Origin of the sequence: Mycobacterium kyogaense (genome assembly GCF_036946525.1) — a bacterium.
In the GTDB taxonomy this organism is placed as follows: Bacteria; Actinomycetota; Actinomycetes; order Mycobacteriales; family Mycobacteriaceae; genus Mycobacterium; species Mycobacterium kyogaense_A.
On sequence record NZ_JAQIIY010000014.1, the window covers coordinates 115,343 to 156,741 of the forward strand.

At 68.9% G+C, this 41,399-nt stretch carries 36 protein-coding genes (1 of these 36 cut by a window edge); 18 read left to right on the top strand and 18 right to left on the bottom strand.

Annotated features, from left to right (window positions below):
- Positions 1–1,625: the 3' portion of a hypothetical protein gene (locus tag PGN37_RS12870; RefSeq protein WP_442932919.1), read on the top strand. The gene continues 46 nt to the left of window position 1, outside the view; the window shows 1,625 of its 1,671 coding nt (coding positions 47–1,671); its start codon lies off the left edge, out of view; it ends in the stop codon at positions 1,623–1,625.
- Here PGN37_RS12870 and PGN37_RS12875 read toward each other — a convergent pair.
- Positions 1,609–2,766 carry a glycosyltransferase family 4 protein gene (locus tag PGN37_RS12875; protein WP_335331413.1) on the bottom strand — a complete coding sequence of 386 codons (1,158 nt, stop codon included), beginning with the start codon at positions 2,764–2,766 and terminating at the stop codon, positions 1,609–1,611. The genes PGN37_RS12870 and PGN37_RS12875 overlap by 17 nt on opposite strands.
- Positions 2,767–2,802: 36 nt before the next feature.
- Between PGN37_RS12875 and PGN37_RS12880 the strand changes: the two genes are divergently transcribed.
- Together PGN37_RS12880 and PGN37_RS12885 are read left to right on the top strand one after the other, a co-directional pair.
- Positions 2,803–3,570 (top strand): class I SAM-dependent methyltransferase, encoded by a 768-nt coding sequence (locus PGN37_RS12880; protein ID WP_335331414.1) that lies wholly within the window; start codon positions 2,803–2,805, stop codon positions 3,568–3,570.
- Between the two features lie 55 nt (positions 3,571–3,625).
- Positions 3,626–5,098 (top strand): aldehyde dehydrogenase, encoded by a 1,473-nt coding sequence (locus tag PGN37_RS12885; protein ID WP_335331415.1) that lies wholly within the window; start codon positions 3,626–3,628, stop codon positions 5,096–5,098.
- 79 nt (positions 5,099–5,177) lie between these two features.
- Here PGN37_RS12885 and PGN37_RS12890 read toward each other — a convergent pair whose 3' ends face one another.
- The 4 genes from PGN37_RS12890 to PGN37_RS12905 form a co-directional block, all read right to left on the bottom strand.
- Complete coding sequence (locus PGN37_RS12890) at positions 5,178–5,588, bottom strand: YybH family protein (RefSeq protein ID WP_335331416.1); 411 nt, start codon at positions 5,586–5,588, stop codon at positions 5,178–5,180.
- Between the two features lie 137 nt (positions 5,589–5,725).
- Positions 5,726–7,561 (bottom strand): acyl-CoA dehydrogenase, encoded by a 1,836-nt coding sequence (locus PGN37_RS12895; protein ID WP_335331417.1) that lies wholly within the window; start codon positions 7,559–7,561, stop codon positions 5,726–5,728.
- Between the two features lie 33 nt (positions 7,562–7,594).
- Positions 7,595–8,116: a dihydrofolate reductase family protein gene (locus PGN37_RS12900; protein WP_335331418.1), complete on the bottom strand. Its 522-nt coding sequence runs from the start codon at positions 8,114–8,116 to the stop codon at positions 7,595–7,597.
- Between the two features lies 1 nt (position 8,117).
- A complete protein-coding gene (locus PGN37_RS12905; RefSeq protein ID WP_335331419.1) occupies positions 8,118–9,029 on the bottom strand; it encodes a helix-turn-helix domain-containing protein in 912 nt (303 codons plus the stop codon).
- A 228-nt stretch (positions 9,030–9,257) separates the two neighbouring features.
- Here PGN37_RS12905 and PGN37_RS12910 point away from each other — a divergent pair, with 228 nt between their 5' ends.
- The 4 genes from PGN37_RS12910 to PGN37_RS12925 all read left to right on the top strand — a co-directional run bounded on the left by PGN37_RS12910 (position 9,258) and on the right by PGN37_RS12925 (position 13,709).
- A complete protein-coding gene (locus PGN37_RS12910; protein WP_335331420.1) occupies positions 9,258–9,950 on the top strand; it encodes an SDR family oxidoreductase in 693 nt (230 codons plus the stop codon).
- Positions 9,951–10,037: 87 nt separating this feature from the next.
- Positions 10,038–10,847 carry a 1-acyl-sn-glycerol-3-phosphate acyltransferase gene (locus tag PGN37_RS12915; RefSeq protein WP_335331421.1) on the top strand — a complete coding sequence of 270 codons (810 nt, stop codon included), beginning with the start codon at positions 10,038–10,040 and terminating at the stop codon, positions 10,845–10,847.
- Complete coding sequence (gene fadD12, locus PGN37_RS12920) at positions 10,847–12,481, top strand: acyl-CoA ligase FadD12 (RefSeq protein ID WP_335331422.1); 1,635 nt, start codon at positions 10,847–10,849, stop codon at positions 12,479–12,481. Before PGN37_RS12915 ends, fadD12 begins: the two co-directional genes overlap by 1 nt.
- The gene (locus PGN37_RS12925; protein WP_335331423.1) at positions 12,474–13,709 is read left to right on the top strand and encodes an alpha/beta hydrolase; all 1,236 of its coding nucleotides are present in this window, start codon (positions 12,474–12,476) and stop codon (positions 13,707–13,709) included. Before fadD12 ends, PGN37_RS12925 begins: the two co-directional genes overlap by 8 nt.
- Positions 13,710–13,724: 15 nt before the next feature.
- Here the strand turns inward: PGN37_RS12925 and PGN37_RS12930 are convergent, their stop codons facing one another.
- Positions 13,725–15,143, bottom strand: a complete 1,419-nt coding sequence (locus tag PGN37_RS12930) for a WS/DGAT/MGAT family O-acyltransferase (protein ID WP_335331424.1) — start codon at positions 15,141–15,143, stop codon at positions 13,725–13,727.
- Positions 15,144–15,171: 28 nt separating this feature from the next.
- The gene (locus tag PGN37_RS12935; protein WP_335331425.1) at positions 15,172–16,407 is read right to left on the bottom strand and encodes an alpha/beta hydrolase; all 1,236 of its coding nucleotides are present in this window, start codon (positions 16,405–16,407) and stop codon (positions 15,172–15,174) included.
- Positions 16,408–16,567: 160 nt separating this feature from the next.
- Between PGN37_RS12935 and PGN37_RS12940 the strand changes: the two genes are divergently transcribed.
- Positions 16,568–17,497 carry an alpha/beta hydrolase gene (locus PGN37_RS12940; protein ID WP_335331426.1) on the top strand — a complete coding sequence of 310 codons (930 nt, stop codon included), beginning with the start codon at positions 16,568–16,570 and terminating at the stop codon, positions 17,495–17,497.
- Here the strand turns inward: PGN37_RS12940 and PGN37_RS12945 are convergent.
- Positions 17,478–18,485, bottom strand: coding sequence for an acyl dehydratase (locus tag PGN37_RS12945; RefSeq protein WP_335331427.1), 1,008 nt, complete (start codon positions 18,483–18,485; stop codon positions 17,478–17,480). The two genes, PGN37_RS12940 and PGN37_RS12945, sit on opposite strands and share 20 nt — an antisense overlap.
- Positions 18,486–18,523: 38 nt before the next feature.
- On the opposite strand from PGN37_RS12945, the gene PGN37_RS12950 reads away from it, so the two are divergent.
- Both PGN37_RS12950 and PGN37_RS12955 read left to right on the top strand, forming a co-directional pair.
- Positions 18,524–19,699 carry an acyl-CoA dehydrogenase family protein gene (locus tag PGN37_RS12950; protein WP_335331428.1) on the top strand — a complete coding sequence of 392 codons (1,176 nt, stop codon included), beginning with the start codon at positions 18,524–18,526 and terminating at the stop codon, positions 19,697–19,699.
- Positions 19,700–20,428 carry a GntR family transcriptional regulator gene (locus PGN37_RS12955; RefSeq protein ID WP_335331429.1) on the top strand — a complete coding sequence of 243 codons (729 nt, stop codon included), beginning with the start codon at positions 19,700–19,702 and terminating at the stop codon, positions 20,426–20,428.
- Here the strand turns inward: PGN37_RS12955 and PGN37_RS12960 are convergent.
- Entirely contained in the window at positions 20,406–21,230 is an 825-nt protein-coding gene (locus PGN37_RS12960; RefSeq protein WP_335331430.1) for a helix-turn-helix transcriptional regulator, read from the bottom strand. The two genes, PGN37_RS12955 and PGN37_RS12960, sit on opposite strands and share 23 nt — an antisense overlap.
- An 85-nt stretch (positions 21,231–21,315) precedes the next feature.
- Here PGN37_RS12960 and PGN37_RS12965 point away from each other — a divergent pair, with 85 nt between their 5' ends.
- Complete coding sequence (locus PGN37_RS12965) at positions 21,316–22,044, top strand: SDR family oxidoreductase (RefSeq protein WP_335331431.1); 729 nt, start codon at positions 21,316–21,318, stop codon at positions 22,042–22,044.
- Position 22,045: 1 nt separating this feature from the next.
- Here the strand turns inward: PGN37_RS12965 and fadD4 are convergent, their stop codons facing one another.
- The 4 genes from fadD4 to PGN37_RS12985 form a co-directional block, all read right to left on the bottom strand.
- Positions 22,046–23,566: a fatty-acid--CoA ligase FadD4 gene (fadD4, locus tag PGN37_RS12970; protein ID WP_335331432.1), complete on the bottom strand. Its 1,521-nt coding sequence runs from the start codon at positions 23,564–23,566 to the stop codon at positions 22,046–22,048.
- A gap of 142 nt (positions 23,567–23,708) precedes the next feature.
- Complete coding sequence (locus PGN37_RS12975; protein ID WP_335331433.1) at positions 23,709–25,538, bottom strand: phosphoenolpyruvate carboxykinase (GTP); 1,830 nt, start codon at positions 25,536–25,538, stop codon at positions 23,709–23,711.
- 186 nt (positions 25,539–25,724) lie between these two features.
- Positions 25,725–26,822 (bottom strand): hypothetical protein, encoded by a 1,098-nt coding sequence (locus PGN37_RS12980; RefSeq protein WP_335331434.1) that lies wholly within the window; start codon positions 26,820–26,822, stop codon positions 25,725–25,727.
- Complete coding sequence (locus tag PGN37_RS12985; protein ID WP_335331435.1) at positions 26,815–27,795, bottom strand: hypothetical protein; 981 nt, start codon at positions 27,793–27,795, stop codon at positions 26,815–26,817. Before PGN37_RS12985 ends, PGN37_RS12980 begins: the two co-directional genes overlap by 8 nt.
- Before the next feature lie 157 nt (positions 27,796–27,952).
- On the opposite strand from PGN37_RS12985, the gene trmB reads away from it, so the two are divergent.
- From trmB to PGN37_RS13000, 3 genes are all read left to right on the top strand, one after another.
- The gene (trmB, locus tag PGN37_RS12990) at positions 27,953–28,726 is read left to right on the top strand and encodes a tRNA (guanosine(46)-N7)-methyltransferase TrmB (RefSeq protein ID WP_335331436.1); all 774 of its coding nucleotides are present in this window, start codon (positions 27,953–27,955) and stop codon (positions 28,724–28,726) included.
- Positions 28,723–29,409 carry an NYN domain-containing protein gene (locus tag PGN37_RS12995; protein ID WP_335331437.1) on the top strand — a complete coding sequence of 229 codons (687 nt, stop codon included), beginning with the start codon at positions 28,723–28,725 and terminating at the stop codon, positions 29,407–29,409. Before trmB ends, PGN37_RS12995 begins: the two co-directional genes overlap by 4 nt.
- Before the next feature lie 71 nt (positions 29,410–29,480).
- Positions 29,481–32,435 (top strand): MMPL family transporter, encoded by a 2,955-nt coding sequence (locus tag PGN37_RS13000; protein ID WP_335331438.1) that lies wholly within the window; start codon positions 29,481–29,483, stop codon positions 32,433–32,435.
- A 1-nt stretch (position 32,436) separates the two neighbouring features.
- Here PGN37_RS13000 and PGN37_RS13005 read toward each other — a convergent pair whose 3' ends face one another.
- Entirely contained in the window at positions 32,437–33,597 is a 1,161-nt protein-coding gene (locus tag PGN37_RS13005; RefSeq protein ID WP_335331439.1) for an AI-2E family transporter, read from the bottom strand.
- Positions 33,598–33,674: 77 nt separating this feature from the next.
- Between PGN37_RS13005 and PGN37_RS13010 the strand changes: the two genes are divergently transcribed.
- The 3 genes from PGN37_RS13010 to PGN37_RS13020 are packed head-to-tail and all read left to right on the top strand — an operon-like array spanning position 33,675 to position 36,449.
- A complete protein-coding gene (locus tag PGN37_RS13010) occupies positions 33,675–34,850 on the top strand; it encodes a lysylphosphatidylglycerol synthase transmembrane domain-containing protein (RefSeq protein ID WP_442932918.1) in 1,176 nt (391 codons plus the stop codon).
- The gene (locus tag PGN37_RS13015; RefSeq protein WP_335331440.1) at positions 34,847–36,106 is read left to right on the top strand and encodes a M23 family metallopeptidase; all 1,260 of its coding nucleotides are present in this window, start codon (positions 34,847–34,849) and stop codon (positions 36,104–36,106) included. The genes PGN37_RS13010 and PGN37_RS13015 overlap by 4 nt, the downstream gene beginning before the upstream one ends.
- Positions 36,093–36,449 (top strand): DUF3054 domain-containing protein, encoded by a 357-nt coding sequence (locus PGN37_RS13020; protein WP_335331441.1) that lies wholly within the window; start codon positions 36,093–36,095, stop codon positions 36,447–36,449. Before PGN37_RS13015 ends, PGN37_RS13020 begins: the two co-directional genes overlap by 14 nt.
- Here the strand turns inward: PGN37_RS13020 and PGN37_RS13025 are convergent.
- The 4 genes from PGN37_RS13025 to PGN37_RS13040 form a co-directional block, all read right to left on the bottom strand.
- The gene (locus tag PGN37_RS13025; RefSeq protein ID WP_335331442.1) at positions 36,438–37,778 is read right to left on the bottom strand and encodes a HAMP domain-containing sensor histidine kinase; all 1,341 of its coding nucleotides are present in this window, start codon (positions 37,776–37,778) and stop codon (positions 36,438–36,440) included. The genes PGN37_RS13020 and PGN37_RS13025 overlap by 12 nt on opposite strands.
- A gap of 22 nt (positions 37,779–37,800) precedes the next feature.
- Positions 37,801–38,547 carry a response regulator transcription factor gene (locus tag PGN37_RS13030; RefSeq protein ID WP_335331443.1) on the bottom strand — a complete coding sequence of 249 codons (747 nt, stop codon included), beginning with the start codon at positions 38,545–38,547 and terminating at the stop codon, positions 37,801–37,803.
- A 5-nt stretch (positions 38,548–38,552) separates the two neighbouring features.
- The gene (locus PGN37_RS13035; RefSeq protein WP_335331444.1) at positions 38,553–38,942 is read right to left on the bottom strand and encodes a heme-binding protein; all 390 of its coding nucleotides are present in this window, start codon (positions 38,940–38,942) and stop codon (positions 38,553–38,555) included.
- Between the two features lie 135 nt (positions 38,943–39,077).
- Positions 39,078–39,593: a hemophore gene (locus PGN37_RS13040; RefSeq protein ID WP_335331445.1), complete on the bottom strand. Its 516-nt coding sequence runs from the start codon at positions 39,591–39,593 to the stop codon at positions 39,078–39,080.
- 279 nt (positions 39,594–39,872) lie between these two features.
- Between PGN37_RS13040 and PGN37_RS13045 the strand changes: the two genes are divergently transcribed.
- The coding region (locus PGN37_RS13045) for an MMPL family transporter (RefSeq protein WP_335331446.1) at positions 39,873–41,399 on the top strand (1,527 nt) is incomplete at its 3' end.

Sequence of the window (41,399 nt, forward strand, 5' to 3'; positions counted from 1 at the left end):
TGCTCGCGCTGGCGGTGACCGCACCTCTGCTCGGACCGGGTTATCTGCTGCTGCGCGACGCGGTCTCGACGCCGCGGTCCTACCTCACCGACGCCGCGCTCGGTCTCACCCAGGCCGCGCCGCGCGCGCTGCCGCAGGACGTCGCGGTGGCCCTGGCATCCGCTGTGCTCGATGGCGGCGTGGTGGTCAAAGGGCTGTTGATCCTCGGCCTGTGGTCCGCAGGCTGGGGCGCCGCGCATCTGGTGTCGACAGTGCTGCCGGCCGCCGGGTCGGCCGGCCAGGTCGTGGCGGTCACGGTCGCGGTGTGGAATCCCTATGTCGCCGAACGACTTCTGCAGGGCCACTGGAGTCTGCTGGTCGGCTACGGCGCGCTGCCCTGGGTGGCGGCGGCCGTGCTGTCGTTGCGGTCTTCGGGTTCGGGTGTGGGCGCTCTGGTCTTCTGGCTCGCGGTGGCCGGGCTGACGCCGACCGGGCTGATGATGGCCGCGACGGTGGCGCTGGCATGCGTTGCGGCCCCTGGCGGCGGGCGTTCGCGGCGGTTCTGCGCGCTGCTGAGCCTGGCCGGGTCGACGACGGCGGCGCTGCCCTGGCTCGTCGCCTCAGCGGTCGGGTGGGCTCCCGACGTCGACCAGGGCGCTGCCGTCGCGGCGTTCGCCGCGCGTGCCGAACCCGGACTGGGCACGCTCGGCAGCCTCGCGGGTCTGGCCGGTATCTGGAACGCCGACGCCGTACCCCCCTCTCGCACCACCCTGTTCGCGGTGGTCGCGACGCTGGTGCTGCTGGCGGTGGTGGCGGCAGGGCTGCCAACGCTCGTGCGGCGCCGCGCCGCGGTGCCGCTGCTGCTGGTCGCCCTGGTCGCGATTCTGGTGCCCGCCCTGATGGCGACCGGACCGGGTCTGGCCGCGGTCGGTTCGCTTCTCGAGGCGGCGCCCGGGCTGGGGGTGATCCGGGACGGTCAGAAGTGGGTGGCGCTCGCGATGCCTGCCTACGCATTGGCCGGCGCTGCGGCCACGATCACGCTGCGCCCGCGGGTGCCGGCGATCGCCACCGCGGCGGTGTGCTGTGCGGCGGTGATCGCGACGCTGCCGGACCTGGCGTGGGGTGTCGGCGGGCGGGTGCACGCTGTGCAGTATCCGTCGGCGTGGCGGGAGGCTGCCGCGATCATCAACGCCGAGCCGGCACCGGTGGCCGTGCTCCCGGTGGACAGCATGCGGCAATTCGCCTGGGCGGGAACGGCACCGGTGCTGGACCCGCTGCCCCGCTGGCTACGTGCCGAGGTGCTGACCACCGGCGATCTCTCGATCGGTGGTCGTCTCGTGCCCGGCGAAGGCGCCCAAGCGCGGGAGGTTCAGGCCCTGCTGGTCGCCGGGGCGGACGCGACCCGGCTTGCCGATGCCGGGGTGGGCTGGGTGGTCGTAGAGGGCGCAGGCGCGAATCTCGGCCTGCCCGTGGCTTTTCGGTCCGAGGACCTGACGGTCTACCGGGTCGGCGGCTCCGCCCCGCCGTCGCCGCACCGCGGCGTTGCGCTGGCCGCGCACGGGGTGTGGCTTGTGCAGCTGTGTCTGGGTGTGGCGTTGATGATGCTGCGCCGCAAGCGAACTCGGACTACTACACCAGTCCGCTGACCCGTCGTCCCGCCTGCACGGACGTGAGCACGGCCTGCATCGCCTCGGCGCTCTGCTCCCACGAGAATTCGGCGCTGCGCACCTGAGCCTTGGCGCCGAGTTGCTCCCGCAGCACGTGGTCGGTCAGCAACCGCTGCAACCCGTCGACCAGGTCGTCCACGTCGTCGACCAGCATCCCGGTCACCCCGTCGACGATGGAATCGGACAGTCCACCCGAGGACCGGTATCCGATCGTCGGCACGCTGTGCTGGGCGGCCTCGATCACGGCCAACCCCCAGCCCTCTTTGCGGGAAGGCAGTAGGTTGACCCAACTCTGTTGCAGCAGATCATGTTTCGTAGCGTCGTCCACGTGGCCGTGGAATGTCACGGCATCGGAGATCCCGAGTTCCCTGGCATGGTCGAGCAGGGGTTGCGCCCACCATCCGCCGCCGACGACGTCGAGGTGCAGGTTCGGGATCAGGGGACGCAGCCGTGCGATGGCGTCGAGCGCATCCTCGATCTGCTTGTGCGGCACCAGACGAGACAGCACGACGACGCGGGGCGTGGCCGACCGCGGCGCAGTCAGGCTGGCGTGGGGTGCCGCGTCGACACCATTGCGGACCACCGCCACGTGATCGGCGCGCACACCGAGATCGGTCAGATCCCGCGCCGACGGCAGCGACACCGTCACGTACTGGTTGCGGCGGTGCAGACGCGGCGACAGGCGTGATTCGACGAACCAGCCGATGCGGCTCTTCATCGGCCCCGCCACCGGCCACTGCTCGCGGTGGCAGTGGTGCACAAGCACCACGGCGCGGCGCCCGTACGCCAGGCGCGCCAGGAACGGCAGGCCGTTCTGGGTGTCGACGACGACGTCGGGCCGCGCACCACGCAGTGGACCGAGCCCGACGCGGGCGGCGACCATCGCCAGCCCCGCCCGCACATACACCGAATACGGTCCGCCCCGGCGCTGGATCTCCACGCCGTCGACCACCTCGCGGGCCGCCGACCCGTCGTAGCGGGCGGTGCGCAGCGTGACCCGCACCCCCGACTGAGCCAGGTGTGCGCCGATGCGCTGGAGATAGGTCTCGCTGCCGCCGCCCTGCGGGTGTCCGGTGTCGCGCCAGCACAGCAGCAACACGGAGTTCACGGGGGCGGACATCGGTGTTCAGACTAGCGGTGTGCCTAGGGTGGCCGGGTGCCCGCTACGGAACTGTTCGCCCGGCGCGCGACGCTCGCGCGTTCGCTGCGGCTGCTGTCGGCGTTCCGCTTCGAACAGACCGATCCCGACCGCTTCTACGGCGCCCTGGCCGACGACACCGTCGCACTGGTCTCCGACCTCTGGACCGGTGTCGCCGGAAACGACCCCACCGGTCTGACCGTCCTCGACGTCGGCGGCGGCCCCGGCTACTTCGCGTCAGCGTTCACCGATGCCGGGATGCGCTACGTCGGCGTGGAACCCGACCCGCGGGAGATGCACGCCGCGGCGCCCCGCAGCCACCGCCGGGCGGGGTCCTTCGTCCGGGCCTCGGGCACCGCGCTGCCGTTCCGAGACGACAGCGTCGACGTGTGCCTGTCCTCCAACGTCGCCGAGCACGTCGCCCAGCCGTGGCGCCTGGGCGAGGAGATGCTGCGGGTCACCCGGCCCGGCGGGCTCGCGGTGCTGTCGTACACCGTGTGGTTCGGGCCGTTCGGCGGGCACGAGATGGGGCTCACGCACTATCTCGGCGGGCGGCGGGCCGCCGACCGATACGCCCGACGGCACGGCCACCGAGCCAAGAACGACTACGGCTCGTCGTTGTTCGCCGTGCACGCGCGAGACGGGCTGCGCTGGGCGCGCGGCACCGGCGCGTTGGTGGCCGCATTTCCGCGCTACCACCCGCGATGGGCCTGGGGCGTGACCCAGGTACCGGGGCTGCGGGAGTTCGCGGTGAGCAACCTGGTGCTGGTGTTGTCACCGCGCTGAATCCGCGAACTGCAACAGGTTCTACTTCACCGTGATCGTAGGTAATGTGACGTCTATGACACAGAGCACCGCGTTCAAGACCGAGTGGGACAAGCTGTTCATCGGCGGTAAATGGGTCGAACCGGCCACCTCGGACGTCATCGACGTGCACTCCCCCGCGACCGGCGAGCTGGTCGGCAAGGTGCCGCTCGCGTCTGCCGCCGACGTCGACGCCGCATGCGCCGCCGCCCGGAAGGCCTTCGACGAGGGCCCATGGCCGCAGATGTCGCCCGCCGAACGCGGAGAGGTCCTGGCCCGCGCGGTCAAGATCCTCGAGGAGCGAGCCGACGAACTGAAGTTCCTGCTCGCCGCCGAGACCGGACAGCCCCCGATGATCGTCGACATGATGCAGTACGGCGCCGCGATGTCGGCGTTCCAGTACTTCGCGGGCGCAGCCGACAAGTTCACCTGGCAGGACATCCGCGACGGCATCTACGGCCAGACGCTGGTCGTGCGCGAGCCGATCGGTGTCGTCGGCGCCGTCACCGCGTGGAACGTCCCGTTCTTCCTCGCCGCCAACAAGCTGGGCCCGGCGCTGCTGGCCGGCTGCACGATCGTGCTGAAGCCCGCCGCCGAGACCCCGCTGTCGGTGTTCGCGATGGCCGAGGCGTTCGCCGAGGCCGGGCTGCCCGAAGGCGTGCTGTCGATCGTGCCGGGCGGCCCGGAGACCGGTCGCGCGCTGACCAACAACCCGGAGCTGGACAAGTTCACGTTCACCGGGTCGTCGGCCGTGGGCAAGGAGATCGCCAAGATCGCGGCCGAGAAGCTCAAGCCGTGCACGTTGGAGCTGGGCGGCAAGTCCGCGGCGATCATCCTCGAGGACGCCGACCTGGATTCCACACTGCCGATGCTGGTGTTCTCGGGCCTGATGAACTCGGGCCAGGCCTGCGTCGGGCAGACCCGCATCCTGGCGCCGCGCTCGCGCTACGACGAGGTCGTCGAGAAGCTCTCCGCCGGAGTGGCGGGGATGCTGCCCGGGCTGCCCACCGATCCCGGCGCGATGATCGGCCCGCTGATCAGCGAGAAGCAGCGCGAGCGCGTGGAGGGCTACATCAAGAAGGGTGTCGAGGAAGGCGCCCGCGTGGTCGTCGGCGGTGAGCGACCCGAGGGTCTGGACAGCGGCTGGTACGTGCAGCCGACCGTGTTCGCCGACGTCGACAACTCGATGACGATCGCCCAGGAGGAGATCTTCGGACCGGTGCTGGCGGTGATTCCCTACGAGGACGAGGACGACGCGGTGCGCATCGCCAACGACTCCGTGTACGGGCTTGCCGGGTCGGTGTACACCACCGACTTCGACCGGGCGCTCAAGATCGCCCGCCGCATCCGGACCGGGACGTACGCGGTGAACATGTACGCCTTCGATCCGGGCTCACCGTTCGGTGGCTTCAAGAACTCGGGCATCGGCCGTGAGAACGGCGTCGAGGGCATCGAGGCGTACTGCGAGCCGAAGTCGATCCTGCTGCCGTTCGGCTACACCCCGTCCTAGGTTTTTCGGCGCCGAGTGCACGGTTTCTGATGGAATTCGAGGGTTTTCCGTCAAGAACCGTGCATTCGGCGTCTCTGCCTTAGGAGGTGTGCGGCATCGAGTGGTGCTCGTGGGCGATGACCCACGCGCCGTCGATCTTCCGCATGCCGAATGTGCTCCGCAGCCGCCGCTCCGGATGAGCCGCGATGTCGTCGGGCATGCCCGCGCGGAACAACCCGTAGGCGTAGGCGACAGTGCCGTCCGTGTCAGTGCCGTCGGCAACGACGTCGAGACGGTCCAGTTCCAGCACCGCGCCGCCCGCCACCCAGTCGAAGAACTCCGGCCAGGTCTCGCGGTACGCGTCGATGCCGTACACACCCACGTCGGGTGGTGGCACGTCGTAGAGCACGACGTCGTCGGTGTGCGCCGCGACGACGCCGTCGATGTCACGCGCGAGGATCGCCTCGATCCAGCGGTCGATGACTGTGCGGATGTCCTGTTCGTTGGTCACGCGGGTGCAGACCGGGGAGACCGGCCAAAGTCATCGCCGCCCGAGGGGTCACCTACTTCTCGCGAACAGACGCGAACTCGAGTGCGACACGCGCAAAAAGGCTCGAGTTCGCGTCTGTTCGCCGAGAAAACGGAACCCTAGAACGCGGATTCGGGGACGTCCATGGCCGTGAGGTCGACCGCTTCGAGGATCGCCCGCCGCGCCGTCAGCGCCGGCAGCATGTTCTTGGCGAAGAACAACGCGGTCGCGACCTTGCCGGTGTAGAAGTCGCGATCGCGTGCGCTCGGCGAGCCGTCCAACGCCGTCAGCGCGATCTCCGCCTGGTGCAGCAGCTGCCAGCCCAGCAGCAGATCGCCGACCGCGAGCAGGAACGGCACAGATTCCAGCCCCACCCGATACAGCTCCCGCGGATCCTGCTGCGAGTCGATCAGGTACTTCGTCATCGCCGCGACCATCGCTTGGACGTCGGCCACCGCGGTCGTGAGCAGGGCGCGGCCGTCGGCCAGCTCGGGACGGGCCGACCCGCTGTCGAGGAACGCCCGGATCTGCGTCACGACGTGCAGCAGCGCGCCCCCCTGGTCGCGGGCGATCTTGCGAAAGAAGAAGTCCTGCGCCTGGATCGCGGTGGTGCCCTCGTACAGCGAGTCGATCTTGGCGTCGCGGATGTACTGCTCCAGCGGATAGTCCTGCAGGAAGCCCGATCCGCCGAGGGTCTGCAGCGACTCCGTCAGGCACTGATAGGCGCGCTCGGAACCCACCCCCTTGACGATCGGCAGCAACAGATCGTTCACCCGGGCGGCCATCGACGCGTCGGCCCCCGACACCACCGCGGCCACCGAAGGATCCTGGTGGGCCGCGGTGTAGAGGTACAGCGCCCGCAACCCCTCCGCGTACGCCTTCTGCGTGAGCAGCGCCCGCCGCACGTCGGGGTGGTGGATGATCGTCACACGCGGCGCGGCCTTGTCGGTCATCTGGGTAAGGTCAGCGCCCTGCACGCGGGACTTCGCGTACTCGAGCGCGTTCAGATAGCCGGTCGACAGCGTCGCGATCGCCTTGGTGCCCACCATCATTCGTGCGTACTCGATGACCTTGAACATCTGGGCGATGCCGTTGTGGGTGTCGTTGACCAGCCAGCCCACCGCCGGAGTGCCGTGCTGGCCGAACGTCAGCTCACACGTCGCCGACGCTTTGAGCCCCATCTTGTGCTCGAGCCCGGTGACGTAGACACCGTTGCGCTCACCGAGCTCACCGGTCTCCGGGTCGAAATGGAACTTCGGCACGATGAACAGGCTCAACCCCTTGGTGCCGGGGCCGGCGCCCTCCGGCCGGGCCAGCGTCATGTGCACGATGTTGTCGAACAGGTCGTCGCCGTCGCCGTTGGTGATGAATCGCTTGACGCCGTCGATGTGCCAGGTGCCGTCGGGCTGTTGGATGGCCTTGGTGCGGCCGGCGCCGACGTCCGAGCCGGCGTCGGGTTCGGTGAGCACCATCGTGGCCCCCCAGTCCCGCTCGATCATCAGCGAGGCCCAATGCCGTTGCCGCTCATTGCCGATCGCGTAGAGGATGTCGGCCATCTTCGGGCCGGCCGAATACAGGAACACCGCGGGCTGAGCACCGAGAGCGAACTCGTTGATCGCCCACTCGACCATCGACGGCACCGGCACGCCGCCGATGTCGGACACCATGCCCACCCGTGACCACTCGCCGTCGCGCCAGGCCCGGAAGGTCTTCTTGAACGGCTCGGGGATGCTGACGACGTGGCTGGCCGGGTCGAAGCTGGGAGGTGTGCGGTCGGTCTCGGCGAAGGCTTCGGCCAGCGGGCCCTCGGCCAGCTTGGCGGCCTCGTGCAGCATCTGCCGCACCGAGTCACCGTCGAGGTCGTCGAAGTCGCCCGTGGCGAGCACCTTCTCCAGCGCCAGCGCCTCGAACAGGTTGAACTCGATGTCGCGGACGTTGCTGCGGTAATGCCCCATGGTGGGCCAGACTATGCCGGAACGGCGCTCCCGTCAGGCTTTACGCCAGTGCGCGCAGACGAAGTCGGCGTTGCGGGCCGTGGTCACCAGAGTCCACTCCGAACGTGTCGGCAGCACCCGTGAGCCCGCACCCAGCGTGCACGGCGCGTACGACACGATCATCTCGTCGACCAGTCCGGCGCCCACGAACTGCGCGGCCACCTCGCCGCCGCCCACCACCCAGATGTGTCGATCCCCGGCGGCCCCGGCCAGCGTCGGGAACAACTCGGTGACCTCGCCGGCGAACGTGTGCACGGGGTGGGCCGGGTCGACGATCTGGGGCCGGTGCGTCATCACCCACGACGGCTGGGGATACATCCACTCGCCCGGCTGGTTGGCGACGATCCACTCGTAGGTGTCGGCGCCCATCACGAGCGCACCCACCGACGCCAGGAACGGGTCGATGGCGAAGGGCCCGTCGGCGTCGATGTCGCGGGTGATCAGCCACTGCAGGCTCGCGTGCTCGTCGGCGACGAACCCGTCGAGGCTCGAGGCGGTGTAGTAGATGCACGCCATGTCAGCTCCTCATCCAGTCCAGCGGGTCGCCGCGGTCGGTGTCGACACCGTGGTCGGCGAGCATCGTGCGGGCGAGTTCACGACGATGCGCGGAGTAGGTCAGCACATGCGCGACGATCCCGTACAGCGGGAACGACTCGGGCGGCTCGCACAGTGCGTCGATGACGGTGTCGCCGAGCCGGCCCGCCGCGGCATAGTTGGCGATCGTTGTGCGCCAACGCTTTCCGATGTTCGCATGGAATTCCGCGAGTGCGACGGCGTCGGCGGACTGCGTCGACGCCCGTGACGGGAAGTCCTCACCGGCGATGGTCGCCAGCCACACCTGTTTGCTCCACACGATCGCGCCGAGCACAGCCCCGACGCTCGGTTCGGCACCGTCCCAGTCGAGCACGGTCTGGCCCGGGCGGATCGGCTCCGCCCACTGTTGCGGGCTCAGCTGCGCGGCGCGGCCGAGCAGGTGGGCGGTGTCGTCGAGGTCGTGATCGATCATCAGCGCGGTCACGTCGGGCTGCGGGGCCGGTGAAGGCGTGCTGTCGATCCACAGTGCCTGCGGCGGGTGGAAGTGCAGCCCGTTGGGCGCCGGTAGGCGGAAGTGCACGGCGGCGGCCTGCGAGGGCGGACGTCCGTAGGTGCGGCTGAACGCCCGGGAGAACACCTCAGCCGACGACCAGCCCTCCGCGGCCGCGACGCTCGAGACCGCTTCGCCGCGCTGCAGCCGCCAGGCCGCCCGCTCGAGCATGACGCGACGGCGCAGCGCCGCGGGTGATTCCCCGGTGAGCCGCCGCACCTCCCGCGAGAAATGGAACTCCGATGCGTGACTGCTGCGTGCCATCGACCCGACATCACCGTTGTCCGCATCGGTGACCGCATCGAGGAGTTCGCGCAGCCGATCGCGCCCCGAAGGTTCCGTCACGGAATCCGAGTATGGTCGCGGGCCGCAGCGACCACCATGACGATTCCTGCTGTGCCCGGACTCAAGCCGAACAAAGAGTGTGGCGGGAGCCCCCGACCGGGTCCCGCCACAGGTCATGAACCTACCGCCCGAGGTGCCCCTCCGCGTTCGTTTCGCACAGGGACTTTTCAGCACACCCCCTGCGTTCAGTGTGCTATACCCAGCACGGAACAACCCGAGGAGCACCACATGACCACCGAACACATCACCGCACTCGTCACCGGCGCCAACCGCGGCCTGGGCCGCCGCTTCGCCGAACAGCTCCTGGCACGCGGGGCCACCGTGTACGCCGCGGCCCGCAACCCCGACAGCATCGACCTTCCCGGCGCCATCCCGCTGCAGCTCGACATCACCGACCCCGAGTCCGTACGCCGCGCCGCCGAGACCGCGAGCGATGTCACCGTCGTCATCAACAACGCCGGCGTCTCCACCCAGGCGGGGCTGCTCGACGGCCCGATCGAGGACATCCGGCTGGAGATGGAGACCCACTACTTCGGCACGCTCGCCGTGACCCGGGCGTTCGCCCCCGTGATCGAACGCAACATCGCCGGACAAGGCGGCGGCAGGATCCTCAACGTGCTCTCCGTGCTGTCCTGGTACCACCCCGCGACCAGCGGCGCGTACTCGGCAGCCAAGGCCGCAGGCTGGGCGCTCACCGACGCGGTCCGTGCCGAGCTGGCACCCCGTGGCATCCACGTCGCGGCGCTGCACGTCGGCTACATGGACACCGACATGGTGAGCTACATCCCCGCAGACCAGAAGACAGATCCGGCGGTCATCGCCCAGCTCGCTCTCGACGGGTTGTTCGCCGGCGACAACGAGATCCTGGGCGACGAATTGACGCGGACGGTGAAGAGCCACCTCTCGGCTCCCCCGCAGTGACAGGATGGTCGGCACAGCGCCGGCCACACCTTGGGTAGACTGGCCAAAACTAGAACACGTTCCAGTCAACGCGCTCCAGGGGGTTCCGTGAACTCGACCGACATCACGCCGTCCGAGATAACGAAGTGGGACCCCGTGCTCACCGAGCGGGTGATGGGTCTCCTGAAGCCCTTCCTCAAGGGATACCACCGCGCCGAGGTCCGCGGCCTCGACACCTTCCCCGCCGGCGGGGCGCTCGTCGTGTCCAACCACTCCGGTGGGCTGATGCCGATGGACGTGCCGGTGTTCGCGAGCGGCTTCTACGAGAAGTTCGGCTTCGACCGCCCGGTGTACACGCTCAGCCACGACATCCTGATGGTCGGGCCGCAGGGCGCGTTCCTCAAGAAGACCGGCTTCATCCCGGCCAACCACCGCAACGCCGACGAGGCGTTGCGCTCCGGCGGGGTGGTCGTCGTCTTCCCCGGCGGCGACTACGACGTCTACCGCCCCACCCTGGCTGCCAACAAGATCGACTTCGGGGGGCGCACCGGCTACGTGAAGGCCGCGCTCAACGCCGGCGTACCGATCGTGCCGACCGTGGGCATCGGCGGCCAGGAGGCCCAGCTGTTCCTGACCCGGGGCACCGACATCGCCAAGGCGCTCGGCCCGATCGCCCGCGCCGTGCGCACCAAGATCCTGCCGATCTCGTTCGGCTTCCCGTTCGGGCTGTCGGTGGTGCTGCCGGTCAACGTGCCACTGCCGGCGAAGATCACCATGCAGGCGCTACCGCCGATCGACATCGTCGCCGAATTCGGGGAGGACCCCGACATCGACGAGGTCGACGCCCACGTGCGGCACGTGATGCAGCGCGCGCTCGACGAGCTGGCCGCCCAGCGGCGGTTGCCGGTGATCGGCTGATGGGTCTTCTCGATCCGATCACCGGCCCGCTGGGGCTGATGACGACGTTGGCGCGTGCGGGAATGATCGCGCCGATGCGACCGGACAAGTACCTGCGGATCGTCGCCGCGATGCAACGCGAGAACATGGCCGTCACGTCCGGCTTCGCCGCCGCGGCCCAGCGCTGCGGTGACCGGGCAGGACTGATCGACGAACTCGGCGTGCTGACGTGGCGCCAGATCGACCAGCGCGCAGACGCACTCGCCGCGGCACTGCAGGCCCTGCCCGGCGGCGCACCCGACGTCGTCGGCCTGATGGCCCGCAACCACCGCGGCTTCGTCGAGACGATGATCGCGGCCAACCGCATCGGCGCCGACGTCCTGCTGCTCAACACGTCGTTCGCCGGTCCCGCTCTGGCCGAGGTCGTCGCCCGCGAGAGCGAGGGCCGCTCGCTGGTGCTCGTCTACGACGAGGAATTCACCGAGACCGTCGACCGGGCGCTGGCCGACAACGCCGAGACACCACGGATCGTCGCGTGGACAGACACCGACGGCCACGAGCAGACCGTGGAATCGATGATCGAGGAGCATGCGGGGCAGGAGCCGAAGAGGGCGTCGGCCAAGGGCCGCACCATCCTGCTCACCTCGGGCACCACCGGAACTCCCAAGGGCGCCAGCCATTCCGGGGGCGATCCCAGCGTGCTCAAGGCGATCCTGGACCGCACCCCGTGGCGGGCCGAACAGCCCGTCGTCGTCGTCGCGCCGATGTTCCACGCCTGGGGCTTCTCGCAACTGGCCTTCGCCGCGTCGATGGCGTGCACGATCATCACCCGCCGCAAGTTCGACCCGGAGGCGACGCTGGACCTGGTCGACAGGCACCGCGCGACCGGATTGTGCGTGGTGCCCGTCATGTTCGACCGCATCATGGAGCTGCCCGAGGAGGTGCTCGACCGCTACAGCGGACGATCCCTGCGGTTCGCCGCGGCGTCGGGTTCCCGGATGCGCCCCGATGTGGTCATCGCGTTCATGGACCGCTTCGGCGACGTCATCTACAACAACTACAACGCCACCGAGGCAGGCATGATCGCGACCGCGACGCCGCGTGATCTGCGGGCCGCACCGGATACCGCGGGTCGGCCGGCCGAGGGGACCGAGATCCGCATCCTCGACCCCGAGTTCCGCGAGCTGCCCGCCGGCGAGACCGGCGCGATCTACGTGCGCAACTCCACCCAGTTCGACGGGTACACCTCCGGCGCCACCAAGGACTTTCACGAGGGCTTCATGTGCTCCGGTGACGTCGGCTACCTCGACGACGACGGTCGGCTCTTCGTGGTCGGCCGTGACGACGAGATGATCGTCTCCGGTGGCGAGAACGTCTACCCCATCGAGGTGGAGAAGACGCTCACCGCACACCCCGACGTCGCCGAGGCTGCCGTGCTCGGCGCCGACGACGAGAAGTTCGGTCAGCGTCTCGTGGCCTTCGTGGTCCTGGCGCCGGGATCGTCGATCGACACCGACGGTCTCAAGCAGCACGTGCGGGACAACCTCGCGAACTACAAAGTGCCACGCCAGATCACGATCCTCGACGAGCTGCCCCGCAGCATCACCGGCAAGATCTCCCGCAAGGACCTGCAGGACCACATCGACCATGCGTAAACCCCGCCCGCTGCTGCGGGCCGTCGCCGAACTCCTCAACGCGGCCAACGGTGTTCGGCCCCTGGCCCGCGAGGGCTACCCGACCATCGGGGTCTTCGCGTTCGGCTGGCCCACGTCCGAGATGTCTGCGCTCTACATGGTCGGCTCGATGGCCGATGCGGTGCGCCGCGGCCTGCGCGGCGACTTCCGCGGCACCCGCGGCCGAATCGCACTGGTACTCACCGCCGTCGCGTGGGCCCTGCTGTGGCTCATCCAACGCCGGAACATGGCATCCCAACCGCACTTCGAAGACCCGCTGCGAGCCGCGCTCGGTGACGACTACCAGGCCATCGCCGACAAAGCGAAAGCGCGTCGGCGCCGGCGGATCGGCATGCCACCCAACGACTTCGTGCGGCGACGCTACGTCGAGAAGGCCGCCACCGTGGCCTACGGACCGCACGGCGGAGCGAACCGGGCCGACATCTGGCGCCGGTCGGACCTCCCGCGTGACGGCAAAGCCCCCGTACTGCTTCAGGTTCCGGGCGGCGCATGGTCGATCGGGATGCGGCGGCCGCAGGCCTACCCGATGCTGAGCCATCTCGCCGACCACGGCTGGGTCTGCGTGTCGATGGGCTACCGGGTGAGCCCCCGCAACACCTGGCCCGACCACATCGTCGACGTCAAGCGGGCGTTGGCCTGGATCAAGGACAACATCGCCGACTACGGGGGAGATCCCGACTTCGTCGCGATCTCCGGAGGCTCCGCCGGTGGCCACCTGTCCGCGCTCGCCGCGCTGACCGCCGACGATCCGCAGTGGCAACCCGGCTTCGAGCACGCCGATACCTCTGTGGTGGCGGCGGTGCCGATCTACGGCCGCTACGACTGGGTGTCCGGAGAGGGAAGTGGCCGTAAGGAATTCATCGCTTTTCTGCAGAAATTCGTGGTCAAGCTGCCGTTCCGAACTAACCGTGGCGTCTACCGTGACGCGTCACCGATCCTGCGGCTGCGCGCCGACGCACCACCGTTCTTCGTGCTGCACGGCCGAGACGACTCCATCATCCCCGTCGGTGAGGGCCGCGAGTTCGCCGAGGCCCTGCGAACCGTGTCCACCTCACCGGTGGTGTACGCCGAGATCCCCCACGCGCAGCACGCTTTCGACTTCTACTGGGGGTCGCCGCGCGCCCACTACACCGCCCAGGCGGTCGAGGAGTTCCTGTCCTGGGTGCAGGCCACCCGGGCGAAGAGCTGAACGCCAGCCGCGCAGCTACGGAGCCAGCGCGGTGTCGATTTCCGTGAGCTGCTCGGAAAGCCCTGCCGCGCGGCGGATCTCGACGAGAGCCTCGACCATCGCATCGGTGAGCTCGTGAGGATCTTCGGTGGTCTTGCCGTCGGCGAGCACCGAGATGTTGAGCTGATCGACATAGCTCCACACCGTGATGTTCAGTCCGCTGCCCGCGGTGAGCGGCCCGACCGAGTACAGCCCCGTCACGAGCGCACCGCCCACTTTCGCACGCTCCCGCGGTCCGGGTACGTTCGAGATCGGCAGGTTCATCACCTTGTTCTGGCCGTCTTTCGCCGAGAGCCACCGGAACATCGCCTCCGACGGCGCCGGCGGGAAGTAGGCCGACCACCGGCTGACCAGCTCGGGCCCGAGCAACGTGTTGCTCTCCTTGCCGGCGGCAGCGGACTCGTGCGCGGCACGCACCCTGTCCAACGGATCCTCGATCTCCACGGGCAGACCGACCAGAACGCCGGTGAAGTAGTTGCCCGAGATCCGGTCCGGGGAGAAGTCGAAGCTCACCGGCACCGACGCCAGTAGCGGGTGATCGGCATGACCGTCGTAGCGCAGCAACAACTCTCGCAGGGCGCCCGCTGACATGGACAGCACCATGTCGTTGATCGTGACCCCGAGGTGCTTGGCGGTCTCCTTGACATCGGCCAGCGCCACGGTGGCCGTCGCGAACCGACGCGTCGCATCCAGCATGTGATTCATGAACGTCGGCGGCGGCGTGAACGGCCGGGTCAGTTCGGGTGACAACTTGTGCTGGCTCTCGCGGACCCGGCGCACCCCCTGCGCGGTGTAGCCCACCACCGACGGGAAGCGCCGGATCTGGCGCAGATGGTCGGCGAACGCCGAGCGCACCAGCTCACCGCGCGTCGGCGCCGGGTCGGTGGCATATGAATCGCGGTCCGCCTGCGGCCCCTCCTGTAGATCCATGCCCCGCGCCAACAGGTTCGCCGACGCCACACCATCGGCCAGCGCGTGATGGATCTTGCCCAGCACGGCAATTCGGCCTTCGGCCAAGCCTTCGATCAGATACATCTCCCACAGCGGCCGGCTGCGATCCAGCGGGGTACTGGCCAGCCTGCCCACCAGCTCGTCGAGCTGACGACGGCCACCGGGGGCGTCCACCCGGCAGGAACGCACGTGGTACTCGAGATCGACCTCGGCGTTCTCCCGCCACATCGGATGGTGGAACTTGAACGGGATGTCGATCAGTTCATAGCGGAACGGGTCGAGCTTGTAGAGCCGGCCGTGAATGACCTTCCGCAGTTCCTCCACACCGAAAGGGACCCCGCCCAGGCCGGCGAGGTCGATGATCGCCAGCTTCAGCGTGTGCATGTGGACGTTGGGTGTTTCGCTGTACAGAAGGACAGCGTCCCACCCGCGAAGTCTCTTCACAGTCCCGACACCTCTCCTTCGGAGGTGTCTATATAACCTCTTTGGCCCCGATGAGGCTGCGATTTCGATGAATGTGGTTGAGGAACAAGCCGATTGCCGTTGCGGCCGCACCGGTGCGGGCACCGTCGGTCATGTCGAAGCCGTGTCCGGCACCGGGCAGCTCGACGTAGCCGACCACCGACCGCGACACCTCCTTCAACCGGTCGACGAAGCTGCGGGCCTGCGCCACCGGGATGACGCTGTCACCGGTGCCGTGCATGACCAGGAACGGCGGCGCATCCGCGTGCACGCGGGCGATCGGGGACGCCTTGCGGAAGATGTCGGGGTGCTTGTCCATGGACCGTCGCACCACCACCCGCTCGAGGAAGTCGACGAAGCGGACCCGCTCGACGGTCGACTTGTCTTCCCAGTCGTACCGGCCGTAGATGCCGATCACCGCGTCGACCGAGGTGTCCGACCCTTCGGGCAGCTCGCACTGCAGTTCGGGGTCGTTGGCCGTCAGCCCGGCCAGGGCGGCGAGGTGCCCGCCGGCCGACGTACCCGCGATGGTCACGAAGTCGCGGTCCCCACCGAATTTGTCGACATTGGCCCGGGCCCACGCGATCGCCGTCTTCACATCGGTCAGATGCGCAGGCCACGGATTGTGCGGCGCGACGCGGTAGTCGATAGACAGACAAACCCAGCCCTTCTCGGCCAGGTGGGACATCAACGCGTATCCCTGCAGCATCCGGCTGCCGTGCACCCACGCCCCGCCGGGCACGAACAGCAGCACCGGGGCCGGCTGCGCCGGCAGGTCGTCGCGGCGCCACACGTCGAGCAGTTGGGTGGGCCGAGGGCCGTAGCGCACCGAGGTCCGGTGCACGTTGCGCCGGTGCTCCCGCATCTTCCACACCGGCGGGGTGCGCTCAGCCGCCGGCCACTCGATATCGAGATCCTTTGCCGACACCACACCGCGCAGCGCCGCCTGGGTCACCTCGTTGGTGCAGTCCCGATCCCGCTGCTTGAGCTCTGCCGAGTTCGAGGCGGAGTTGGGCGTCAGCAGGCCCTTGACCGTGGCATTCAGGATGTCAGGAGCATGGCGGGCGCCCCAGATTCCGGCGGCGGTCAGGGCGCCCAGGGGTTCGAGGTGCTTTCCGATCACTGGAAGGGACGCGCTCGCGACGCTGGCGGCCAGCAGGTAGTCACCAGGGCCCGCCTTCATCAACCACTGCAAACGCGTGGTCAGAGTGGGTCCGGGATACCGGATATCCGGCCGTTCGGTCATGGCGGATACCGTACCCCCGCGCCAGCCCCACAAACTGACATTCCGCACAGGGTTGTCTACTGTTTTTCCGCTGTGGTCGACCTGTGACGTTTCCGGCATGAAAACAGCAGGTCAGGGACGGTCCGACGGAGCCAGTGAAATCACTGCGCATACTGAACGGATGGCCCGCTCCAAGCCCGTCGTCGATTTCCACCCTGAGCTGCGCCGCAGCGCCCGTCTGCTGCCCAAACAGATGATCACACCGGTGACGCTGCCCTTCGTGCGGGCGGCATCACGACTGATGTGGCGCAACACCCCGACCGACGTCGAGGTGCTCACCCTGGGCTCCGGCGTGTCGGTGCGCCTGCACCGTCCGGCCGGTGTCTCCTCTCCCGGTCCCGCACTGCTGTGGATCCACGGCGGCGGGTACGTCATCGGCGACGCCGCGCAGGACGACGACCTGTGCCGCCGCTTCGCGCGCACACTCGGAGCGACCGTCGCCGCGGTGAATTACCGCCTGGCACCCGAACATCCGTATCCCACGCCGCTCGAGGACTGCTACGCCGCGTTGTCCTGGTTGGCCGAGCTGCCGAACGTCGATCCGACGCGGGTCGCGATCGGCGGCGCCAGCGCCGGCGGTGGATTGGCGGCCGCGCTGGCCCTCCTCGCGCGCGATCGCGCCGAGATCCCCGTGGTGGCACAGCTTCTCGTGTACCCGATGCTCGACGACCGCACCGTCGGGCGCGCCGAACTGGACAACCCCGGGCATCGGCTCTGGAACCAGACGAGCAATCGCTTCGGATGGCAGGCCTATCTGCGCGACGCCGATCCCGAGGTGGCCGTTCCTGCCCGGCGCACCGATCTGGCCGGGCTGCCGCCGGCGTGGCTCGGGGTGGGCACGCTGGACCTGTTCCACGACGAGGACCTGGCCTACGCGCAGCGACTGCGTGACGCCGGGGTGCCGTGCGAGGTGAAGGTGGTGTCGGGCGCGTTCCATGGCTTCGACGGGATCGCGCCGAAAGCCGATGTCTCGCAGTCGTTCTTCGCCAGTCAGTGCGAGCTGCTGCAGGGTGCCTACGCGGTCGCCGGGTCTACAACACCAAGCCCGTGAACACCCAGTCGAGGACGGCCCGGTCCTCCTCGCTATCGGTGGCGGCGTAGACGATGGATCGCAATCGCACCGCCGTCCCCCTGCCGTCGGTGCGCGGCTGCACCGTCTCGATCGTGAGATCGCTGTAGAGGGTGTCGCCTTCGCTCACCGGCGCGGTGTGCTGGCAGGACTCCCAGCCCTCGACGGCCACCAGATTCGGAAGCAGGCGAGTGGCCTGCGCCAACGCCAGCCCGATCGTGTGACCGCCGTACACCAGCCGCTTCCCTGACACCCGCGAATCATGGTGCGTCGCAGCGATGTTGAGCGTCAGTCGCGCCAGTTCGGGGGCACTGGTCACGACGTCGGCCGTGCTGCGTAGCACCGTTCCGGCCACCGGTTCGACACCGGAGCCGGGCACCCGGGCACGGAACGCGTCGGTATCCCACTCGGCGACCGGATCGGCCGGGTGGGACTGCACCACGCCGATGACGTCCATGTCGTCGCGGTGGCCGGTGTCGACGCCGTCGGAACTCAGCGGCAGCATCGCGCAGCGGTGGAAATCGAGGACGAGCCGTCCGGCGCCATCCGTCGTCGTCATGCGCAGCGCGGCAAGGCCGGTGGCAGCACGACCGGGCCTGGCTGAATTCTGCTTCAGCCCAACGACTTCCGTGCGGGTGGACAGGGTATCGCCGATGACAGGAAAGCGGTGAAAAGTCAGACCGCGGTAGAACAGGTTGGCCATCACCCGCTGCGTGACCAGCGTCGACTGCCCGATCGCGACATCGCAGACCAGCGCGGGATGGGCGAGCGGCGCCGCCGCACCCGTCACGGCAGCGGAAAGCTCCGCGTCCAGGGGCAGGCGCATCCGGTCGCCGAGGATCGCCTGGTGGGTTGCCGCCGCGCCGGAGGTCAGCGTCATCGCCGGGGCGGTGTCGAAGACCTGGCCGACGTGCAGGTCGTCGAAGAAAGGTCCGCCGGACATTTGGCCGTACAAATTCACAGTTTGCATGCTGGCAGTTCTTCGCCAGCTGTGTCAACATCGTCGTTATGGCCGTACATATGCTCGATGACGACGAGGCGATGCTGGTCGATACGGTGCGGGTGTTCATCGATCGTGAGGTGAAGCCCTCGGTGCGCGATGTCGAGCACGCCAACACATATCCCGAGGCGTGGATCGAGGCGATGAAGCAGATCGGGATCTACGGGTTGGCAGTGCCCGAGGCCTACGGCGGTACCCCGGTCTCGACACGCTGCTACGTGCTGGTGACCCAGGAACTGGCGCGCGGGTGGATGAGTCTGGCCGGGGCGATGGGCGGGCACACCGTGGTGGCCAAGCTGATCGCCCTGTTCGGCACCGAAGAGCAGAAGCAGAAGTATCTGCCGGCGATGGCCACCGGCGAGCTGCGCGCGACGATGGCGTTGACTGAACCCGGCGGCGGCTCCGATTTGCAGAACATGACCACCACCGCCCGACCCGACGGCGACGACCTCGTCATCACCGGGGCGAAAACGTGGATCTCCAACGCGCGGCGCTCTGGGCTGATCGCGCTGCTATGCAAAACCGATCCCACCGCGACACCACGCCATGCCGGGATCTCGATCCTGCTGGTGGAGAATCCGACCCCCGGTCTGACGGTGTCGCGGGATCTGCCCAAACTCGGCTACAAAGGCGTCGAATCCTGCGAACTGTCCTTCGACACCTGCCGCGTCCCGGCCACCGCCATCCTCGGCGGTGCCCCCGGTCACGGGTTCACCCAGATGATGAAAGGCCTCGAAACCGGCCGCATCCAAGTCGCCGCCCGCGCCCTCGGTGTCGCCACCGCCGCCCTCGACGATGCCCTGGCCTACGCCCAAGATCGGGAAAGCTTCGGCCAACCCATCTGGAAACACCAAGCCATCGGCCACTACCTCGCCGACATGGCCACCCAACTCACCGCCGCCCGCCAGCTCACCCTTCACGCCGCCGACTGCTACGACGCTGCTTCCGACAACACAGGCGCACGCGCCGACATGGAAGCCGGCATGGCCAAACTCTTCGCCTCCGAAGCCGCCATGACCATCACCCTCAACGCCGTCCGCATCCACGGCGGCTACGGCTACTCCACCGAATACGACGTCGAACGCTACTTCCGCGACGCACCCCTCATGATCGTCGGCGAAGGCACCAACGAAATCCAACGCAACGTCATCGCCGCACAACTGGTCGCCCGCGGCGGCATCTAGATGAAACCGCCACCGGCGTACCAGGTGCTGCGCGAGCAGATTCGCGAGGAGATCCGCGTCGGCCGGTACGCCGACGGCGCGCGCCTGCCCACGGAGTCGGAACTCGCTGAGCATCATGGCCTCTCGCGCCAGACCGTGCGGCGCGCGTTCCAGGATCTGGTCGCCGAGGGCATGGTGTACCGGGTGCCCGGACGGGGCACCTACGCGGGCGGGGACAGCCGCCGCTACCTGCGTCGGCTCGGATCGATCGACGACCTGATGAGCCTGTCCGACGACACCACGATGGAGGTGCTCGACGGGCTGCGCCGGCGGGTCGACATCGACGCGGCCAGCCGTCTGCGGCTCGACGGCGACATCGTGCACACCGTCGTCTTCCGCCGCATCCACGACGGTGTCCCGTTCGGCCACACCGTCGTTCACCTCCCGCCTGAGGTGGCGACCATGGTCACCGCGTCTGCCGATTTGCGCACCGGGGCGCAGAGCAGGCACACCGTGATCGGACTGCTGGAACCACACCTCAGTAGCCCCATCGCCGAAGCGGCACAGTCGATCACCGTCGCCGCCGCGGACGATCGCTCCGCCGCGGCGGTCGGATGCGAGACGGGCCATCCGATGCTGCGGGTGGACCGGCTCTACCGCGACACCGATGGGCGCGCAGTCGAACTGTCGGTCAGCCACTTCCTCCCCGAGCAGTACACCTACCGGATCACCCTGCACCGCTCGGGGTAGTCGCGGCCATTGCTCCCAGCAGCGTCAGCGCATCCGCATTGGGCGTGCCGGGATCGGCGTCGTAGACGATCAGCTCCTGACCGGGCGACGAACGCACGTCGAAGGTCTGCATGTTGAGCGTCACCAGTCCCACGTCCGGGTGACGGAAAGTCTTGCGATTCATACACTTCCGTCGCGCATCCCGGCGCTCCCAGAGCATGCGGAACTCCTGGCCGGTCAGCAGCTCGGTGAGGACGGCCCGTGCCCGCGGATCCTCAGGTGCCGAGCCGTAGGCCATGCGGAAGCCCGCGACCGAGTCGGCGGCGACCTCGTCCCAGTCCGCGTAGAAAGAGCGGGCCCGCGGGTCGTTGAACACCAACAGCATCAGGTTGCCGACCGCACCCAGCTCGCCGAACAACGCGCCGGCCAGCCGGTTGGCGGCCAGGATGTCGTAGGCCCGGCTGTACACCAGCGCGGGGTTGTCGGGCCACGCCTCCATCAATCGCAACAGCCCCGGGTCCACCCGTTCGACAACCGGATCCCGTTGCGTTCGCGGAGTCAGTCCGGCCAGCGTGAACAGGTGCGCCCGGCCGTCGTCGTCCAGACGCAAAGCCGCCGCCAGGGCATCGATCACCTGCACCGACGGAGACCGCTCCCGGCCCTGCTCGAGCCGTCCGTAGTAGTCGACGCTGACTCCGGCCAGCAGCGCCACCTCTTCGCGGCGCAAACCGGGCACGCGGCGGGTGCCCGTGCTGGTCAGCCCGACGTCGCCGGGGCGTAGCACGGCACGCCGGCTCCTCAGGTACTCGCCGAGCTCGGTCATCGGATCCAGCGTAGGAAATCGCCGGCCGTCAGGCAGGGTGTACCGCACCCTGGTTGTGGGCCGATCCGGCGGTGAAGCTCGAATCATGAGTGATTCGAAGATCATCATCGTCACCGGAGCCAGCAGCGGGATCGGCGAGGCAGTCGCCGAAAGGCTTGCCGCCGAGGGTCATCACGTGGTGGCCGGGGCGCGCCGGACCGATCGGCTCGACGCCCTGGCCGAGCGCATCACCTCGCGCGGCGGCAGCATCGAGGTCCGCCCACTCGACGTCACTGATCGTGCCGCGATGACGGCGTTCGTCGACGCGACCGTCGCCGCGCATGGACGGGTGGACGTGATCGTCAACAACGCCGGGGTGATGCCGCTGTCGCGTCTCGACGCGCTGCTGGTGGACCAGTGGGACCAGATGATCGATGTCAATGTGCGTGGCCTGCTCCACGGGATCGCCGCGGCTCTGCCGCATTTCCAGCGCCAGGGTGCCGGCCACTTCGTCACCGTCGCGTCGATCGGCGCCCACGAGGTGGTGCCGACCGGGGCCGTCTACTGCGCCACCAAGTACGCGGCGTGGGCGATCACCGAGGGGTTGCGGCTGGAACTGGATCCCTCGATCCGGGTGACGACGGTGTCCCCCGGCGTCGTGGAATCCGAATTGGCCGACACCATCACCGATTCCACTGCAGCTGCGGCCATGAAGGATTACCGGGCCGCAGCGATCCCGCCGGATTCGATCGCCCGCGCCATCGCCTACGCCGTCGGCGAGCCGGCCGAGGTGGACGTCAACGAGATGATCATCCGGCCGGCACGGCAGCGCTGAGTCAGCTGTACTTCGCGATCAGTTCCTGCTTGTACAGCTTGCCGGTATCGGTGCGCGGCAGCTGCGCCTCGAAGGAGAGCGATCGCGGGCACTTGTAGTGCGCCAACCGATCCCGCAGCCACGCGATCAGTTCTCCGGCGAATTCGTCGCTGGCGTCCGCGGGGTCGACGGTCTGCACGACGGCCTTCACCTGCTGGCCCATCTCGTCGTCGGGAATCCCGAAGACGGCCGCGTCCATCACCTTCGGGTGGGTGACGAGAAGGTTCTCGGCTTCCTGCGGGTAGATGTTCACGCCGCCGGAGATGATCATGTGATGCCGGCGGTCGGTGAGATAGAGGAAGCCATCGTCGTCGAGATATCCGATGTCGCCCACCGTCTTCCAGCCGCGCGGATCCCGGGACTTCTCGGTCTTGTCGGGATCGTTGAGGTACTCGAAGTCGTTGCCGCCCTCGAAGTAGATCTCACCCGGCTGTCCGGGCGGGAGTTCCTTGCCGTCCTCGTCGAGGATGTGCACGACACCGGCCATCGGCTTGCCGACCGACCCCGGGTGCGTCAACCAATCCTCGGCGAAAATCAGCGTCGACCCGTGCGCCTCCGAAGACGCGTAGTACTCGTCGACGATGGGCCCCCACCAGTCGATCATCTGCTTCTTGATGTCCACCGGACACGGTGCGGCAGCATGCATCACGCGCTGCAGGCTGGACACGTCGTAGGAGGCGCGCACCTCTTCCGGCAGCTTGAGCATCCGCGTGAACATGACCGGCACGAACTGACCGTGGGTGACCTTGTGTGTGGCGATCGCGTCCAGCGCACCCTCGGCGTCGAACTTCTCCATCACCACCGTGGTGATCCCGCCGGCCTGGGTCTGCATCGACCAGACCGACGGAGCCGTGTGGTACAGCGGCGCGGGGCTGAGATAGACGGCGTCGGGGTGCATCCAAAACTGGACCAGGGCGGCCATCAAACCCGGCGCCTCCGACGGCGGGACATGCGGCAGTGCGCGTTTGATCCCCTTCGGGCGGCCGGTGGTGCCCGACGAGTACTGCAGGAGGTCACCCTCGATCTCGTCGTCGATCGGCGTATCGGGCTGTCCAGCAACGCATTCGGGATAGCTCTGCCAGCCGTCGAGAGAGCCGTCGGCGATGATGCGCACCGACGGCAGGCCATTCGGCAACTCCGCCTCGAGCCCGGCGAGAGTGTCGACGAGCTTGCCGGTACCGACGATCGCCTTGGCCGCGCTGTTGTCGATGATGTAGGCCGCCTCTGCGGCGGTCAGGTGGGTGTTGATGGGTACGTAGTACAACCCGGCGCGACGCGCGGCCCACATGACCGCGTGCATGTGCTGGTTGTTCTCCATCAGGATGGCGACCGCGTCGCCCTCGACCAGGCCGGCGTCGCGGAACAGGTGCGCCAGCCGGTTGGCCCGGGCCTCGAGCTCGCCGAACGTCACCACCGTCCCGGACGGATACATGATGATCGCGGGCTTGTCGGGAGTGGCAACAGCGGTGTCGCGGATCTGCATGGACAGAGGATACGTCGACTTAGTTGACACGTGTCAAGCAGGCCGCGAGCGTGCGCCCGATGCGCGCGAGAGAGCGCGAAATGCCGCCGGCGAGCGGCGTGTCCTGTACAAACACGCGCGCTCGCCGGACAACGGCGAAGACCTACTCGGCTTCGGAGAGGCGGGTCTTCAGCGCGTCGAACTCGTCCTTGATGCCGGTGGGCAGCTTCTCCCCGACGAACTCGAACCACTCCTCGATCAGCGGCAGTTCCTTGCGCCACTCCTCGGGCTTGACCTTCAACGCCTCGTCGACATCGGCGGCCGACACGTCCAGACCCTCGAGATCGAGATCCGCAGCGGTGGGCACGATGCCGATCGGGGTGCTCTTGCCGTCGGCCTGGTGCTCGATGCGCTCGATCGCCCACTTCAGCACGCGGCTGTTCTCACCGAAGCCCGGCCACAGGAAACGGCCGTCGTCGCCGCGGCGGAACCAGTTGACGAAGAACACCTTCGGCAGCTTGGACTCGTCGGCTTCCTTGCCGATGTTGATCCAGTGCTGGAAGTAGTCGCCGACGTTGTAGCCCAGGAACGGCAGCATCGCCATCGGGTCACGGCGCACGGTGCCGACCTTGCCCTCGGCCGCGGCGGTCTGCTCGGAGCCGAGCGTGGCACCGATGAACACGCCGTGCTGCCAGTCGCGAGCCTCGGTGATCAGCGGGACCGTGGTCTTGCGGCGGCCGCCGAACAGGATCGCCGAGATCGGCACACCCTGCGGGTCGTCCCACTCCGGGGCCAGCGTCGGGCACTGCGAGATCGGCGTGCAGTACCGCGAGTTCGGGTGCGCCGCTTTGGTTTCGGTCTCCCGGAGGATGTAGTCGTTGCCCTTCCAGTCGATCAGGTGATCGGGCTCGCCCTCCAGGCCCTCCCACCACACGTCACCGTCGTCGGTCTTGGCCACGTTGGTGAACACGGTGTTGCCCGCGGCGATGGTCTTCATCGCGTTCGGGTTGGAGTCCCAGTTGGTGCCCGGCGCGACGCCGAAGAACCCGAACTCGGGGTTGGTGGCGTAGAGCCGGCCGTCCTTGCCGAAGCGCATCCACGCGATGTCGTCACCGACGGTCTCGGCGCGCCAGCCCGGGATCGTCGGCTGCAGCATCGCGAGGTTGGTCTTGCCGCAGGCCGACGGGAACGCCGCGGCGATGTAGTAGGCCTTGTTCTCCGGCGAGATCAGCTTGAGGATCAGCATGTGCTCGGCGAGCCAGCCCTCGTCGTGCGCCATCGCCGAGGCGATGCGCAGCGAGTAGCACTTCTTGCCCAGCAGCGCGTTGCCGCCGTAACCCGAGCCGTAGCTCCAGATCTCGCGGGTCTCGGGGAAGTGGGTGATGTACTTCGTGTCGTTGCACGGCCACGGCACGTCCTCCTGGCCCGGCTCCAGCGGCGCACCGATCGAGTGCAGAGCCTTGACGAAGAAGCCGTCGTCGCCCATCTTCTCCAGCGCCGCCGCACCCATCCGGGTCATCGTGCGCATCGAGACCACCACGTACTCGCTGTCGGTGATCTCCACACCGAGCTTGGGATCCTCGGCATCGATCGGGCCCATGCAGAACGGCACCACCCACATGGTGCGGCCGCGCATGCTGCCGCGGTACAGAGGAGTCATCAATTCCCGCATCTCGGCGGGATCCATCCAGTTGTTGGTGGGCCCCGCGTCGATCTCCCGCTCGCTGCAGATGAAGGTCCGCGATTCCACACGGGCCACATCCGACGGGTCCGACAGCGCCAGGTAGGAGTTCGGCTTCTTCTCGTCGTTCAGCTTCTGGAAGGTGCCGGCCGCGACGAGCTGGTCGCACAGCCGCTGGTACTCCTCCTCGGAGCCGTCCGCCCATGCGACACGATCGGGCTGGGTCAGCTCGGCGATCTCCTGAACCCAGGCGAGCAGCCCCTCGTGCTTGGTGGGTGCGGAATCCAGTCCCGGAATGGTCGCTGCGGTCATTGGCTAGTCGTCTCCTGCACTGTTCCTGCGCGTTGGCCTGGTGAACCCCGAATGAAAACTTGTGGAGGAACGTACGCCGTCGTCACCGACCTGTCCGAGGTCTTGACAAACCGCTGCCGACCCTCCTGACCTTCGAGGTTAACGCGGGTGACATACCCGAGGAAATCCAGGATCATGTCCGATCACTCACAGGAACGATTCAGAAGAGGTCCTGTTCGGCGAGACGCTGCCAGCTACCGCTCGGTAACCACGAAATCCGTCGCGCTCGGCCTCTGAGAGGGTGTCGGGAGAGCTCTCGACAGCAGCCAATCGGCCTGCCACTGCATCCTCCAACTCGACGCGCAACGCGGCGACGACATCGCCCGCCCAGCGTTCCCACCGAGCACGGTCGTGCAGCAGGCCCCGCGCCCGCACCACCCATGCCGTGAGCGCCACACCGGCCACCCCACCCGCCGTGGCCGCCCAGCCGCCCGTGATCAGCGACGCGGTCAGCCGGGCCACCGCCAGCGCCGCCCCGACGCCGAAGCCGGCACCCAGCACGACCATCAGCTGGGTCTCCAGCCGACGTCCGGCAGGCGGCGGCAGCGTCGGCGGACGCCACGGCGGCGCGGACGGCACGACCGGTGCGGGCGTGATCGCCGCGACCCTAGCCCGCAGCGTCGCCTCGACCTCAGCACGCACGTCTGCGCACCGACCGCGGACCCGGTCCTCGACCTCCGTGCTGCTCCGCATCGTCGAGGTCCCCGCGAGTAGGTCTGCGCGGGCCGTGATGCAGTGCTGCCGCACGGTCGACGTCAGCTCGATGCGCAGCTGGTGCAGCTGATGGCGCCGCCGCGCGTGCGCGGCCCGCCGCACGTCCCGAGAGCGGGCGGCGTTGCGCCGGGCCAGCGTCGGATCGGCCAGCTGCGCCGTGAGCGCGGCTACCAGCGCATCCAGGCGGGGTGTCCCGAGCCGCGGCGCTGCGGAGACCGCCACCCAGCTGGCGCCGGGCACCCGAATCTCGTTGACGGCCAGCACCCGCCGCCAGCCGCGGTGGTCGTCGATCTTGTTCACGACGGCGACGATCGCATCGGTGTGCGCGGCCTCTGCTGCGGCCCGAAGGCTCTCGGTGGACGTCATCGGCGCGGTGGCCGACACCACCCACACCACGGCGGCGGGCACCTGATGCGGCAGCAGCTCAGCTGCCTCGACGAACCGTTGGTCGGGCATCCGCGTCCGAAGGCCGTCGGCGACGCTCGTCACCCCTGCCCGCGCGGCCCCGGCGACCAGCACCGGCTCAGCCACCGCACACCTCGACCAGCCGGAGGCTGCCGCGGGTGATGTCGGCTGAACAGCGCCGATGCAGCGCGTCGAGCGGACCGCGGGACAGGTGATGAAAGCGCAGGGCCCGGCGGGTGTGCGCGCCGACGTCATCGCCACGATCGACCGTCGCGCCGGAGGCCTCGACGACGTCGACGGCTGCCGTCATCACCGCGAGCACCACGTCGTCACCGTCCAGATGCGTCGCGAGTTGTCCGTCGCCCCGCTCGGCGGCGAGCACATGCAGCGCGCGGACCGCCGCCACGCAACGCCGATAGCGGACCGTCGCGGCGGCCCGGCCGATCGCGGCGCGCACGGCGTCGGTGCCGCTGAGCGCACGCAGCCGCGCGGTCACCTCGTCGGCGCCTGCCCCGTCGCACACGGCGAGGATCGCGTGCGCGAGCCCGAAACGGTCCAGCCGGTCCATCAGATCCGCGCGCACGCCGGCGGGCAGTGGATGCGGGCAGGCTGCGAACGCGTCCACCGAGGACACGTCGGCCGGTGTCTGGACCAAGGACCGCAGCGCGGCGACGTCGTCGTCGTCGATCCGCACACCGGCCAGCAGCGCGACCATCGGAACCACCGGGCGCCGCAACACGGCTTCGATCTCGGCGGCCACAGCCTGCGCGGCCCGCAACGGCCCACCCGCCGCGGCGCCGCCCAGGTCGGCCTTGTTCAGCACCACCACCGTCGCGTCCGTCACGCCGGCGCGATCCTCATCGGTCACCGCCTCGGCGACGACGAGGACGTCGACGTCCGCGTCGTTGTCGATGCCTGTCTCCCCCGGCGCCCCGACCGGGACACCCAACGCGCTGGCCACGGTGCTGCGGCCCACCCCGGCGCGGCCCCGCACGGCTACGCTCACAGGCGCACGCAACAGTCGCTCCACGGCGGCGACAGCGGGATCGGGAAGGTCGGTGGCCATCGCGGCCACCACGTCGACCAGCTGCCCCGGCATCCCCGCCCCCGTCCGGCGGACCCGCGCCCGCCTGCCAGGTGATCGTGACATCCGAATCGGCCTGCTCGACGCACCAATTTCGCGCGGGCCGACACATACCAGCCGAAGGCAACTGTTGGGTATCAATCTGTAACACGATGCAGGGAGTGGGTCCGCGATGAGCGACGATGGATCGATGCGAATGCCAGGTCCCAGCGACGTCGAGCAGGGCGTCGACAGGGACACGGCGCAGGCGCCGGCCGTCCATCACCCCCGCAGGGTCACCAGCTTCCGCGCCCGCCGGTCCACGATCTCCGATCGCCAACAAGCCGTCTGGGAGGCCCGCTGGCCCGAGCTGGGTCTCCTCGCCCGCACCGGTGACGACCCGCCGGTGCCGCTGGACACCGATGCCTGGTTCGGCAGGCACGCCCCGCTGGTGCTGGAGATCGGCTGCGGGACCGGGACGTCGACGCTGGCGATGGCCCAGGCCGAGCCCCATCTCGACGTCGTCGCCGTCGAGGTCTACAAGCGCGGACTCGCCCAGCTGTTGTCCGCCATCGACCGTGAGGGGGTGGGCAACATCCGGCTGATCCGCGGCGACGGCGTCGACGTGCTCACCCACATGCTCGCGCCCGGCTCACTGACCGGGGTGCGCGTCTTCTTCCCCGATCCGTGGCCCAAGGCCCGCCACCACAAACGCCGGCTGCTGCAGCCCGACACCGTCGCGCTCATCGCCGACCGGCTGCGCCCCGGCGGGGTCCTCCACGCCGCCACCGATCACCAGGGCTACGCCGAGCAGATCGCCGAGGTCGGCGATGCCGAACCGCGGCTGACGCGGATCGAGCTCGACGCCCCCGGCCTCCCGATCTCGACCGCCCGACCCGAAACCAAATACGAGCGCAAGGCCCTGGCCGGACCGATCGTCACCGAGCTGCTGTGGGCGAAGTCATGAGCCTGACCAGCGACGCCACCGATCACATCCCGGGCGAGGACAGCAGCGCCGCCGCGCCGCCCTCGCGCGTGCTGCTCGTCTGGGACGCCCCGAACCTCGACATGGGACTGGGCGCAATCCTGGGTGGCCGGCCGACCGCCGCGCACCGGCCACGCTTCGACGCGCTGGGCCGGTGGCTGCTGTCCCGCACCGCCGATCTGTCCGCCCACCACTCGACCGGCGTGCCGCTCGAACCCGAGGCCACGGTGTTCACCAACATCGCACCGGGCAGCGCCGACGTCGTGCGGCCGTGGGTCGAGGCGCTGCGCAACGTGGGCTTCGCCGTCTTCGCCAAACCCAAGATCGACGAGGACAGCGACGTCGACTCCGACATGCTCGCGCACATCGCGCTGCGCCGCGGTGAGGGGTTGGCCGGCCTGATCGTGGCGTCCGCGGACGGTCAGGCGTTCCGCCTGCCGCTCGAAGACATCGCCCGTGACGGGGTCGCCGTCCAGGTTCTCGGATTTCGTGAACATGCCAGTTGGGCGTTAGCGTCGGATACCTTGGAGTTCGTCGACCTGGAGGACATCCCTGGTGTCTTCCGGGAGCCGCTGCCGAGAATCGGGCTTGATTCACTACCCGAGCAGGGCGCGTGGCTGCAGCCGTTCCGGCCGTTGTCCTCGCTGTTGGCGTCTCGTGTCTAGAACAGTGGGTAAATCTGGTCGGGGCGGCCGCGCGCCGACGGCCACACATTCGCCGATGATGAGGAGCTGAAGTGTTCGCCTGGTGGGGTCGAACGGTGTACCAGTACCGATACATCGTTATCGGTGTCATGGTCGCACTGTGCCTGGGCGGCGGTGTCTACGGCATGAGCCTGGGACAGCACGTCACCCAGAGCGGTTTCTTTGATGAAGGCAGCCAGTCGGTCAAGGCTTCGGTGCTCGGCGACGAGGTGTACGGGCGTGACCGCCTCAGCCATGTAGTAGCCATCCTGACGCCGCCCGACGGTGAGAAGGTCACCGATCCGGCGTGGCAGAAGGAAGTCACTGGCGAGCTCAACAAGGTCGTCGACGAGCACAAGGACCAGATAGTCAGCTGGGTCGGTTGGCTGCGAGCACCCGACAGCACGTCCGAAACCGTGCAGCAGATGAAGACGGAGGACGGCTCGAAAACGTTCGTCGCCATCCCGCTTCAAGGTGACAACGATGACGCGATCCTGAAGAACTACCAGGCAGTCGAACCGGCGCTGCGCCAGATCAACGACGGCAACATCCAGCTCGCGGGCCTCAACCCCATCGCCAGCGAGCTGACCGGAACCATCGCCACCGACCAGAAACGCGCCGAGCTCGCCATCGTGCCGCTGGTTGCAGTGGTGCTGTTCTTCGTCTTCGGCGGTGCCGTCGCCGCCGCCCTGCCCGCGATCATCGGCGGCCTCACGATCGCCGGCGCGCTCGGCATCCTGCGGTTCACCGCCAACTTCATGGACGTGCACTTCTTCGCCCAGCCCGTCGTCACGATGATGGGGTTCGGCATCGCCATCGACTACGGCCTGTTCATTGTCAGTCGCTTCCGAGAGGAACTCGCGGAGGGCTACGACGTGGAGGCCTCGGTGCGACGGGCCGTGATGACCTCAGGCCGCACTGTGGCGTTCTCTGCGGTGATCATCGTGGCCTCGTCGCTGCCCCTCCTGCTCATCCCGCTGGGCTTCCTCAAGTCGATCACCTACGCGATCATCGCGTCGGTGCTGCTGGCGGCCTTCCTGTCGATCACCGTGCTGCCCGCGGTACTGGGAATCCTCGGCGCCAACGTGGACGCCCTCGGTGTGCGGACGCTGCTGCGGGTGCCGTTCTTCCGCAACTGGAAGCCGATGCGCGTCTACCTCGAGTGGCTGGCCGAGAAGACCCAGAAGACCAAGACCCGCGAAGAGGTCGAGAAGGGCTTCTGGGGCAGGCTGGTCAACGTCGTGATGAAGCGGCCCATCGCGTTCGCGGCGCCGATCCTCGTCGTGATGATCCTGCTGGTGATCCCGCTCGGACAGCTCGCTCTCGGCGGGTACAGCGAGAAATACCTGCCACCGGACAACCCGGTGCGGATGGCGCAGGCGCAGTTCGACAAGGATTTCCCCACATACCGCACCGAACCGCTGACTCTGGTGATCCAGAGCGACAACGGGCAGCCCGTCAGCGATCAGCAGGTCGCCGAACTGCGCGCCAAGGCAGAGACGGTCTCCGGTTTCACCGACAGCGACGAGCCGTCGAAGATGTGGCAGGAACGGTCCGTCCAGGAAGGCGGCAGCAAGGATCCGTCGGTCCGGGTTCTGCAGAACGGTCTGGTCAACAGCGCTGACGCCCCTGCGAAGATCGACGCACTGCGCGCGTTGTCACCCCCGCGTGGCACGACGGTCCTGGTCGGCGGCACTCAAGCGCTGGCACAGGACAGCATCCAGAGCCTGTTCGACAAGCTCCCGCTGATGGTCGTGGTGCTGATCCTGACCACGACAGTGCTGATGTTCCTGGCCTTCGGCTCGATCGTGCTGCCGATCAAGGCCGCGTTGATGAGCGCGCTCACCCTCGGCTCCACCATGGGCATCCTGACGTGGATGTTCGTCGAGGACGGCCATGGCTCCGGAATACTGAACTACACCCCACAGCCACTGATGGCACCGATGATCGGTCTGATCATCGCGGTGATCTGGGGCTTGTCCACCGACTACGAGGTGTTCCTTGTCTCCCGCATGGTCGAGGCGCGAGCGCGGGGCATGTCGACCGCGGAGTCGATCCGCATCGGTACCGCGACCACAGGCCGATTGATCACCGGCGCGGCGCTGGTGCTGGCCGTCGTCGTGGGCGCCTTCGCATTCTCCGACCTGGTGATGATGAAGTACCTGGCCTTCGGTCTGCTCATCGCGCTGCTACTCGACGCGACGATCATCCGGATGTTCCTGGTCCCCGCGATCATGAAGTTGCTCGGCGACGACTGCTGGTGGGCGCCGCGCTGGATGAAGCGAGTCCAGGAGAAGATGGGCCTGGGCGAGACCGAACTGCCCGACGAGCGCAAACGCCCGTCGGTGCGCGAGCCCGCACCCGCCGAAGCACTCGTCGGCGCCGGCGCACCGGTGCCCGGCCCGTCGCGTCCGATGCCGCCGCACGATCCCGGCCACCCCGCCGCCGACCGGGCGGGCGTGACGACCCGCATCGCCACCGCACCGCGGTCCGGTGGGCCGTCAGGTGCCGGCACCACGCGGCTGCCGGGGCCGCCGCCGCGTCCGCCGGTGCCGGATCACGAGCCGCAGACCACCCGCCTGTCGGTGGCCAAGAACGCCGTCCGCAGCGCGGTCAGCAATGCCGCCGACGCGGTCACCCAGCGGGGACAACAGCGACCCTCGGGGCCGTCCGCGCCTGCGCGCGATGACCGCGAGATCGAGTCGTGGCTCGGTGACCTGCGGGGTTCGGGCGGCGCGCCCGCGGCCCCCGCGGCCGCACCGCGCCCGTCCGGCGAGCCGACCCGAGGAATGCCTGATCCCGGTGCCGCCGACGCGACGACCGCGATCCCCGCGCAGCGTCCCGACGACGACGAAGACGACGCCACGCGTGCGATCCCGACCGCACGGGCGTCGGACGCGGACACGGCCACCGAGAAGCTCAACACCCGGCCCGAGGGCGATGCACCGCGGCGCGGTGGCGGCGGGTTGAGCGCTCAGGAGTTGCTGCGCCGCGAAGGGCGCCTGTAGCTCAGTCCTCGACCTTGCCGGATTCGACGTCATCGGGTTCGGCGCTGAGCACCGGCCCGTCGTCGGCCTCGGCGGCGGCATGCACTTCGGCGGGGTCGTCGGCGACGAGCACGCGGATCGCGCTGTTGAGGAACGCCAGGATCGGCACCGCGAGCAGCGCGCCGACGATGCCGGCGAGCACACCGCCCCCGGCGATCGCGAGCACGACCGCCAGCGGATGGATCGACACCGCGCGACCCATCACCAGCGGCTGCAGCACATGGCCTTCCAGCTGCTGCACCGCGAGGATCAGCCCCAGGGTGATCAGCGCGTAGATCAGACCCTTGGTCAGCAGCGCGACGATGACCGCGAGGAACCCGGTGACCACGGCGCCGACGAGCGGGATGAACGCGCCGAGGAACACCAGGGAGGCCAGCGGCAGCGCCAACGGAACACCCATGATCGCCAGACCGACACCGATGCCGAGCGCGTCGACCAGCGCGACGAGGAACGTGGCCCGCACGTAGCCGATCAGTGAGTGGAAGCCCGCGCGGCCGGCCTCGCGGACCCGCCTGCGGGTGTCGTTCGGGAAGATCCTGGTGACGAACTCGAAGATGTTGCGCCCGCCGTGCAGCAGGAAGATCAGCGTGAACAGCATCAGCAGGGCGCCGGTGACGATCTCGGTGATGGTGCCCGCGGTCGACAGCGCGCCGCTGGTGACCTTCTCCTGGTTGTTGCGCAGCGCCTCGATCGCCGAGTTGCCTGCGTTGTCGATCTGTTCGCGGCTCAGGCCCAGAGGTCCGTCGATCAGCCAGCGGCGCAGGCCGTCGATGCTGCGGGTGACCTGCTCCACCAGCGCGGGTGTGCCCTCGATGAACTGACTGACGACGAAGCTGAGCATGCCCCCGACCAGGGCCAGACCACCGAGCAGGATCAGCGCCACCGCGCCACCGCGCGGCGCGCCCCGGCGGTCCAGGAAGTCCACGGCGGGCATCAGCAGCGCCGCTGCCAGAGTGGCCAGGGCGACGGGGACGACGATGACCTCGACCTGCACCACCACCCACAGCGCCGCGAACACGGCACCGAAGATGACGAGGAGGCGCCACGCCCATGCGGCACCCCTGCGGACCAGCGGGCTGACCGACTCGTCGGCGGACGGGTCCACAAACGGACGCGCAGACATTCCGGTAGCGTAACGGCCTTTTCCGCCGCGGCTTCGCTGCTCGGGTTCGGGCGGGTCAACGCCTTACCCTGTAGGGCGTGTCACACGACGCTCCCCCGGTGCGGCCGCAGGCGGCCGGCGACGGTGCGGAGCGCCCCGCCCGGGGCAAGTACTGGTGGCTGCGATGGGTGCTCATCGCCGTCGCGATCATCGTGCTGGCCGTCGAGCTGCTGTTGGTTCGCGATCAGCTGGCCAAGGCGTGGAAGAGCCTCTACTCAGCGAACTGGTGGTGGGTCGGCGTCGCCGCCCTGGCCGCGATGGCGTCGATGCACAGCTTCGCCCAGATCCAGCGCACGCTGCTCGCCTCGGCCGGCGTGCGCGTCCAGCAGTGGCGCAGCGAGGCCGCGTTCTACGCCGGCAACGCGCTGTCGACGACGATGCCAGGCGGCCCGGTGCTCTCGGCGACGTTCATCTACCGGCAGCAGCGGTTGTGGGGCGCGTCCCCGCTGGTGGCGTCGTGGCAGCTGGTCATGTCGGGTGTGCTGCAGGTGGTGGGTCTGGCGCTGCTCGGTCTCGGCGGCGCGTTCCTGCTCGGCGCCAGCAAGAACCCGCTGTCGCTGATCTTCTCGCTCGGCGGCTTCTTGGCGCTAGTGCTGCTGGCGCAGGCCGTGGCGACCCGCCCGGAGCTGATCGACGGCATCGGGGCCCGGGTACTGAGCTGGTTCAACTCTCTGCGCGGGCGGCCGACCGACACCGGACTGACCAAGTGGCGGGAGATTCTCGAGCAGCTCGAGTCGGTGCAGCTGGGCCGACGGGATCTGTCGGTGGCATTCAGCTGGTCACTGTTCAACTGGATCGCCGACGTCGGCTGCCTGCTCGCCGCCTGCTACGCCACCGGTGGCCACCCGTCGCTGGCAGGCGTGACCGTGGCCTACGCCGCCGCGCGCGCCGTCGGCTCCATCCCGCTGATGCCCGGCGGGCTGCTGGTGGTCGAAGCGGTGCTGGTGCCCGGCCTGGTGTCGAGCGGCATGTCGCTGGCCTCGGCGATCTCGGCGATGCTGATTTACCGCCTGATCAGCTGGATCTTCATCGCCGCGATCGGGTGGGTGGTGTTCTTCTTCATGTTCCGCACCGAGAAGGACCTCGACGTCCCCACCGACGACAGCACCGACACCGCTGCCCCCGCCACCGACGACCCGATCTGCCCGCAGTTCAGCCCCGACCCGGATGCGCCGCATCCGCCGCCACCCCAGGAGACCCAGCAGGCCTCATGACGTTCCCCCGCACCCTCGCCGTTCTGACGGTCGCCGCTGTGACTATGGTGTCCTCGGCCTGCTCGACATCGCCCGCACCCGACACCGCCAGCTCGACATCGGCCCCACCGCCGAGCTCGACGCCCACGTCGGCCGGTGCCGCCCCAGCACCCGGCCCCGCAGAGCCCTCGATGCTCACCCCGGTGCTGGCCAGCGCGGTGGCCGAACCGATCCCGGTGCCCGCAACCGACGGCAAGACGCACCTGGTGTACGAGCTCATGTTGACGAACACGCTCTCGCAGGAGGTGTCGCTGACCTCGCTCGACGTGCGCGCCGGCGACCAGACTCTGCTGACGCTGCCCGCCGACCGACTCACCGCGGCGACTCGACTGGCCGGAATCCCGGCTCCCACAGGCGTTCTCGGACCCGCACAGACCGCCCACGTGTGGCTGGACGTCGCGTTGCCCGCCGGTAGCCAGGCACCGGATCGCCTCGTCCACGCGCTCGGCGTCTCGGTGCGCCAGCCGCAGCCGCCGCTGATCCCGGCCGCGATGGTCGAGGAGGTGGCTCCGGTGGCCGTCCAGAAGCGGACACCGATCACCATCGCACCGCCGCTCTCGGGTCCCAACTGGCTCGACGGCGACGGCTGCTGCGGCATCTCCGGACATCGCGGTGCGCTCAACCCGATCAACGGAAAGACCTGGGCTGCAGAGCGTTTCGCGATCGACTACCTGCAGCTGATGCCTGACGGCAAATTGTTCACCGGCGCTCCGTCGGACCTCGGCAGCTACCCGTACTACGGCACCGACGTGCACGCCGTCGCCGACGGACCTGTGGTCGCGGTCGTCGACGGGATGGCCGAGGAGACACCGTTCGCCGCACCCACGGGCCTGACGCTGAACCAGTACCCGGGCAACCACGTCGTGCAGGACCTCGGCGGCGGCAACTATGCGCTCTACGCCCACCTGCAGACGGGCAGCATCACGGTCAAGCCCGGCGACCGACTCACCGCCGGGCAGTCGCTGGCCCATTTGGGCAACACTGGCAACACCGATGCCCCGCACCTGCACTTCCACGTGATGAGCACACCGGATCCGCTGCGCTCGGACGGATTGCCGTTCGTGTTCTCGTCGTTCGACCTGCAGGGCAGGGTGCCCGACTCGCAGGACGCGCTGACCGCGGGCCGTCCTGTGCCGCTGCCGCCGGCCGCGGACTCCAAGCCCCAGCGCGACGTCATGCCGCTGCAGGACGACCTGATGACCTATGCAGCCCCGTAACCGCGTGCCGGCGGCGCTGGCCGCCGACGTGGTGTGCGTGCTGGTGTTCTGCGCGATCGGGCGCCGCAGTCATGCCGAGGGGCTGACCGTCGCAGGGGTGGCGCAGACGGCGTGGCCGTTCCTGGCCGGCACGTCGCTCGGCTGGCTCCTCGCCCGCGCGTGGCGGCGCCCGGTGGCGCTGCTGCCGACGGGCGTCGCGGTGTGGGTCGCGACCGTCGTGGTCGGGATGCTGCTGCGCAAGGTCAGTGGGCAGGGCACCGCGGCCAGCTTCATCGTGGTCGCCACGCTGACCACCGCGGCGCTGCTGCTCGGCTGGCGTGCGATCGCCCGGTCAGTCCTCTGAATCTTCTTGCGGCACAGGCTCTGTCGACACAGTGAGGGTGGCGCGCAGACCGCCGAGGGGACCGTCGGAGAGCTCGATGGCGCCGCCGTGCAGGGTGGCCTGCTGCGCGACGAGCGCCAACCCCAGACCCGAGCCGCCCGGGGCGGCGTTGCTGCCCCGGGAGAACCGCCCCAGCACGGTCTCGTGCTCGTCAACGGGCAGCCCGCGCCCGTTGTCGTCGACGACGATCGTCAGCAGGCTGTCCCTCCGGTAGGCGGCCAGCACGATCCGGGTGGCGTGGCCGTGGGTGATCGCGTTGCGCACCAGATTGTCGACCGCCAGCCGTAACCCGCCCGGCCAGCCGAGGACGAAGCCCAGGGTGTCGGCGGCGTGCACCTCGATCGTGACGTCGCGGTTGACCCGCATGTTCTCCCGGGCCACCCGGTCGAGCATGTCCGTCACGTCGATCACTTCGCGGTCCTCGGCCTGAGCCAGTTGACCGGAGGCGAGCTGACCCAGCGCGGTGATGATGCCCTCCACACGGCGCTGCGCGCGCGACAGGTCCGCGACCACCTCGGCACGCTCGTCTGCAGGGAGGTCGTGGATGCGCAGCGTGTCCAGGTCTGCGCGCATCGCGGTCAACGGGGTGCGCAGTTCGTGGGCGGCGTTGGCGGCGAAATCCTGCGCGGCCTGCAGGGAATTGGTGGTGGCGCGCTGCGCCGCGGCGAGGCGGTCCAGCATCCCGCTCATCGCCTCGGACAGATCCTCGGCCTCGCGCACGCCGCGCACCGGGGGGATGCTCTCCGAGCCCGTGCTGAGCTTCTTCGTGTGTTCGGTGAGCCGGCGCAGCGGCCTGATCGCTGGCCCCGCCAGCAGCCAGCCCAGGCCCGCGGCGATCAGTACGGTCACCACCCCGACGGTGATGTAGAGCGGCACCCGGGCTCGGTTGAGCAGGATGCTGTCGGCGCGGATGCCGATCGACATCAACACGCCGCCGTTCTGGTCGACCGGCAGGGTGCGCACCCGGTACTCGACGCCGTTGACCGTGACGGTCTCGGTGCCCGGCGGCAACGCCGGCAACTGGAAGCCGCGCTGGTAGACCACCTGCCCCGAGGACCGCGACCGGCCCGTCTGCAGCACGCCCCGCCGCTGATCGGTGAGCTGCTCCGGGTACACGCTGGCGTCGACGATCGCATCGAGCCTGCGGTCCAGCTGTGCGGCGTCGTTGTTGGCCAGCACGAGTGAGGTCAGGATCGTGAAGGCCGCCACGACCGCGGCCGCCGCTGCGGCCGACGCGATGGCGACCCGAGTGCGCAGCGAGGCCGACCGGAAGGCGCGGGGAAGCCTCACCGCGTGCCCGGGAGCAGGCTTCTCACGGCTCCTCGCGCAGCACGTAGCCGATACCGCGCACGGTGTGGATGACACGCGGCAGGCCGTCGCGTTCGAGCTTGCGCCGCAGATAGGACACGAACACGTCGGCGACGTTGGTGTCGACGTCGAAGTCGTAGCCCCACACCAGCTCCAGCAGTCTCTGCCGGCTCAGGACCACGCCGGCGTTCTCGGCCAGCGCGGCGAGCAGGTCGAACTCGCGCTTGGTCAGCTCGACACGCTCCCCGGCCACGAACACCAGCCGGCGCGACGTGTCGATGGTCAGCGAACCCACCGTCATCGTGTCCGACATGGGATCGGAATGGTGCGCACGCCGCAGCAGCGCGTGCAGTCGTGCCACCAGTTCACCGAGATCGAACGGCTTGGTCAGGTAGTCGTCGGCGCCGGCCTCCAGACCCGCGATGCGGTCATTGACGGTGTCGCGCGCCGACAGCACACAGATCGGGATGTCGTTGCCGAGCGCGCGCAGCGCCGTCACCACCGCGACCCCGTCGAGCTCGGGCATCTGCACGTCGAGCACCAACGCGTCGTGTGACTCGCTCGACAACAACCGCAGCGCTTCCTTACCCGTCGCTGCGACCCTGACGTCGAACCCGGAATGCCGCAGACCGCGCGCGACCGACGTCCGGACATCCGGATCGTCGTCCACCATCAGCACCGTCCGACCCGCGCCGTCCTGGGCGGACAGCTCCCCCCCACGAGTGGGCGAAGCGTCCACCCTGTCTCGCATGGCGCCTACGGGAACAGCGGTCCGTTGGTGTCACGCTCCGAGAAGCCACACCGGTTCTTGATGTCGATCAGCGGTTGACGGATCGCCGTCATCTCGGCCTTGACCTGCGGATTGGCGTTGAAGTAGTCGACCACCTTGGGCCGCAGTTCCTCCATCGGCAGGCCCTGCAGGCCCGAGAAGAAATCGTTGACCTGCGGGTGGGTGAACAGGTAGGCCGAGGTCGACGCCGAGACGCCGGAGGCGACTCCGGAGAAGTCCGCCGCGGTGCAGTTCGGCGGCAGCGCCGGCTGCGCGGACGCCATCGGCATCGCGCAGAACAGCGAGGCACCGGCGACCGCGCCTGCGCCCAGAGCGCCGGCCACGGCGCGGCGCAGGATGGGACCCGAGATCAACATGAAGTCTCCTTCAGCAGTGGTGAGAGCCGGCACCTGTCGGGCCGGTCTGCAGACCATCCTAGGAAGCTAAGCAGACCGGTCGTCGACTTTCCTGCCGAGCAATTAACGGATGGTGAGAAAAGTCCTCATCACCTGTCAGCGCAGAGGTGCCGCCGGCGCGTCCGCAGGGGCGGTTTCGGCCGCTCCGGCGCCCATGCTCGTCGCGGCCGGGGACACCGCGGGGGAAGCTGCTGCAGCGGCCCCCGGCGACACCGCCTGCACCAATCCCAGCAGCTGCGGCAACGTCACCGGCAGCTGGCACCGGGCCGCCAGGGACACCAGCGGCTGCTGCAGACGCTGAAGGTCCGCCTGCACGAGCGGGTTGGCGTCGAAGTACGACTTGAAGGCGCCGAGCGACTGCGCCCCGCCCTGCTGCTTGGAGATCAGTGTCAGCGCCTGGTTGGTCTGCGGGTGGGTCTCCAGGTACGTCCCGGTGTTGGTGGCCACCGCACCTGCGGTCTTGGCGACCTCGCTCGCCGCGCACGGGTCCGGCGCGGCCTGCCCGGTCGGGGCGGCCGGGCCCAGGAACAGCACCGCTGCGCCGCCGAGGGCGGACAACGCCGCCGTGGCAGCGCCGGCCCGGCGTGCGGTCAATGTCGAGCGTGCAAACATGACGAACTCCTCACGGCCTGCGCGCGCCTGACGGCGCCGCACACCTTCCTACGGTCAACAGCAAAGATCCCCGACCGACGGACAACATCTGGCCCACGTCGAGGTCATCGTGCCATCACCGGCGCCCGACGCCCAATCGAGCGCGGTGACGAGGCCGCATTAGAGCTGCATGAGGCATCTCTGGCAGGAGCGTTCGCGCAGGTCCCCTCACAACTGACTGCTGTACCCTTTCGCTACGAAAGGCCGGGGAGAAAGTGGGGACGTCCCATCCAGCAGTTCATGATGCGCGTGAGCAGCAACCTGCGCAGATTCCGCTGGGCGGTCTTCGCGGTGTGGCTGCTGCTTCTCGTCCCCTCGATCTACCTGGCGATGAACCAGTCGGGCAACCTGACCGGCGGCGGTTTCGAGGTCGAGGGTTCGCAGTCGCTGAACGTACAGCGCCAACTCGAAGCGCAATTCCCTGATCAGGGCGCGTCCCCGCTGGCGTTGGTCGCCGCTCCCCGACCCGACGCGTCGTTCGACGACATGAACGCCGCGGTGGCGTACCTGGAGAAGATCGCCGCCGAAGTTCCCAGCGTCACGGTCATGCCCAACCCGGGCCAGCCTCCCCCGCAGCCCGACCGGCCCTACGTCATCACGCTGCAGCTCGGGTTCGAGAACACCGGCGCGGTCGACATCGCCAAGCAGCTGCGGCAGAAGGTCGGCATCGACGGCGACGACCCGGGCCAGACCGAGGACGGCAAGGTCCGGTTCTACGTGATCGGGCAGGGCGCGCTCGGCGCCGCGGCGACACTGGCCACCAAACACGACATCGCCCAGGCCGAGCGCTGGAATCTGCCGATCGTGCTGATCGTGCTGCTGGCGGTGTTCGGTTCCTTCGCCGCCGCAGCGATGCCGCTGCTGCTGGGTGTGTGCACGGTGGCGGTCACGATGGGCCTGGTCTATTGGCTGTCGATGTTCACCACGATGTCGGTGTTCGTGACGTCGACGGTGTCGATGTTCGGCATCGCCGTGGCCATCGACTACTCACTGTTCATCCTGATGCGCTTCCGCGAGGAGCTGCGCGCGGGCCGAGAACCCGAGGACGCCGCCGACGCGGCGATGGCGACCTCGGGCCTGGCGGTGGTGCTGTCGGGTCTGACGGTGATCGCGTCCGTCACCGGCATCTACCTGATCAACACTCCCGTGCTGCGCTCGATGGCCACCGGTGCCATCCTCGCGGTCGCGGTGGCCGTGCTGACGTCGACGACGCTGACGCCCGCGGTGCTCGCCACGTTCGGCCGCCGGGCGGCGCGACGCTCGTCCTACCTGCACTGGGGCCGCGGCATCGAGGCGACGCAGTCGAAGTTCTGGACCCGCTGGACCGGCGGGGTGATGCGCCGGCCCTGGGTGTCGGCGTTGTGCGCGGCGGCGCTGCTGCTGGCCTTGGCCGCACCGGCGTTCTCGATGGCGCTCGGCAACAGCATGCAGCGACAGTTCGACCCGACCCACGAGATCCGCGGCGGCGTCAACGCGGCAGCCGAAGCGCTGGGTCCCGGCGCGCTCGGTCCGGTCCGGGTGCTGGTGACGTTCCCTGAAGGCAACGCGGCGTCGGCGCCGGCCAAACAGCCGCTGCTCGACGCGATCCGGCAGAAGATGGCGCAGGCGCCCAACACGGTCTCGGTGTCTCCCGCGGTGTTCGGCACCGACTACCGCAGCGCCTTGCTGTCGGCGGTCCTGTCGGTCGACCCCGAGGACATGGGGGCCCGCGAGACCGTCGACTGGATGCGCGAACAGCTGCCTGCGGTGGCAGGCACCGGTGCGCAG

Bases quoted from the DNA above. Each gene is read 5' to 3' on its own strand.
- PGN37_RS12925 (WP_335331423.1), top strand. From the start codon at position 12,474: ATGCGTAAACCCCGCCCGCTGCTGCGGGCCGTCGCCGAACTCCTCAAC.
- PGN37_RS12955 (WP_335331429.1), top strand. From the start codon at position 19,700: ATGAAACCGCCACCGGCGTACCAGGTGCTGCGCGAGCAGATTCGCGAG.
- PGN37_RS13020 (WP_335331441.1), top strand. From the start codon at position 36,093: ATGCAGCCCCGTAACCGCGTGCCGGCGGCGCTGGCCGCCGACGTGGTG.
- PGN37_RS12895 (WP_335331417.1), bottom strand. From the start codon at position 7,561: ATGGGGCATTACCGCAGCAACGTCCGCGACATCGAGTTCAACCTGTTC.
- PGN37_RS12985 (WP_335331435.1), bottom strand. From the start codon at position 27,795: ATGCCGGGGCAGCTGGTCGACGTGGTGGCCGCGATGGCCACCGACCTT.
- PGN37_RS12975 (WP_335331433.1), bottom strand. From the start codon at position 25,538: ATGACCGCAGCGACCATTCCGGGACTGGATTCCGCACCCACCAAGCAC.
- PGN37_RS12950 (WP_335331428.1), top strand. From the start codon at position 18,524: ATGGCCGTACATATGCTCGATGACGACGAGGCGATGCTGGTCGATACG.
- PGN37_RS13035 (WP_335331444.1), bottom strand. From the start codon at position 38,942: ATGTTGATCTCGGGTCCCATCCTGCGCCGCGCCGTGGCCGGCGCTCTG.
- PGN37_RS13015 (WP_335331440.1), top strand. From the start codon at position 34,847: ATGACGTTCCCCCGCACCCTCGCCGTTCTGACGGTCGCCGCTGTGACT.
- PGN37_RS12910 (WP_335331420.1), top strand. From the start codon at position 9,258: ATGACCACCGAACACATCACCGCACTCGTCACCGGCGCCAACCGCGGC.
- PGN37_RS12945 (WP_335331427.1), bottom strand. From the start codon at position 18,485: ATGCAAACTGTGAATTTGTACGGCCAAATGTCCGGCGGACCTTTCTTC.
- PGN37_RS13005 (WP_335331439.1), bottom strand. From the start codon at position 33,597: ATGTCTGCGCGTCCGTTTGTGGACCCGTCCGCCGACGAGTCGGTCAGC.
- PGN37_RS12935 (WP_335331425.1), bottom strand. From the start codon at position 16,407: ATGACCGAACGGCCGGATATCCGGTATCCCGGACCCACTCTGACCACG.
- PGN37_RS12940 (WP_335331426.1), top strand. From the start codon at position 16,568: ATGGCCCGCTCCAAGCCCGTCGTCGATTTCCACCCTGAGCTGCGCCGC.
- PGN37_RS12965 (WP_335331431.1), top strand. From the start codon at position 21,316: ATGAGTGATTCGAAGATCATCATCGTCACCGGAGCCAGCAGCGGGATC.
- PGN37_RS12900 (WP_335331418.1), bottom strand. From the start codon at position 8,116: ATGGCGTGCATCTACTACACCGCCTCGAGCCTCGACGGGTTCGTCGCC.
- fadD4 (WP_335331432.1), bottom strand. From the start codon at position 23,566: ATGCAGATCCGCGACACCGCTGTTGCCACTCCCGACAAGCCCGCGATC.
- PGN37_RS13040 (WP_335331445.1), bottom strand. From the start codon at position 39,593: ATGTTTGCACGCTCGACATTGACCGCACGCCGGGCCGGCGCTGCCACG.
- PGN37_RS13030 (WP_335331443.1), bottom strand. From the start codon at position 38,547: ATGCGAGACAGGGTGGACGCTTCGCCCACTCGTGGGGGGGAGCTGTCC.
- PGN37_RS12875 (WP_335331413.1), bottom strand. From the start codon at position 2,766: ATGTCCGCCCCCGTGAACTCCGTGTTGCTGCTGTGCTGGCGCGACACC.
- PGN37_RS12960 (WP_335331430.1), bottom strand. From the start codon at position 21,230: ATGACCGAGCTCGGCGAGTACCTGAGGAGCCGGCGTGCCGTGCTACGC.
- trmB (WP_335331436.1), top strand. From the start codon at position 27,953: ATGAGCGACGATGGATCGATGCGAATGCCAGGTCCCAGCGACGTCGAG.
- PGN37_RS12885 (WP_335331415.1), top strand. From the start codon at position 3,626: ATGACACAGAGCACCGCGTTCAAGACCGAGTGGGACAAGCTGTTCATC.
- fadD12 (WP_335331422.1), top strand. From the start codon at position 10,847: ATGGGTCTTCTCGATCCGATCACCGGCCCGCTGGGGCTGATGACGACG.
- PGN37_RS12995 (WP_335331437.1), top strand. From the start codon at position 28,723: ATGAGCCTGACCAGCGACGCCACCGATCACATCCCGGGCGAGGACAGC.